The organism is Streptomyces sp. A0592 (assembly GCF_004795115.1).
Lineage (GTDB): Bacteria > Actinomycetota > Actinomycetes > Streptomycetales > Streptomycetaceae > Streptomyces > Streptomyces erythrochromogenes.
Genome location: NZ_SSBM01000001.1, coordinates 501977 through 558762, shown reverse-complemented (window position 1 = coordinate 558762; position 56786 = coordinate 501977). Strand labels below are relative to the sequence as shown.

The 56786-nt window shown below is 73.2% G+C and carries 48 protein-coding genes and 1 pseudogene (2 of these 49 running past the window's edge); 23 read left to right on the top strand and 26 right to left on the bottom strand.

Annotated elements, in window-relative coordinates; all coding sequences use genetic code 11:
- Positions 1-559, top strand: partial view of a carbohydrate ABC transporter permease gene (locus tag E6U81_RS02605; RefSeq protein WP_136228372.1) — the 3' portion only. The gene continues 335 nt to the left of window position 1, outside the view; only the last 559 of its 894 coding nucleotides appear in the window; its start codon lies beyond the left edge, outside the window; it ends in the stop codon at positions 557-559.
- Positions 556-1968, top strand: coding sequence for a GH1 family beta-glucosidase (locus E6U81_RS02600; RefSeq protein WP_136228371.1), 1413 nt, complete (start codon positions 556-558; stop codon positions 1966-1968). The genes E6U81_RS02605 and E6U81_RS02600 overlap by 4 nt, the downstream gene beginning before the upstream one ends.
- A gap of 57 nt (positions 1969-2025) precedes the next feature.
- On the opposite strand, the gene E6U81_RS02595 is transcribed toward E6U81_RS02600, so the two are convergent.
- On the bottom strand, positions 2026-4188 hold the full coding sequence (locus tag E6U81_RS02595) for a discoidin domain-containing protein (protein WP_136228370.1): 2163 nt from the start codon (positions 4186-4188) through the stop codon (positions 2026-2028).
- A 463-nt stretch (positions 4189-4651) separates the two neighbouring features.
- Here E6U81_RS02595 and E6U81_RS02590 point away from each other — a divergent pair, with 463 nt between their 5' ends.
- Positions 4652-5545, top strand: coding sequence for an endonuclease/exonuclease/phosphatase family protein (locus E6U81_RS02590; RefSeq protein ID WP_136228369.1), 894 nt, complete (start codon positions 4652-4654; stop codon positions 5543-5545).
- 64 nt (positions 5546-5609) lie between these two features.
- On the opposite strand, the gene E6U81_RS02585 is transcribed toward E6U81_RS02590, so the two are convergent.
- Both E6U81_RS02585 and E6U81_RS02580 read right to left on the bottom strand, forming a co-directional pair.
- Positions 5610-6722 (bottom strand): oxidoreductase, encoded by a 1113-nt coding sequence (locus tag E6U81_RS02585; protein WP_136228368.1) that lies wholly within the window; start codon positions 6720-6722, stop codon positions 5610-5612.
- Positions 6723-6895: 173 nt separating this feature from the next.
- Positions 6896-7447: a GNAT family N-acetyltransferase gene (locus E6U81_RS02580; protein WP_136228367.1), complete on the bottom strand. Its 552-nt coding sequence runs from the start codon at positions 7445-7447 to the stop codon at positions 6896-6898.
- Between the two features lie 132 nt (positions 7448-7579).
- Between E6U81_RS02580 and E6U81_RS02575 the strand changes: the two genes are divergently transcribed.
- Positions 7580-8044, top strand: coding sequence for a hypothetical protein (locus E6U81_RS02575; protein WP_136228366.1), 465 nt, complete (start codon positions 7580-7582; stop codon positions 8042-8044).
- Between the two features lie 77 nt (positions 8045-8121).
- Here E6U81_RS02575 and E6U81_RS02570 read toward each other — a convergent pair whose 3' ends face one another.
- From E6U81_RS02570 to E6U81_RS02550, 5 genes are all read right to left on the bottom strand, one after another.
- Positions 8122-8805 carry a DUF4360 domain-containing protein gene (locus tag E6U81_RS02570; RefSeq protein WP_240803575.1) on the bottom strand — a complete coding sequence of 228 codons (684 nt, stop codon included), beginning with the start codon at positions 8803-8805 and terminating at the stop codon, positions 8122-8124.
- A gap of 48 nt (positions 8806-8853) precedes the next feature.
- Entirely contained in the window at positions 8854-9498 is a 645-nt protein-coding gene (locus E6U81_RS02565) for a DUF4360 domain-containing protein (RefSeq protein WP_136228365.1), read from the bottom strand.
- A gap of 533 nt (positions 9499-10031) precedes the next feature.
- On the bottom strand, positions 10032-10724 hold the full coding sequence (locus tag E6U81_RS02560) for a DUF6882 domain-containing protein (RefSeq protein WP_168714528.1): 693 nt from the start codon (positions 10722-10724) through the stop codon (positions 10032-10034).
- A 110-nt stretch (positions 10725-10834) separates the two neighbouring features.
- A complete protein-coding gene (locus E6U81_RS02555; protein WP_136228364.1) occupies positions 10835-11710 on the bottom strand; it encodes a hypothetical protein in 876 nt (291 codons plus the stop codon).
- A 68-nt stretch (positions 11711-11778) separates the two neighbouring features.
- Positions 11779-12186 (bottom strand): SgcJ/EcaC family oxidoreductase, encoded by a 408-nt coding sequence (locus E6U81_RS02550; RefSeq protein WP_136228363.1) that lies wholly within the window; start codon positions 12184-12186, stop codon positions 11779-11781.
- Positions 12187-12246: 60 nt separating this feature from the next.
- Here E6U81_RS02550 and E6U81_RS02545 point away from each other — a divergent pair, with 60 nt between their 5' ends.
- Positions 12247-12774, top strand: a complete 528-nt coding sequence (locus E6U81_RS02545; RefSeq protein ID WP_136228362.1) for a flavoprotein — start codon at positions 12247-12249, stop codon at positions 12772-12774.
- Between the two features lie 78 nt (positions 12775-12852).
- Positions 12853-14220: a pyridoxal-dependent decarboxylase gene (locus tag E6U81_RS02540; protein WP_136228361.1), complete on the top strand. Its 1368-nt coding sequence runs from the start codon at positions 12853-12855 to the stop codon at positions 14218-14220.
- A gap of 24 nt (positions 14221-14244) precedes the next feature.
- Here E6U81_RS02540 and E6U81_RS02535 read toward each other — a convergent pair.
- Positions 14245-14754: pseudogene (locus E6U81_RS02535) on the bottom strand (LysR substrate-binding domain-containing protein); the annotation flags it as partial.
- A 144-nt stretch (positions 14755-14898) separates the two neighbouring features.
- The gene (locus E6U81_RS02525) at positions 14899-15252 is read right to left on the bottom strand and encodes a hypothetical protein (protein WP_136228359.1); all 354 of its coding nucleotides are present in this window, start codon (positions 15250-15252) and stop codon (positions 14899-14901) included.
- A 215-nt stretch (positions 15253-15467) separates the two neighbouring features.
- Here E6U81_RS02525 and E6U81_RS41620 point away from each other — a divergent pair, with 215 nt between their 5' ends.
- Entirely contained in the window at positions 15468-15593 is a 126-nt protein-coding gene (locus tag E6U81_RS41620; RefSeq protein ID WP_276615788.1) for a hypothetical protein, read from the top strand.
- A complete protein-coding gene (locus tag E6U81_RS02520; protein WP_136228358.1) occupies positions 15586-17670 on the top strand; it encodes a SpoIIE family protein phosphatase in 2085 nt (694 codons plus the stop codon). Before E6U81_RS41620 ends, E6U81_RS02520 begins: the two co-directional genes overlap by 8 nt.
- A gap of 32 nt (positions 17671-17702) precedes the next feature.
- Here the strand turns inward: E6U81_RS02520 and E6U81_RS02515 are convergent, their stop codons facing one another.
- The 3 genes from E6U81_RS02515 to E6U81_RS02505 form a co-directional block, all read right to left on the bottom strand.
- Positions 17703-18701: an RNA ligase family protein gene (locus E6U81_RS02515; RefSeq protein WP_168714527.1), complete on the bottom strand. Its 999-nt coding sequence runs from the start codon at positions 18699-18701 to the stop codon at positions 17703-17705.
- Positions 18702-18763: 62 nt separating this feature from the next.
- The gene (locus E6U81_RS02510) at positions 18764-21397 is read right to left on the bottom strand and encodes a SpoIIE family protein phosphatase (RefSeq protein ID WP_346766118.1); all 2634 of its coding nucleotides are present in this window, start codon (positions 21395-21397) and stop codon (positions 18764-18766) included.
- Between the two features lie 186 nt (positions 21398-21583).
- Positions 21584-23449, bottom strand: coding sequence for a VanW family protein (locus E6U81_RS02505; protein WP_136228356.1), 1866 nt, complete (start codon positions 23447-23449; stop codon positions 21584-21586).
- A gap of 312 nt (positions 23450-23761) precedes the next feature.
- On the opposite strand from E6U81_RS02505, the gene E6U81_RS02500 reads away from it, so the two are divergent.
- Together E6U81_RS02500 and E6U81_RS02495 are read left to right on the top strand one after the other, a co-directional pair.
- On the top strand, positions 23762-25618 hold the full coding sequence (locus E6U81_RS02500; RefSeq protein ID WP_136228355.1) for a serine/threonine protein kinase: 1857 nt from the start codon (positions 23762-23764) through the stop codon (positions 25616-25618).
- A gap of 78 nt (positions 25619-25696) precedes the next feature.
- Positions 25697-26251 (top strand): hypothetical protein, encoded by a 555-nt coding sequence (locus E6U81_RS02495; RefSeq protein ID WP_136228354.1) that lies wholly within the window; start codon positions 25697-25699, stop codon positions 26249-26251.
- 160 nt (positions 26252-26411) lie between these two features.
- On the opposite strand, the gene E6U81_RS02490 is transcribed toward E6U81_RS02495, so the two are convergent.
- The 5 genes from E6U81_RS02490 to E6U81_RS02470 all read right to left on the bottom strand — a co-directional run bounded on the left by E6U81_RS02490 (position 26412) and on the right by E6U81_RS02470 (position 33948).
- Positions 26412-26891 (bottom strand): hypothetical protein, encoded by a 480-nt coding sequence (locus E6U81_RS02490; protein ID WP_136228353.1) that lies wholly within the window; start codon positions 26889-26891, stop codon positions 26412-26414.
- 235 nt (positions 26892-27126) lie between these two features.
- The gene (locus E6U81_RS02485) at positions 27127-28449 is read right to left on the bottom strand and encodes a M1 family metallopeptidase (protein WP_136228352.1); all 1323 of its coding nucleotides are present in this window, start codon (positions 28447-28449) and stop codon (positions 27127-27129) included.
- A gap of 94 nt (positions 28450-28543) precedes the next feature.
- On the bottom strand, positions 28544-32506 hold the full coding sequence (locus E6U81_RS02480; RefSeq protein WP_136228351.1) for a Pls/PosA family non-ribosomal peptide synthetase: 3963 nt from the start codon (positions 32504-32506) through the stop codon (positions 28544-28546).
- 182 nt (positions 32507-32688) lie between these two features.
- Entirely contained in the window at positions 32689-33207 is a 519-nt protein-coding gene (locus E6U81_RS02475; protein ID WP_136228350.1) for a DUF6328 family protein, read from the bottom strand.
- Between the two features lie 60 nt (positions 33208-33267).
- On the bottom strand, positions 33268-33948 hold the full coding sequence (locus E6U81_RS02470) for an HAD family hydrolase (RefSeq protein ID WP_136228349.1): 681 nt from the start codon (positions 33946-33948) through the stop codon (positions 33268-33270).
- Positions 33949-34172: 224 nt separating this feature from the next.
- Between E6U81_RS02470 and E6U81_RS02465 the strand changes: the two genes are divergently transcribed.
- The 4 genes from E6U81_RS02465 (at position 34173) to E6U81_RS02450 (ending at position 36845) form a co-directional block, all read left to right on the top strand.
- The gene (locus E6U81_RS02465; RefSeq protein WP_346766117.1) at positions 34173-34826 is read left to right on the top strand and encodes a nucleotidyltransferase family protein; all 654 of its coding nucleotides are present in this window, start codon (positions 34173-34175) and stop codon (positions 34824-34826) included.
- The gene (locus E6U81_RS02460; RefSeq protein ID WP_136228348.1) at positions 34823-35077 is read left to right on the top strand and encodes a hypothetical protein; all 255 of its coding nucleotides are present in this window, start codon (positions 34823-34825) and stop codon (positions 35075-35077) included. Before E6U81_RS02465 ends, E6U81_RS02460 begins: the two co-directional genes overlap by 4 nt.
- Positions 35074-35805 (top strand): metallophosphoesterase, encoded by a 732-nt coding sequence (locus E6U81_RS02455; RefSeq protein WP_136228347.1) that lies wholly within the window; start codon positions 35074-35076, stop codon positions 35803-35805. Before E6U81_RS02460 ends, E6U81_RS02455 begins: the two co-directional genes overlap by 4 nt.
- A 125-nt stretch (positions 35806-35930) precedes the next feature.
- Complete coding sequence (locus E6U81_RS02450; RefSeq protein WP_136228346.1) at positions 35931-36845, top strand: SigB/SigF/SigG family RNA polymerase sigma factor; 915 nt, start codon at positions 35931-35933, stop codon at positions 36843-36845.
- A 10-nt stretch (positions 36846-36855) separates the two neighbouring features.
- Here the strand turns inward: E6U81_RS02450 and E6U81_RS02445 are convergent, their stop codons facing one another.
- The 3 genes from E6U81_RS02445 to E6U81_RS02435 form a co-directional block, all read right to left on the bottom strand.
- Entirely contained in the window at positions 36856-37302 is a 447-nt protein-coding gene (locus tag E6U81_RS02445) for an ATP-binding protein (RefSeq protein WP_168714526.1), read from the bottom strand.
- Between the two features lie 14 nt (positions 37303-37316).
- Positions 37317-37685, bottom strand: coding sequence for an STAS domain-containing protein (locus tag E6U81_RS02440; protein WP_136228345.1), 369 nt, complete (start codon positions 37683-37685; stop codon positions 37317-37319).
- Between the two features lie 138 nt (positions 37686-37823).
- Positions 37824-38234, bottom strand: a complete 411-nt coding sequence (locus tag E6U81_RS02435) for a Fur family transcriptional regulator (RefSeq protein WP_136228344.1) — start codon at positions 38232-38234, stop codon at positions 37824-37826.
- 292 nt (positions 38235-38526) lie between these two features.
- On the opposite strand from E6U81_RS02435, the gene katG reads away from it, so the two are divergent.
- A complete protein-coding gene (gene katG / locus E6U81_RS02430) occupies positions 38527-40743 on the top strand; it encodes a catalase/peroxidase HPI (RefSeq protein WP_136228343.1) in 2217 nt (738 codons plus the stop codon).
- A 78-nt stretch (positions 40744-40821) separates the two neighbouring features.
- Here katG and E6U81_RS02425 read toward each other — a convergent pair whose 3' ends face one another.
- On the bottom strand, positions 40822-41661 hold the full coding sequence (locus E6U81_RS02425; protein ID WP_136228342.1) for a PaaX family transcriptional regulator C-terminal domain-containing protein: 840 nt from the start codon (positions 41659-41661) through the stop codon (positions 40822-40824).
- 76 nt (positions 41662-41737) lie between these two features.
- Entirely contained in the window at positions 41738-43078 is a 1341-nt protein-coding gene (locus E6U81_RS02420; RefSeq protein WP_136228341.1) for a phytase, read from the bottom strand.
- A 307-nt stretch (positions 43079-43385) separates the two neighbouring features.
- On the opposite strand from E6U81_RS02420, the gene E6U81_RS02415 reads away from it, so the two are divergent.
- The 3 genes from E6U81_RS02415 (at position 43386) to E6U81_RS02405 (ending at position 46934) form a co-directional block, all read left to right on the top strand.
- Positions 43386-44807 (top strand): MFS transporter, encoded by a 1422-nt coding sequence (locus E6U81_RS02415; RefSeq protein ID WP_240803574.1) that lies wholly within the window; start codon positions 43386-43388, stop codon positions 44805-44807.
- 64 nt (positions 44808-44871) lie between these two features.
- Entirely contained in the window at positions 44872-45546 is a 675-nt protein-coding gene (locus E6U81_RS02410) for a response regulator transcription factor (RefSeq protein WP_136228340.1), read from the top strand.
- Positions 45543-46934 (top strand): HAMP domain-containing sensor histidine kinase, encoded by a 1392-nt coding sequence (locus tag E6U81_RS02405; RefSeq protein ID WP_206309811.1) that lies wholly within the window; start codon positions 45543-45545, stop codon positions 46932-46934. The genes E6U81_RS02410 and E6U81_RS02405 overlap by 4 nt, the downstream gene beginning before the upstream one ends.
- A gap of 363 nt (positions 46935-47297) precedes the next feature.
- On the opposite strand, the gene E6U81_RS02400 is transcribed toward E6U81_RS02405, so the two are convergent.
- The gene (locus E6U81_RS02400; RefSeq protein ID WP_240803573.1) at positions 47298-48260 is read right to left on the bottom strand and encodes a TAXI family TRAP transporter solute-binding subunit; all 963 of its coding nucleotides are present in this window, start codon (positions 48258-48260) and stop codon (positions 47298-47300) included.
- Between the two features lie 596 nt (positions 48261-48856).
- On the opposite strand from E6U81_RS02400, the gene E6U81_RS40395 reads away from it, so the two are divergent.
- The 3 genes from E6U81_RS40395 to E6U81_RS02385 all read left to right on the top strand — a co-directional run bounded on the left by E6U81_RS40395 (position 48857) and on the right by E6U81_RS02385 (position 51361).
- Positions 48857-49228: a PhzF family phenazine biosynthesis protein gene (locus tag E6U81_RS40395; RefSeq protein WP_206309810.1), complete on the top strand. Its 372-nt coding sequence runs from the start codon at positions 48857-48859 to the stop codon at positions 49226-49228.
- A 251-nt stretch (positions 49229-49479) separates the two neighbouring features.
- Positions 49480-50187, top strand: coding sequence for a tRNA-dependent cyclodipeptide synthase (locus E6U81_RS02390; protein ID WP_136228339.1), 708 nt, complete (start codon positions 49480-49482; stop codon positions 50185-50187).
- Positions 50177-51361 (top strand): cytochrome P450, encoded by a 1185-nt coding sequence (locus E6U81_RS02385; protein WP_136228338.1) that lies wholly within the window; start codon positions 50177-50179, stop codon positions 51359-51361. Before E6U81_RS02390 ends, E6U81_RS02385 begins: the two co-directional genes overlap by 11 nt.
- 191 nt (positions 51362-51552) lie before the next feature.
- Here the strand turns inward: E6U81_RS02385 and E6U81_RS02380 are convergent, their stop codons facing one another.
- The gene (locus tag E6U81_RS02380) at positions 51553-52446 is read right to left on the bottom strand and encodes an alpha/beta hydrolase (RefSeq protein WP_136228337.1); all 894 of its coding nucleotides are present in this window, start codon (positions 52444-52446) and stop codon (positions 51553-51555) included.
- A gap of 92 nt (positions 52447-52538) precedes the next feature.
- Between E6U81_RS02380 and E6U81_RS02375 the strand changes: the two genes are divergently transcribed.
- Positions 52539-53141 carry a sigma-70 family RNA polymerase sigma factor gene (locus E6U81_RS02375; protein ID WP_240803571.1) on the top strand — a complete coding sequence of 201 codons (603 nt, stop codon included), beginning with the start codon at positions 52539-52541 and terminating at the stop codon, positions 53139-53141.
- Positions 53142-53209: 68 nt separating this feature from the next.
- Here E6U81_RS02375 and E6U81_RS02370 read toward each other — a convergent pair whose 3' ends face one another.
- Positions 53210-54100: an aminoglycoside phosphotransferase family protein gene (locus E6U81_RS02370; RefSeq protein WP_136228516.1), complete on the bottom strand. Its 891-nt coding sequence runs from the start codon at positions 54098-54100 to the stop codon at positions 53210-53212.
- A 208-nt stretch (positions 54101-54308) separates the two neighbouring features.
- Between E6U81_RS02370 and E6U81_RS02365 the strand changes: the two genes are divergently transcribed.
- On the top strand, positions 54309-56786 hold the 5' portion of the coding sequence (locus E6U81_RS02365; protein WP_136228335.1) for an amidohydrolase family protein. The gene runs 762 nt beyond the window's last position; 2478 of the gene's 3240 nt are visible here — the first part of the coding sequence; it begins with the start codon at positions 54309-54311; the stop codon falls past the right edge of the window.

Here is a 56786-nt window from a genome sequence, read left to right as displayed (position 1 = left end):
CAGCCGCCACCGCTTCCGCGGCCGGCGCCTGTTCACCCTGACGGTGCTGTCCACCCAGATGTTCCCGGGGATCCTCTTCCTGCTCCCCCTGTTCCTGATCTTCGTGAACATCGGCAACGCCACCGGGATCGCCCTCTACGGCTCCCGCGGCGCGCTGATCCTCACGTACCTCACCTTCTCCCTCCCCTTCTCCATCTGGATGCTGATCGGCTACTTCGACTCGGTACCGCGCGACCTCGACGAGGCGGCGATGGTCGACGGCTGCGGTCCCCTCGGTGCGCTCTTCCGCGTCGTGGTGCCCGCCGCCGTCCCCGGCATCGTCGCCGTGGCCGTCTACGCCTTCATGACCGCGTGGGGCGAGGTCCTCTTCGCGTCCGTCATGACCAACGACGCCACCCGCACCCTGGCCGTCGGCCTCCAGGGGTACTCCACGCAGAACGACGTCTACTGGAACCAGATCATGGCCGCCTCGCTCGTCGTCAGCATCCCCGTCGTCGCCGGATTCCTTCTGCTGCAGAAGTACTTGGTGGCCGGACTCACGGCAGGAGCCGTCAAATGACCCTCTACGAAAGCCTTCCCGCGAGCCCCGCGAGCCCCGCGAGCCCCGCGACCGGCGCGGACACCGTCGATGTCGGTGCGCTGCCCCACGACTTCCTCTGGGGCACCGCGACGTCCGCCTACCAGATCGAGGGCGCCGTCGCCGAGGACGGCCGGGCGCCCTCCATCTGGGACACCTTCTCCCGCGTGCCCGGCGCCGTCGACGGCGGCGACACCGGTGACACGGCCTGCGACCACTACCACCGCTGGCCCGAGGACATCGCCCTGATGCGGGAGCTGGGCACCAACGCCTACCGGCTCTCCGTCGCCTGGCCTCGCATCGTCCCCGGCGGCGACGGCCCGGCCAATCCCAAGGGCCTGGACTTCTACGACCGCCTCGTCGACGGCCTGCTCGCCGCCGGCATCCAGCCCTGCGTCACCCTCTACCACTGGGACCTGCCGCAGGCCCTCCAGGACCGCGGGGGCTGGCCCGTACGGGACACCGCGGAGCACTTCGCCTCGTACGCGGGGCTCGTGGCCGCACGCCTCGGCGACCGGGTCACCCAGTGGGCCACTCTCAACGAGCCGCTGTGCTCGGCCTGGATCGGCCACCTGGAGGGCCGGATGGCTCCCGGCCTGACCGACCTGACCGCCGCGGTGCGCGCCTCCTACCACCTCCTCCTCGGCCACGGCCTCGCCGCCGGCGCCGTCCGCGCGGCCGCCCCGGGCGCCCGGATCGGCATCGTCAACAACCTCTCGACCGTCGAGCCCGCGACCCCCCGGGAGGCCGACCTGGACGCGGCCCGCCGGATGGACGGGCACGTCAACCGCTGGTGGCTGGACCCGGTGCACGGCCGGGGGTTCCCCGCCGACATGCGCGAGGTCTACCGGGTCGAGCTCCCCGAGCGTGCGGGCGACCTCGGCGCCATCGCCGCCCCCCTCGACTGGATCGGGCTCAACTACTACTTCCCGCAGGTCGTCACCGCCGACCCGCGGGGTCCCGCTCCGTACGCCCGCCAGATCTCCCGTCCCGGCGTCCGGCGCACGGGCATGGACTGGGAGGTCGACGCCGGCGGTCTGGAGACCCTGATCATGCGCCTGCACCTGGAGTACGGTGCCGGGCCCGTCCACATCACCGAGAACGGCTCCGCCTACCCCGACACCGTGGCCCCGGACGGCACCGTGCACGACCCGGAACGGGCCGCCTACCTCACGGCCCACCTCGCCGCCTGCGCCCGCGCCGCCCGCAGGGGCGCGCCCGTGGCCGGGTACTACGCCTGGTCCCTGCTGGACAACTTCGAATGGGCCTACGGCTACGACAAGCGCTTCGGCCTGGTCCACGTCGACTACACCACCCAGCGGCGCACCGTGAAGTCCAGCGGCCGCCACTACGCGGGCATCATCGCCGCCCACCGGTCGGGGAGCCGGTGACGGTGCGCTGCGGGGCGGCTCCTGCCGCCCCGCAGCGCACGGGCCGCCTCCGGAGGGTCAGGGGAAGGAGACGATCGTGGAGGGGACGGTCGAGGTGCCCGAGGTGGGGGACCCCGTACTGTTGATCACGTGCTCGTACTGGCCGTTGCCGCCGAGCGAGACCACCAGCAGGTCGTGGAACCTCACGCCCGGCTTGACCGGGGCCTGGAAGCCGTGCTCCTGGCGGATCGTCGGGTCGACGTTGTAGTAGCAGTAGCTGCCCAGTCCCCATCCCTCGTGGACGGCGACCGAGTCCGCCACCCGGTAGGCGGCGTACCCCTTGATCGAGCCGTTCTGGATCGCCGCCTGGTTGGGGGCGTCGTACGCCTTCTCGTTCTGGAAGAAGATCGTCCGGCCGCGTTCGCCGTTCCACTGCACGTCGTACTTGTTGAAGTGCTCCACGAACAGCCCGGTGGCGAGGACGTCGTCGCCGTTGACGCGGAAACCGTAGTCGGAGCGGTTGGTCTCCCAGCCGACGCCGTCGCCGTGGTCGGCCCGCCAGATCCAGGTGTGGTCGACGATGGTGTCGTGGTTGTTGACGATCATGCCGACGGTGGCCTTGCCCGGGCCGGCGCCGCCGACGCGGATGAAGACGTCCTGCACGGTGGTGGGGTCGGCGGCGTGGTCGGTGGTGGTGCCGGCGGGACCGATCTCCAGCAGGGAGGGCGAGTTGACCGGGCCCGCGTCGATCAGGAAGCCGGCCAGCCGCACCCCGTCGACGTCGCCGACCTTCATGGCGGTCACGCCGTTGTCCGGGATGAGGGTGGCGAGGCCGAGGCCGAGGACCACGGTGCCGGGCCGGTTCACCTCGATGGTCCGGTCGACGTGGTAGACGCCGGGGGTGAACAGCAGGTGCAGGCCCTGGGCCAGCGCCTGGTTGATCGTCGCGGCGGTCGCGCCCGGCTTGACCACGTAGAACTGGCTGAGCGGGACGGAACTGCCCTGCGGGGCGGTCCCGTTGCCCCATGAGGTGCCGCGCGCGTTCACCCGCTTGGCGGGCACGAACACCTTGTAGTCGTTGCCGTCGAGGTACAGGAAGGGCTTCTCGCGGGAGACCGGGGTGGTGTCCAGGGTGGTGTACGGCGGGTTCGGGAAGCCCTGCGCGGGTGCGCCCTGGGTGCCGGAGAAGACCTGGTTCCAGACACCGTTGGACCAGCCGCCGATCGAGCTGTCGCGGGTGTACCACTGCTGCTGCGAGTAGTTGCCGACCTGTCCGTCGATCTTCGAGTCGGCGATGTAGCCGCCGGAGGCCCAGCCGTAGCCGTCCGGGGAGAGGTTGAGTCCTCCCTTGACGTGCATCCGGCGGAACGGTGCGGCCTGGGAGACGGCCCAGCGGTCGGTGCCGTTGACCGGGTTGAGGGCCAGGTTCTCTGCGGATCGCCAGAAGTTCTGCGTGGCGTTGCCGTTGAACCAGCCCGCGTCGACGGTCACGTCACCGTTGATGGTGGTGTCGTCGGGGCTCAGGCCCAGCCCGGAGATGGAGGTGTAGAAGCCGATCTGGGCGTTCAGGCCGTTGTAGGTCCCGGGCTTGAACAGGAACTGGTAGCGGCCGGACCCGAACTGCGCGGACTCCTGCTGCTGGAAGACCTGGTCGAGCCTGGCCTGGATACCGGGGGTGGAGGGGTCGAAGACGATCACGTTCGGGCCGAGATCGCCGCCGCCGGGGAGGGTGGGACCGGTGTCGGTGGTCCCGTAGACCTGGAACTCCCAGAGCGAGTAGCCCCACTCGGTGGCGCGCTGGGTCCCGTACACCCGTACGTGGCGGGCCGTGCCGGTGAGGTCGAGCGTCTGGACGCCCCCGGGGCCGGCGGCGGTGGAGTAGGCGGTGGTCCAGTCGGTGCCGTTCGTGGACAGCTCGATCCGGTAGGCCCGAGCGTGGGCGGTCTCCCAGCGCAGCACCACGTGGCTCAGCCGGGCGGGGGCGCCGAGGTCGACCTGTATCCACTGGGGGTCGGCGAACTGGCTGGACCAGCGGGTGCCGTTGTCACCGTCGACGGCGGCCGCGGCGGGGGTACCGGCGCCCTCGACGCTGGAGGCGGTGGCGGGCCTGCCCTGCGAGAGCAGTACGGGCGCCGCCTGGGCGGTGGTGCTGCCGGGGAGCAGCACGAGGAGGGCGGCGACCAGCGCGGCGGCGAGGGCCGCCGCGAGTGTTGGCCTGGGAGCTGTGGGGGTGAGGGGCATGCGGAGTGCTCCTGACGTCGTGGATCCGGGGGGACCGAAGCGTGAGTGAACTGCCCGCCGGGGAGGCCGTCAAGGGCTTGAACGTTCACGAAACGAAGGCCGGACGCTGCGTCATATGCGTGTCAGGGCTGTGAACTCGGAGTTCCTTCAATCCTTGTGAAAAGTGTTGACGAAAAAATCTGCCGTCGCTGTACTGAGGATGTCGATGATCCTGTCCGGTCCACCCCTTCGGCCCACGGGCCTGGGCGCAGCACCGCCGGCTGTTCAGGAAATGACCCCATGAGGGGAGGGCGGGTCGTGGTGCCTTCGAGGATTGACGCCTGTGCGCCACGGTACGAGGGGGTCGCCGCCGCGTCCGGGTCGGCCCCGTACGAACCCGTCCGGGGGCACGCGGTTGCGCTCTTCCGGCCCATGAGCGGGTGGCGTCGGGGAACCGGGGGTTCGCACGGGAAGCATCACCGGTGTGCGCCGAACCCCTGCCGCTCTGGCCGTCCTCACCCTCACCGCCGCCGCGTTGTCCGTCCTCGTCCCGCCCGCACCGCGTGCTGCCGCGGCCGGGACGGTCCGGCTGACGAGTTACAACATCTGCGGCAACATGTGCGCCGCTCCCCCGTACGACCGCGCGCGCAGGATCGCGGCCTTGGCCGCCGAGGCCGATCCCGGGGGCTGGGCGGCCGACCAGCTCTTCCTCCAGGAAGTGTGCGAACACCAGTACAGCGAGCTCCTGGACCGCCTGGGTCCGCTGGGCTACCGGGGGTTCCACTCGGCGACCCTGCCGGGCGGGAACCCGGCCATCTGCGAGGGGTACGCGTACGGGAACGCCGTCCTCGTCCGCGGCCCGGTCTCGGACAGGGCGGAACTCGACCTGACGGTGGGCGGGGAACGCGAGCCGATCACCGTGCCCTGCGTTCTGGCGTCCCTCGCGGACCGGCCCACCTGGTCCTGCTCGGTCCACCTCTACTGGGACGACGGCACGCTCGCGGTGCCGGAGGCGGACCGACTGGCGGCGCAGGCCCACGCGTGGCTGGACGACGGGTTCGCCGTCGTCCTGGGCGGCGACTTCAACCACTCCCCGCGCACGGACACGCTGTCGCGTTTCTACCTGCCCGAGCGGGGCGAAGGCGCCCACGGGGCCTTCGTCGAGGCCGACGAGAGCGACCCCGAGTTCTTCGACCCGGCCGCCTGCCCGCCCGCGACGGCCTCCGCCTGCCGGTCGGGCGAGACGACCTTCGGTCCGAAGAAGCTCGACTACGTCTTCCTCAGCGCCCCGCACGTCCTGGCGGCGACCGCCGATGCCCTCCCCCTCGACACGACGGTCTCGGACCACAACCTCCTCCGCGTCACGGCCACCACCTGACCGCGCATTCCCCGGAGGTGACCCCGCCGCCCGGAGGCGGCGAGGTCAGGCGGGCGCTGTCACGTCACGTCTGGTCGGGTGACGGGGCGTCGGCCGGGGGCGGGGTCGGGGCGGCGGTGGCGGTCGGGGCGGCAGCGCCGGCGGGGGCGGTCGGGGGCGTGGCGGCGATCAGGGTCTCCGCGAAGTTCTCCTTGCGCATTCGCAGATCGACGTAGAGCAGGGCGGCGACCAGCGGCGGGAAGCCGAACTGGAAGAGTCCGCTGACCAGGCTGCCGACCAGGATGCAGATCACGTACACACCGAGGCCGGCGATGGCCACGCTCGGATCCGCGCCCGGATCCCCCGCGTCCAGCATGGTCGGCAGGAACGCGGCCATGCCGACGAAGGTGAACGGCATCTGGACGGCGTAGCCCACGGCCATCGCCACGAAGTAGCCCAGCACGGTGATGCCGAACACGCGCCACCAGCCGTCCTTGACCAGGTGGGACGAGCGCCGCAGCGCCGCGACGGCGCCGAGCCCCTCGCACACCGCGGCGGCGGGCGCGAGGCTCAGGCGCGTCGCGAGCCAGACCGAGACGGGCAGGCAGACCAGGACGCCCAGGATCAGTACGAACAGGCCGGCCGGCGGTCCGGATCCGTCGTCGGACATGATGACCAGCGGGATGCCGATCGCGTAGACCAGGAGCATCGGCCCGCCCGCGATCAGCCCGGTGAGGAACACGGTGCCGAGCACCGACGGCAGCCTGGACCAGCAGCGGCGCCACATCGCGCCGAACGTCGTGGGCCGTCCCAGCACGGCCTCCTGGATCACGGCCGGACCCAGCGCGCCGATCAGCGCCGCACCCACCAGCACCGTGATCAGCAGGAGCACCGCGGCCGGCACGAAGGCGAGGAGCAGGGCCATCACGTCCTCGTCGGCGGCGCTTTCGCCCGGCGGGAGGTCGAAGACGGTGGCGAACCGGTCGAACACGACCGCGACGGCGATGCCGGCGGCCAGGGTCACGAGCAGGATCCCGATGCCCTGTACGGCGAGCATCATGCCGACCAGCGGCTTCCAGTAACGGCGGAAGGATGCGAACGCACCGCCGAGTATGTCGCCCAGGCTGAGCGGTTGGAGGGGTATGACGCCCGGTTTCGGCGCCGCCGGCGGCACCCAGCCGCCTCCCCACTGTGGCACGGGCTGTCCCGGGTGTTGTGCCCACCCCGTGTTCTGCGACATCTGTGTTTCCCCCTCGAATGAAGGGATACGGTAACCCGCCCCGGGCGGCGGCCGTGCACGGGCCCCGGCCCGACCCCGTCGACTCCCGTGCAGGTCAGCCCGCTCGGCCCGGCCGCCGATGCTCCCGTGCGCTACGGCCGGGCGGGGGCCCGGAGTCCGCCTTGGATGCGGTACACCACGCTCGGGCGCAGCGGGCCGTCGGGCACGGTGAGGTCGTCGAAGTCGTCGGCCGGGTCGCGGGTCATCCCGATACGGCGCATCACCGCCCGGGAACGGAGGTTGCCGGCCGTGGTCACCGCGAGGATCTCGGGCAGCGCGAGGGTTTCGAAACCGAAGGCCAGGACGGCCAGCGCGGCCTCCGTGGCGAAGCCGTGGCCCCAGGAGGAGCGGGCCAGCCGCCAGCCGGCCTCGACTCCGGTGAACGGCATGTCCTCGTCGACCGGGTCCAGCCCGGTGAACCCGATGAACTCGCCGGTCTCCCGTACCTCGACCGCCCACCAGCCCCAGCCGCGCTGCTCGATGGCGGCGCGGAAGCGGGCCGCGGACGCCTCGCTCTGCTCCCGGGTGAGCACGCCGTCGAAGTGCTCACGGACTTGGGGATCGGCGTTCATCGCCGCCCAGGGCCGCAGGTCGGACTCCCGCCACTGGCGCAGGACGAGACGGTCGGTTCGTATCTCGGACATCCCGCCAACCTAGCCGAACACCGGTGTGGAACAAGGGACGCGCAAGGGCCCCGATCCTGCTTCAGGTCGATCGGAGGCAACCTTCGGGTCCCGTTCGCACTCTCACCGGGCGTATCCCGGAAGGAGGCTGTCATGAACACCGGTAGCAGCAGCGCGGTCCCGAGGCGGCCGCGGCAGATCGAGGCGGCATGGGCGCTCACACTGGCGGCCGTCGCGGCGGAGGTCCTGGTCTGGGTGCTGGGGGTGTTCGTGGTGGCGCCCACCGGCCTGGACGAGTTGACCGAGCACACGGGGCGCAGCGGCGCGATCACCCAACTTGCCTGGTCGGCCGGGGCGCTGACCGTCCTCATGGCCGGCTGGCTGGCCGTGGCGGCGCGGATGCGGGCCGGGCGCGGCTGGGCCCGCGCAGTACTGACCGTCGTGGGGGCCGTGTTCCTGCTCTTCCGGGTCGGCGACCTCGGCATGGACGGGATCGAACCCGCCTGGTGGGCCGTCTTCAACGCCCTGCCGGATCTGCTGGCCGCGGCCGCCGTCGTTCCCATGTACCTGCCCGAGGCCCGCGCCCACTTCCCGTCGGGGGCGCGGCGCACGGCCTGAGCAGGGTGCACGCCTGCGTTGTCGGAGGTCTGCGCCGTACCGTCCCGCTCGGCGGGACCTCCGACAACGGGCGCGTCCTAGTGCGAACGCGGCCGGGGGGCGGGGCAGGCCTGCCAGGCCAGGTGGTAGAGCGTGCTCACACTCGCGTCGGTGGAGTCCATGGTCATGAAGCTGGTGGCGGCCTGCGGGTTGGACGTTCCCGCGTTCACGCGCAGTTCGGTGTTGATGTTGAAATTGCGTTTCTCACCGCACGGCGCCCAGACGAGGTCCGCGTACTCCGTCCTGTCGGTCGCCTGCCAGTTGTCATTGAGCGGACCGTTGAACTGATGGGTGCGCTGGGTGGTCTGCGGCATTCCCTGGAAGTAGTAGTTCGCCCTCTCCTGGCCCCAGGCGCCCGGTTGGAGGAATGCGAATCCCCGGTAGTCCGCCTGGACAATGGCGTAGGTGAATCCCGAAGGAACGTGGACGCGCAGATTGAGCTGGCAGTTCTTGCGGAATCCGGTCGGCGGCGCACCCGGCCCGACCTGCGCGAGGTATTCACTGTAGGTGACGGTGAAGGCCGTGTTGTCGGGTGCGACCGCCACTTCCGCGGTGCCCTCCCGACAGCCGGACCCGTTCACCGTGGCGAGTTCGATCACGATCTTGTCGGGCGGTGCGGTGATCTGCGGTGCGGGGTCGGCGGCTCCGGCCGGGGTCGCCGTGGCGATCAGTGCCGCTGCCGCGGCGCCGGTGAACAGAGTGCGGAGCAGGGAATGGGACATCGTTGTCACTCCTGACCGTGATGTGCTGGTTCCGAGGCTCACGCCGTGTCAGACCGTGGGACATTCCTTCCACGCGAAGTGGTAGACCGTGCTGACGCTGCCGTCCGTGGAGTCCATGCTCATGAAGCTCAGGTTCTGCGGGCTCGATGTTCCGGCGTACACACGCAGTTCGCTGTTGACATTGAGGTTGCGCTCCTCGCCGCACGGCGCCCAGACCAGGTCGGCGTACTCCGTCTGGTCGCTCGCCTGCCAGTTGTCGGAGTAGGGGCCGTTGAACTGGTGGGTCCGGCGGGTCGTCTGGGCCATGCCCTGGAAGTAGTAGTTGGCGCGCTCCTGCCCGTAGGCCCCGCGCTGGAGGTGGGCGAAGCCGCGGTAGTCCGCGCGGGCGATGGCGTACGTGAAGCCCTGCGGCACGTGGATCTGGAGGGCGAGCTGGCAGTTCTTGCGGAAGTCGGTCCCGCCGGAGCCGGCGCCGGTCTGCGCGAGGTAGTCGCTGTACGTGACCGTGAACGAGGTGTTGTCGGAGGCGGCGGCGACGCTCGCCGTCCCCTGCGGACATCCCGAACCGTTCACGCCGACCACGTCGACCGTGATTCTCCCGGGCGGATATGTGGCGTTGTGGGCTTGTGCCGGCATCGCCAGGGTCGACAACGCCACCACCGCCGCGCCGACGGTCAGTCTGCGGAGCAACATCCTTGTTTCTCCATTCATCGGGGGTCACCGATCAATTTCGGCATGGACATGCCACCACGGGACCGCCTGTGGCGAAAGGACGGGATATGGACAACCGCCTCCGGGTGGTGCGCCCGCCCGTTTACTGGCCGAATTCCGCTACGGCGACGAAACACCGGTGCCCGGGGCCGTCATGACGAGCTGCCGGTAGGGGGCCCTGCCCACGATGGACCGGAAAGGCCCGTTTCGGTGGGGCCGGCGCCGGCGGCGCCGGCCCCACCAGCACCGGCAGCCCCGGGCGTTCCATGCCCTACGGGCCCGTGTCCGTCGCTCCGGGCTCCGCCGCACCCGGTGGCGCGGCCGGCCCCGCGATGTCGCGACGCAGGTGGGACGGCGCGGCCGTGGGCCGGCCCCCTACGGGCCCATCGCAGCGCCCCGGTACGCAACTTGGCCGGACCGAGCGTGGTCACGGGCCCGGCCGCCGCGCGGTGAGGCACGTGCGCCGGTCGGCGCGGTCCGGAAAGCGGGCACGGGCCCGTCGCGGGGACGGTCGGTCAGACCGCGGTCAGGCGTACGGCGGCGATGCGGCCCGCGTCGTCGAACTCGATCTCCGCCGCGCTGCCGCCGGGAAGCTCGGAACGGATCCGGGGCCCGTCCTCCCGCGCCGGCAGGCCGTGGTACTCCAGATAGCCGGTGACCACCCGCCGGGCCGAGCGGCCGATCAGCCCCGCGCCGGTCACGAGATGGCGCGGCAGTGCCACCGCGTCGAGGCCGGCCCGAGGCACCTGGGCGTCGTCCGGCAGGAAGTAGACCTGGCTGTCCGGCCCCGCCGGGAGGCCGAGGTATCCGGGCGCCTCGGCAACACCCATGCCCGCGAAGGCCAGTGTCTCCGCCGCCCGCCGGGGGTCTTCGAAGCCGGACAGGTCCAGGACCTCCTCGGTGAACTCGGCGATCCCGTGGGCCCGTCCGTAGCGCTCGATCGCGCCGGTCAGGGCCACGACCTGGCTGCCGCGCAGTCCGGGATTGGCCCAGCCCCACATCCAGGACTGCTCCCGCACGTCGTAGGTGCCCAGCACGGCCACCCGGAGCTGCAGATCCCCCTGCCGGTACAGACACGCCTCGAGGTCGGCCGTCCAGGGTCCTTCCGGCATGAACCCGGTCAGGGCCTCCAGTTGCGCGGCGCCCCAGGCCGCGTGGCGTTCGGCCTCCAGCAGGAAGGCGTCACTGAATTCACTCTTCACGATCATGCTCATGACCCTATGTGCCGGCACTGACGCCGCTGCGCGGCGGTGGCGGAGCGCTGCCCACCGGCCCGGTCGAACATGCCGCGGAGGTAGCGCGACGGAAACGCGGCCGGTCAGCGGCGGCGGGCCTTCCTCGCCGCCGCCCGGGCCGCCTTCGCCTCCCGTTCGGCCTCCCGGTGGCGGCGCTCGGCGTTCTCCGCGACAGCCGCGAGGCGCTCGCGCTCGGCCCGGGCGCGCTCCAACCGTTCCTCCAGCCGTCCGATCTCCTCGTCGAGCGCGCCGAGGCCGGTCCGGGCCTGTTCCCGCTCCGTCTCCGCCCGGGCCAGCGCCTGCTCGGCCAGTGCGGCCTCCCTGCTCGTCCGCTCGGCCTCCCCCGCGTCCGGCTCCGGCTCGGACTCCGGCTCGGACTCCGGCTCGGGCTCCGCCTTGGGCTTCCGCCCCGCCTTGGGCTTCCCCTCCGCCTCCGGCTCGTGTTGCGGCGGCCGGGGTTCCACGCCCGGTTCGGGGGCCACTTCGGCGAAGCCCACGGCCTGGGGCGGCGCCTTCGCCAGCACTCCCCGCGCCCAGGCCTCGGCGGCGCCGGGATCGGCGAGCACGCTGCGCAGAATCTGCTCGACCTCCCGCTGGACCCCCGCGGAGAGCTCCTCCCCCGCTTCGCCGGCCAGGCGACGGGCTTCTCCGGCCATCGCCGCGATCACCACGTGCTGCTGGTGGGACAGCTTCCGCAGATCCTCTCCCGAGAGCGTCCGGTGCGCCTCGCGCAGCCCCTGCCCGATCTCCAGCAGGTGCCGGGCCTGGTCCGCGTCGGCGCGGGCGAGCCGGTTCGCGGCCCACACCGCGCGCGTGGGCCTGTGCAGGGCGGCGATGCGCTGCGCCTCGGCCCGCTGCCCCGCCTTGCGCGCGGCGGCCGCGCGGGCGTCCCGGGCTGCCGTGAACTCCTCCGGCCTGAGCCCGTACAGCTCGGCTGCCACCGCGTCGACGTCGACCACAGCACCACTGTCCACCACCAGCGGTTGCAGAGCGACAGGGCGCGTCAGGGAGCGCCCCGCGCGAGGCATCAGGCCGGGTCCTTCACCACCTGGGTGTTCTGGCAGGCGGTCAGCAGCCAGGGCCCGTCGGCCTCCCGCGTCATCACGTACAGCGGGGCGCCCTCACTGCCGTCGGGGGCGTGGTAGACCTGTCGTACCTTCACCGCCGCGACGTCCGGCCGCAGGAACTGCACGTGGGCGACCTCGTAGGTGACTTCCCCGTCCCAGGTCGCCCCGGGCAGTACGGCACGAGTGAATGCGGCTATCTCCCCGAGGCCGATGAGGACCTTGCCGTGCGCCGTGGTCCACAGCGCGTCCGGGTGGAACAACGCCAGGAAGCCCTCGACGTCCTTGGCCCGCTGGGTGCGTTCGACCGCGGCGACGACCTCTTCGATGGCCTTGATGTCAGCGGCCGCGACCGCGAGTTCGGTGTCCATGGGCTCGATCCTGATGCCTCAACCACACTTGAGGTCAAGCGATATGATCATATTGGCCGCATGACCACGAAGACCCTCTACCTGCTCTGCTCCGCCGCCCCACCCGTGTTCGACGTCGCCCATGTCATCGAAGACGCCCAGGCCCGCGGCTGGAACGTGTGCCTCGGGCTCACCCCCACCGCCGCGCACTGGCTCGCGGAGAGCCTCGACGGGCTCGCCGCCCTCACCGGCCATCCCGTGCTCTGGCAGTACCAGCTCCCCGGCGAGCCCGAGCAGTGGCCCGCGCCCGACGCGCTGCTCTGCGCCCCCGCCACCTTCAACACCGTCAATGCCTGGGCCCTCGGGCTCACCGACCGGCTGACCGTCGGCCTCGCCGCCGAAGCCCTCGGCAACGGCACCCCCGTCACCGCGATCTCCTGCACCAACAGCGCCCTCGCCGCGCACCCCCAGTACGAGATCTCCCTCGCCACCCTGCGCAACGCCGGGGTCCAGCTCCTCCTCCACGACAACACCCCCGCCGACGCCCCTGCCCCCTTCCCCTGGGCCACCGCCCTGGGCGCCCTCGACACCACCGCCGCCCAGCACTGACAGCACGGACCAGCCAGGGGGAACGAACGTACGGGCCGCGGCTTGCGCGGTGGCGGCTCCTGTCCCATAGTCCGAGGTATGGACGCGCGGGAGGCCGCGCTCCGGCGGGCGCACGAGCATGCCGTCCGGTGGCTCGCGAGCCTGTCCGACCGGCCCGTTCCGGCACGCGCCACGGTCGAGGAGATCGTGCGCGCGCTCGGTACCGAACTGCCCGATGCCCCCAGCCCTCCGGCCGACGTCGTCGACCTGCTGGCCACTGCCTGCGAACCGGGGCTGACCGCTTTCCCGAGCGGCCGCTTCTACGGGTTCGTGGTCGGCGGTACGGAGCCCGCCGCGCTGGCCGCGGACTGGCTCGTCAGCGCATGGGACCAGAACTCCGTGATGCGGGCCGCCTCACCCGCGTACGCGGCGGCGGAAGAGGTCGCCGGCGCGTGGCTGCTCGATCTGCTCGGTCTGCCCCCCGAGAGCGCCGTCGGCTTCACCACCGGTGCCACGATGGCCAACTTCACCTGCCTCGCCGCCGCACGCGACGAGTTGCTGCGGCGCGTCGGCCGGAACGTCGCCCGCGACGGACTCGTGGGCGGTCCGCCCGTGCGCGTGCTCGCCGGAGAGGGCCGCCACATGGCCGTCGACCTGGGTCTGCGCTACCTGGGGCTCGGCGCCCCCGTCCTGGTGAAGGCGGACGATCAGGGGCGCATGGAGCCGGAGGCCCTGCGGAGCGCCCTGGCGGAGGGCGGGCCGGGCCCGACCATCGTGGTCCTCCAGGCCGGAGACATCCACTCCGGCGCCTTCGACCCCTTCACCGAGACCGTCCGGGCCGCTCGCGAGGCGGACGCGTGGGTGCACGTGGACGGCGCCTTCGGGCTGTGGGCGGCCGCCTCGCCGCGCCTCGCGCACCTGACCGAGGGCTGCGACGCCGCCGACTCCTGGGCGACGGACGCGCACAAGACCCTGAACGTCCCCTACGACTGCGGCATCGCCGTCGTGCGCGACCCGTCCGCGCTGCGCGCCGCGATGGGGCAGCGCGGCGACTACCTCATCCAGCACGAGCACGGGGACCCCGTCGACAAGGTCCCCGAGCTGTCCCGGCGCGGAAGGGCCTTCACGGTCTGGGCGGTGCTCAGGTCCCTGGGCCGCTCGGGGGTGGCCGACCTCGTCGACCGGCTGTGCCGGCACGCCCGGGCGTTCGCCGACGGCATCGCCGCGATCGACGGCGCCCGGGTGCTGAACGAGGTGGTGTTCACGCAGGTGTGCGCCGAGTTCGGCGACGACGAAAGCACCGAACGGGTACTCACCCGGCTGCTCGACGACGGGACCACGTGGATCAGCGGCTCCACCTGGCACGGCCGGCGCGTCATGCGCATCTCGGTGAGCAACTGGTCGACGACCGAGGACGACGTGACGCGCGCGCTGGACTCGATCCGGCGCGCCGCGGCCGGACCCTGACCGGAGCCTGCGACGGCCCGCGGCTCACGGGGCCTTCGCGGTCCGGATGCCGAGAACGTCGAGGAAGGCGGCGGCCGCGGGAGTGGGGGTGGCGCGGCTCCAGACGGCGTACTCCACGCGGGCCGGCACGTCGGTGACCTCGACGGTGGCCACCCCGGCAAGCCGGGGCACGTAGGCGGAGGGGAGCATCGCGATGCCCAGGCCCTGGCCGACGAGCCGGTCGATGAACTCCGCGGTGGTCACCTCGAAGGCGACGTCGCGGTTCAGGCCGGCCGCCGCGAAGGCCTGGTCGGACTGACGCGCCCGGCCGTGCCCGCAGGCAAATCCACGAACACCTCGGCCGACAGTCTGCGCAGGTCCACAGCCCGCTCCCCGGCGAGCGGATGGTCCGGCGCGACCACGGCGACGAGCCGGTCCCGGGCCGGTCCCGTCCCTGACCTGCTCGACGAGGTCGTCGCTGGCCCCGACCCGCAGGGCGACCCGCACGTGCGGATACGCGCGGCGGAATGCACCCAGCGCACCGGGGACGTCGACGGCTGCGACGGTCGCGCGACCAGGTGCTCGGCCCGGTCCCGCTGCTCGGGTTCGCGCTGGCCCTCGCCTCGATCGTGGCGGGACAGCGACCTACGCCCGGCCGCCGCGTCGGCCGGGCGGAGGCCGGCCGACGCATCGCACGCGTCAGTGGACGACGCTGAAGCTCCGCCACGGGCGGGTCCTGGGGGCCGTCACGTTCGAGAGCGTCGTCGCCACGTAGATCTCGTTGTTCGGCTCGTCGGACTGCTTGCAGTCGAAGTTCTGGTAGAGGATCACATCGACGAGGGTGTTGTTCTCGACGTGGGTGGCCCCGTCCGGAATGGCGATCCGGTGGCAGCCCGTGACGAGTGTGTTGTTGTAGCTGATCTCGACCGGCGAGTCGTGGCCGCGGAAGCTGAGCTGGCCGACGGTGGTCCGACCCAGACCCGAGCAAGCGGTGGCGCTGAGCAGCAGCGCTGCGGCCCCCGCGATGATGCCGATGCGTCGCCTGTGGGACATGGTGCGGTCCTCGTCTGTGCGGTGGTGTCGGTCCTTGCCCACAGCGTGGCCCGGCGTGGCCCGGGTGGCTTGCTGTGCTCGGCCGACCGGATGAACGCGGAGGCGGAAGGGCGGCGGCCGGCCGGTCGCACGCACGGTGGACGCCGCATGGTGGAGACCGCCCGAGTGCGGCGGCCGGGGGGCGCCGCCGGTCGCCCGGAGTGAGGATGAAGCTGATGAACGCGATGAAGCGCAGCCGCGGACCGCACCGGGCGAGCGGCCGGCGGGAGCTGCGCCGCGATCCGGGGCCGCCGCGCGGCGAGGCCGGGTCCGCCCGGAAGGAGCGGGTGCGGGATGCATGAGGAGATGCCGCTGGAGGATCTGATCAGCAGCGCCGCCCAGGACGCCGGCGGGTGGCTGGGCGCCCTGCCGGTGGCGCTCATGGCCACTGGCAGTGACGGGACGATCGTGCGCTGGAACCACGGCGCGCAGGAGCTGCTGGGCTACGCCCCGCCCCAGGTGCTCGGACGGCACATCGCGGATCTCCTCCACCCCGGCGCCGACCGCAGCCTGGGCCGGTCCCTGTGGGAGACGGCGGCGACCGGCCGCGGGGTGATGGGCACGGTCACCGCCTGGCACCGCGACGGCCACCCGCTGGAGCTGGAGATCTGGGCCTGCCCCGTGCCCGACCGCCGCCACGGGACCTCGGCCGTGCTGGTGTTCGCCGCCGACGCGCACGCGGCACGCCGGATCCGGGGGGCCTCGGCGGTGTGGGACGGCCTGTTCGCCCGCTCGCCCGTCGGGATCGCCGTCCTCGACACGCAGCTGCGGTTCCTCCAGGTCAACGCGGCGCTGGAGGCGATGAACGGTCTGACGGAGTCGGCCCACGTGGGCCGGCGGCTCGCCGAGGTGCTGCCGGAGGTGAACGCGGGCGAGATGGAAGAGGCCATGCGCCAGGTGCTGGCGACCGGGGAACCCGTCCTCAACCGCCGGCGCAGCGGCCGCACCCCCGCCGACCCGGACCACGACCATGTGTGGGCGTGCTCGTACGTACGGGTGGAGGACCCCGGCGGCCGGCCGATCGGCGTGATCGCCTCCCTGCTCGACATCACCACGCAGCAGCGCGACCACACCGAGGCCGAGGCCGGACGCCGCCGGCTGGCCCTGCTCACCGAGGCCAGTTCCAGGATCGGGGCCAGCCTGGACCTCGAGCGCACCGCGCAGGAGCTGGCCGACCTCGCCGTCCCGCACCTCGCCAGTGCCGTCACCGTCGATGTGCTGGACTCGCTCGCGCAGGGCAACGAGCCGGGCATGGGGCTGACCGGGGGTGTCGCGCTGCGGCGTCTGGGCAAGGCCCCGCTGACCGGCACCGCGGTCACCCAGATCCTCGCTCCGCTGGGCCGGACGCTCACCTTCCCCGCGACGGCCCCGTACACCCAGGCGCTCGCGGCCCGCCAGCCGTTCCTGATGGCCCATCTCGACGCCATGGCCGTGGCATCGGCCAGCCGGCACACCCCCAAGCCCGCGCAGCTGGCCGAGACGGGCGTGCACTCCTTCATGATGGTCCCGCTCATCGCGCGCGGCCTCGTCCTCGGTGTGGCCTCCTTCTACCGCACCCGGCCGTTCGAGCCCTTCGGGTCCGACGACGTCGCCCTCGCCGGCGAGCTCGCCGCGCGGGCCGCCATCAGCATCGACAACGCCCGCCTCTACCACCACGAGCACGAGACCGCCGTCGTGCTGCAGCGCAGCATGCTGCCGCAGCACGTCACGGCGCCGCCGGGCATCGAGATCGCCCACCGCTACCTGCCGGCCAGTGACGTCAACGAGGTCGGCGGGGACTGGTACGACGTCGTCCCCCTCGCCGGAGGCAGGGCCGGCCTGCTCATGGGGGACGTGATGGGGCACGGCATCGCGGCCGCCGCGGTGATGGGGCGCCTCTCCGCGACCGTCCGCGCCCTCGCCCGGCTCGACATGCCGCCGACAGCGCTGCTCCACCAGCTGGAGGCGACGCTCGCCGATCTGGCGGAGCCGATGCTCGCGACGTTCCTGTACGTGGTATGCGACCCGGCCAGCGGCCGGTGCACGATCACCCGGGCGGGACACCCGCCTCCCGCGGTGGCCGAGCCCGACGGGACGGTCTACCTGGTGAAGACCCCGCCCGGGGCGCCGCTGGGCGTCGGCGGGGTCACGTTCACCACCACCGACATCACGCTCCCGAAGGGCAGCCTGCTCGTCCTGTACACGGACGGGCTGATCGAGGCGCGCAACCGTGACATCGACGAGCGCCTGAGCGAGCTCACCGGCCTCCTCACCGAGCCCCTCCAACCGCTCGACCACCTGTGCGATTCACTGATCACCCACCTCGTCCCTGCGTCCGCCGACGACGACATCGCCCTGCTGGCGGCCCGCATCGGCACGAACCACCTGGGCGGCCCCTGAGGCGGCCGCGCGTCCGCCGGGGGCCGCCCCTGTCACGTGTGGCGGTCGGAGGCGTCGAACCGGGCCAGGGTGAGGGCTCCGGCGTGCAGGGAGTCCTCCAGGGCCCGGCGGGTGGCCTCGTCCAGGCCGCCCAGCTCGTGGGCGGCGTCCTCGGTGGCGTCGCGTGCGATCTCGGCGGCCAGCTCTCCGGGCGGGGTACGGGGTCCCAGCTTGCTGACGGCCGACGCGGCGCGGGCCGGGGTGAGCAGGCCGGTTCCGTGGGCGAGCAGCCAGCCGGGGACGCCCGCGGCACCTTCGGGGGGCGCCTGGTAGGGGCGCGCGCCGTCGAAGCGCTCGTCCTCGGCGAAGGCGGGCTGCTTGGACTTCGCCATGGACCGGGCGGGCCCCCGCGACTCCCCCGCGGGTTTGACGACCAGGCCCTCCGCCAGGTTGTCCGGCAGCGCGGGCAGACCGAGCAGGCCGGGCAGCCGGGTCGGGAAGAGCACCGGCAGTTCCTGGAGCCGGGCGAGTGGCCCCTCGGCCAGCAGCGGTGCGCAGTGCAGCCCGGCCGGGGCCGCCGCAGCGCGCAGGGTGCGGTCGGCGGCCCAGCGCGGGCCGTCCTCGTCGGTGACGGCCGCGTCGAAGGGCAGCCAGATCAGGTCGGGGGCGTACCAGACGCCGGTCTGTACGGCCGACGCGCCCGGCACGGCCGGTACGTCGGGGTGGGGGTAGTGGCCGCCGGCCAGTTCGCCGTACAGGGTCACGGGCGCCGTGGGCGCGGCGCCGGTGGCCTCCCGCAGGTTCTGCGCGCAGCGGGTGGCCGCGACCGCCAGCGCGGGCCAGATCCGGCCGACGCCGAAGAAGTCGTCCAGTCCGCCGTCGCCGAGCAGCTCGCGCCGCTTGGCCGGGTGGGCGCCCCCCGCGTCGCACACGATGGCGAGGTTGGCTCCGTGGATCTTCTCGTGGGCCACCCAGGTCCGGCCGCGGGCCTCTCCCAGCCGGGTGTTCGCGGGGATCTTCGGGTACGGGGACCAGGCGGTTTCACGGTGCACCGGGCGATGGTAGCGATCACGGCCGTGCCGGGCAGGTCCTTTTCGCCGCGCCGGGGGCGCCGTCAGAGGGGGTCCACGTCCAGGAAGGCCGTGAGGACGGCCTCGCCGCCGCCGGGGGCGCCCGGCAGGGCCAGTTCCGCCCAGATGACCTTGCCCTCCGGCGTGTAGCGGGTGCCCCAGTGCTCGCTGAGCTGCGCCACCAGGAACAGTCCGCGCCCTCCCTCGTCCGTGGTGGCGGCGTAGCGCAGGTGGGGGGCCGTGCTGCTGCCGTCCCACACCTCGCAGGTGAGGTTGTGGTCGCGCAGGAGCCGTACCCGTACCGGTTCGCTCCCGTGCCGCAGGGCGTTCGTGATCAGCTCGCTGAGGATCAGTTCCGCGGCGAAGCCGAGTTCCGTCAGGTCCCATTCCTCCAGCTTCTTGGCGGCGACGCTGCGCATGGCGCCGACGGCGCTCGGCTCGAAGGGCACGTCCCACTGGGCGACCCGGTCGGGGCCGAGGGTCCGGGTCCGGGCGATGAGCAGGGCCACGTCGTCGGTCGGCCGGGCGGGGAGCATCATGTCGAGCACGGCCCGGCAGCTGTCGTGGGGGTCCCGGTCGGGGTGGCTCAGTGCCGCCCGGAGCAGCTCCAGGCCCTCGCCGATGTCGCGGGTCCGCTCCTCCACCAGGCCGTCGGTGTAGAGGACCAGCTGGCTGCCTTCGGCGAGGTCCAGCTCCGCGGTCTCGAACGGCATGCCGCCCAGGCCCAGCGGGGGTCCGGCGGGCAGCTCGACGATCTGCGTGCTGCCGTCGGGGGCGACCAGGAGCGGAGGCAGATGGCCCGCCCGGGCCATCGTGCAGCGCTGGGACACCGGGTCGTAGACGGCGTACAGGCAGGTGGCGCCGAGTACGCCGCCGTCCGCGTCGTCGGAGTCCCCGTTGTGGTCGTGGTCGATGCGCTGTACGAGGTCGTCCAGGCGGGCGAGGATCTCGTCGGGCGGCAGGTCGAGGGAGGAGAAGTTGTGCACGGCGGTGCGCAGCCGGCCCATGGTGGCCGCGGCGTGCAGGCCGTGGCCCACGACGTCTCCGACGACGAGGGCGACGCGGCTGCCGGGCAGCGGGATGACGTCGAACCAGTCGCCGCCGACCCCCGACTGGGCGGGCAGGTAGAAGTGCGCGACGTCCATGGCGCTCTGTTCGGGCAGGGCGCGCGGCAGCAGGCTGCGCTGGAGCGTCACGGCGAGGGCGTGTTCGCGGGTGTAGCGGCGGGCGTTGTCCATGCTGACGGCCGCGCGGGCGACGAGTTCCTCGGCGAGGGACAGCTCGTCCTCGTCGAAGGGCTCGTGTTTCTGCGACCGCCAGAAGTTGACCACTCCGAGGACGACGCCCCGGGCCATGAGCGGGGCAGCGATGAGCGAGTGGATGCCGTAGTCGACGATGGCGCGGGCGCGCGGCGGGTCCTGGGCCTGCCAGCCGGGCGCCTTGGACAGGTCGGGTACCAGTTCCGCCCGTCCGGTGCCGTAGCCGCGGGCCTGCGGGGTGGACGGCAGGAAGTCGATCAGCCGGCCGACGGGGTAGAGGGGGTGGTCGGAGCGGATGCCGCTGATCGCCGTACGGCGCATGTCGGCGCCCGGGGCGGGCTCGTCGCCGTCGATGACCTGGTCGGCGAGGTCGACGGTGACGAAGTCCGCGAAGCGGGGCACGGCGACGGCGGCGAGCTCCTCTGCCGTGCGGACCACGTCGAGGGTGGTGCCGATGTCACCGCCGGCGTCGTACAGCAGCTTGAGGCGCCTGCGGGCCGTTTCGGCCCGAGTGGTCAGGATCTGCATCTCGGTCGAGTCGCGGATGGTGACCACCGCGCCCTCGGGCCGGCCGCGGGGACGGGTGGGCCGCTGGTTGACGACGAGCAGGCGGTCGCCGGAGCCGATCACCTCGTCGGTGGCCTCGCGGCCGGAGAGCAGCAGGTCCGACATCCGGCGCTCCAGGCCGGGCACGTCCCCGATGGGGCGGCCCTCGGCGCCTTCGGGCAGGCCGAGCAGGCGTTTGGCCTCGTCGTTGGCCAGGACGAGCTGTCCGTCGCCGTCGGTGATCACGACGCCTTCGCGGACGGCGTGGAGCACCGCGTCGTGGTGCTCGTACATGCGGGTCATCTCCTGCGTGCCGAGCCCGTGGGTCTGGCGGCGCAGGCGCCTGCTGATCAGCCAGGTGCCGACGGTGGCCAGGGCCAGGCCCGTGGCGATGGCCAGGAGGATGACCGGGAGCTGGCGGTCGAGGGCGCCGGTGACGTTCTCGACGGTGAGGCCGGCGGACACCAGGGCGACGACCTTGCCGTCGGGGTCCTTGACGGGGACCACCGCCTGGATCTCCTTGCCCAGGGGTCCCTCGACGCTCTCGGTGTGGACTTTGCCCTGCAGCGAGGGCTCGATGGTTCCGACGAACCGTTTGCCGATGCGGTCGGGCTGGGGATGGCTGTAGCGGATGCCGTTGGTGTCCATCACCACGATGAAGTCGACCCCGGCGGCCTTGCGCGTCTGCTCGGCGAGCGGCTGCAGGAGCGTGGAGGGGTCGGAGGTCTTCAGCGCGGGCTGGAGGCCCAGCTGGTGTGCGAAGGTCTCGGCGACGGCCACCGAGCGATTGCGTGCCTCGCGGTCGATGTCGTGGCGCGACTGGAGGACGAGGGCCAGCAGGGCCCCGGCCGCGAGCAGGACCACGATCGCCACCTGGAGGACGAATACCTGGCCGGCGACGCTTCTGAATCGGTTGCCTAGAGGTGACCGCACCGACGTGCCCGGCACGGGTGGCGACGAGGAATGGTCACGAACCCAGTTGTAGCACTTCCCGGCCTCCATGGCGCCCGGCATGCACAAACCGCGCCGGGAGTGTCACGCCTCGTCCCGGTCCGCCGCTCAGGAGGTACGGGGTGCGGCGGCGGCGCTGAGGTGCCCGGAGGAGGTGCCGGCGGGGGCGGGCGCGGCTTCGGCCGTCCGCGCGGTGGCGGGGGCCGCCGGGGCCGCGGGCGTCGTCGGGGCCGGTGTCTTGGCTCCCGCGGGCGCCTCCGGGGTGCAGACGACCTCGTCGCGCGGGGTGTAGTGGGTCTTGAACTCCTCGTTGCGGACGTCCTTGCCGCCCTGGACGAAGACCCTGCCGACGGTCACGTCGAAGCCTTCGAGCGGGGTCTGGACCTCGCAGGCCGGTCCGTTCCCGGTGCGCTTCTCGGGCTGCGTGATGTTGGTGCGCGGCCCCTTGGTCGCGCGTATCTCGTCGTACTTCTTGGTGCCGAGGAGGGTGATGGTCAGCGAGGTGTCGGTGGATTCGGCCTGTATGTAGACCGCATTGCCGGAGTCGTTGATCCAGCGCAGGTCGAGGGTGCCCCACGCGACGGTGGCCTCGCGGCCCTCGGGGTAGCGCTCGATGTAGAAGGAGTGGGCGCCGTGCTCGACGGGCTTGAGGCCCGCGAAGAAGACGGCGTTGTACATGGTCGTGGCGACCGCGGAGACGCCGCCGCCGGGCGACTTCACGTACTGGCCGTCGTTGATCATGATGCCGTCGACGAAGCCGTTCTCCTTGGTGCGCTCACCGACCGTGCGGTTGAAGCTCCACTCCTTGCCCGGCTGCACGAGGGAGCCGTTGATGAGCTCCACGGCCCGGCCGATGTTGGTGCTGCGGTACGGGGCGGCCGGGAACTCGACGGTGAAGGAGGAGATCTTCTCCTTGATGCCGATCCGTCGAGCCTCCTCGCTGCTGAGCTCCGGCTGGACGGCCACGGTGGCGACCTCGCCGCTGCGGGCGGCGCCCGTACGGGTCAGGAGCGGCAGGACGGCCTTGCCCAGCGCATCCTCGGTGACCTTCCGGCCGGTACGGCTCTGCTGGGCCATGACCACGGTGCCGTCCGGGCCCACGCGCGGCGTGGCGTCGAGCGGCGGACGGCTGACTTCCTCGATCGGGCGGGCCACGGCGGGTTCGGCGAGCAGCCCCTTGGAGTCGAGGGCGGGGACCAGGCGGCCCTGGGCGTCGGGCCGCATCTTCAGGTGCTCGCCGAGCACGGCGGGGGTGATCGACATGCTCTTCCCGGCGACGGTGAGTGCGACGGGGCCCGACATCGCGGGCTGGGCGAACTGCTTCAGGGCCCGGCCGGTCTCCTCTGCGCCGACGGCCGGCTCGGTGCGCTCGACCGGAAGCACGACCGGGGCGGTGTCCGTCCGCAGGTAGGCGTCGCGCAGGGTGTCGAGGGCCCGGTCCTCCACGAGGTCGACACCGGCCAGGGGGGTGACGGCCTTCGCCGCGCCCTTCTCGAAGGCTATGGCGCCGTCGCGGGGTGCGCGGGCGGTGGTCTCGGCGATGCGGTCGACGGCGGCGCGGCCCTTCTGCTCGTCCGCGCGGATCACGGGTTCGACGTCGCGCCGGCCGGAGGCGAAGAGGCCGCCGATGACGGTGACGGGGTCGTAGCCCTTGCGTACGGCGCGGTCGACGGTCGCGGCGGTGTCGAGGGACAGCCCGAGAGCGGCGGGATCGGCCTTCTCGACGCGGTCGCCGATCTTCATGGCGACGGGCGCGGCGGCAGTGGGGCCGAGCTCCCGGTCCAGCGTCCGGCGGGCCTGGGCGGCGGTCATGCCGCCGATGTCGACGCCGCGCACGCGCGTGCCCTGGTCGACGTCGCCGCCCGCCACGAGTCCGGTGACGTAGAGCCCGCCCAGCCCGAGGACGACGGCTCCGCCCGCCACCATCGGCAGGGCCGTCCGCCGGTTGCCCGTCCAGCCGCGCACGCGTCCCATGTCACTCCCAGTGGCGCCGACCGTCCCCGGACGACGCGGGCCGCTCGCGCGGCACATAGACGACAGATACCGCGAACCATGATTGCCCCAAAAGGGGCAATTGAGGGATGAATGTAATGGTTCTCACGATCCCGGCACGACCCTGGTACGCCACCGCCGCGGCCCCTCGCATCCGGCGGTCACGTGTACACGCCAAGGCGATCCACATCGGCCTCTCCGGGTCAACTCGCCTCTCCACCAGACGCGTTGCCCCAGTCGGATCATCCGGATAGATTTCTGAAAAATGTTTCTGGTTCGAGCGGGGCAGGCGACGTGTTTGAGCTGACGGGGAGCGGAGCCGAGCCGCTGGAGGCGGAGGATCCGCGCCGGATCGGGCCGATCCCGCTCGCGGGCCGGCTCGGGGCCGGCGGCATGGGGCGGGTGTACCTGGGCGTCCGGGAGGGCCGGTACGTCGCCGTCAAGCAGCTGCTGGCCTCCGTCGTCGGCGAGGACGAGGACTTCCTGCGCCGCTTCGGGCACGAGCTGGACAATCTCGCCCGGCTGCCCGCCGGCGCCACCGCACCGCTGCTCGGCGGGGACCGCACGGCGCGGCCGCCGTGGTTCGCCACCGCGTACGTCCCCGGGATCACCCTGCGGGAGGCCCTCACGCTGCACGGCGGACCGCTGCCCGCGGACGCGCTGTGGCTGCTGCTCCGGGAGGCGGCGGCGAGCCTGGCGTCGGTGCACGCGCTGGACATGGTCCACCGCGACCTCAAGCCCTCCAACGTCATGCTGACCCTGGACGGGCTGACCCTCATCGACTTCGGTGTCGCCCGGGCCGCCGAACAGAGCCGGCTGACCAGGACCGGCATGGTCGTGGGCACCCCCGCCTACATGGCGCCCGAGCAGGCCTCTGGAAAGAGGAGGCTGAGCGGCGCCACCGACGTGTTCGCACTGGGTTCGGTGCTCGCGTACGCGGCGTGCGGCCGGCCGCCCTTCGGGGACGAGTCGGGGCACGGCGTGCTGTACCGCATCGTCCACGAGGAACCCGACCTGGAGCCCCTGCGGGAACTGGAGCCCGAGCTCGCCGAGCTCGTCGAGGCCTGCCTCGCCAAGGATCCGGACGACCGCCCCACGGCGGCGGACCTCCTCGCACGCGCCTCCCGGCAGGGCCCGTTCACACAGCCGCTGTGGCCGGTGGCGATCGACGGGCGCCTCACCGAGCGGGCCGCCTTCGCCGCGAACGTGCAGGGCCTCGACGTACCGACGCTCCCCCTCGCGGGCGGGAAGCCGGACCCGGCGGAAGCGGCGGAGCCCGCGACTCCCGGGCCGGAGGCCACGCCCCCCGCCGGGCCGGGCCCGGAGGGACCAGAGCGGCGCGAGCGGCGCCGCCGTACCCGCGTCCTCCTCGCCGTCCTTCCCGTCGTCGTGGTCTCGGGCGGTACGACACTCGCCATCCAGTACTTACCGCACATGTCCGCACCGCGGGCAGAGGCGCGGAACACCCCGGCGGCACCCGTGACGGCCCCGGCCGGCACGGGTGCGGCGGCCGGCGGCAGCCCCTCCGGTACGGCCCCGCCCGCGCAGCCGCCGACCCAGGACCCGGGGCAGGCACAGGGCGCCACGGGCGGAGCCCCGGTCACCGCGGCCGGCGGAACCGGCCCCGGCGCCGGCCCGGAGGCGGTGCCCGGTGGCGGCGCCCAGCCCGGCCCGGGCGGCTCCGGAAGCTCGGCGAACGCGGGCGGCAACGGCGGCGGGTCCCGCCCGTCCGCCGGGGGAACCTCCACGGCGCCCACCGCGGCCCCCGCGCAGCCTCCCTCGCTCCCCGACTCCGGGACCTACCGCTACCGCAACGGCAACAACGGCAAGTGCATCACCCAGGTCTTCGGGGCCTCGGACTTCGGCGACTGCGGCAACGGGTCCGCCCGCTGGACCGTGCAGAGCCGGTCGGACGGAAGCTTCAAGCTGGTCAACCAGCAGAGCGGAAGCTGCCTCTACTCCAACGGGCTCGGCCAGGCCGTCTTCGTCGGCGACTGCGCCCAGGACATCGGCCGCGTGTGGCGCACGGGTTCGGGCGGCAGCCTCCGCAGCGACCTCGGCGGCGGGTGCCTCGACCTCGGCATGAGCAGCGGCCTCGTGACCAGGACGTGCGGCGGGGAGGCGTCCCAGCGCTGGACGAAGCAGAGCTAGCCACGGCGCTGGGCCGGCTCTTGCGGATCGGGGGTGCGGCGACGCGCCCATGGCCGGTGCTTCCTCAAGATCGGCGGGATGGCAGACTGGCCGGCCGTGCAGCCCACCGAGAGGACGGACACCATCGTGCGACGGAAACGGGGGCGCACCGTCCTGGGCTCCCTGGCCATGGCGGCCGTGCTGACGGCGACGGCCACGGCGTGCGGGGGCCCGTTCCAGGACCTCGGACCGCTGCCCCCGCGCTTCTCGGGCCCGCCGCTGCCCGCGGACGCGGTGGTGTCGGAGATGACGTCGGTCCTGGCGGCGGAGGGCATCACAGTGGGCCGGCAGCCTTCGGAGGTCCTGGGCCGGTGCACCGAACGGCTGATGGGCCGCCACGCGCCCGGGACGGTCGACTCCGCCCTGAAGGCGGCCGTCGAGCGGGCCCGTTCCGAGCACGGCTGGCAGGCCGGCCCCGAACTGGGCAGCGGAACGCTGACTCTGACGAAGGGCAACTGGACCGCCCTGACGGCCCTCCCGTCGCCGGATCCCGGGCGGGGGATCGAGTCCGTGGTGATCGTGTCCCTGACCTGCGTGAACGGAGGCAGCCCCACCGCGACCACGCCGTCCGCCCCCGCGCCGACGCCTTCCTGAACCCCCGCGCCGCGGGCGCGCCGCGCACCGGGCGGTGCTCGACGGGGTACGGCCGAGGAGTGGCTGGAGCGCCTGGGCAGGGCGCTGGAAGCGGTGCTGGGCCGCTGAACGGCGCGTGCCGGAGCGGTGGTTCCGCTCCGGCACGCGCCCGGGCCCGGGATCAGAAGGCCCGCAGGAGGTACTTCGTGCGGAAGCCGCCGCTGGTCGAGCAGTCGAGGGTGCTCTGCGTGCTCGTGTAGGTGAAGCCGGAGGGGACGGTGCACGCCCACAGTCCGGTTTTCGGGGTGCGCAGTAAGTACTTGGTGCGGAAGCCGCCGCCGGTCGAGCAGTCGAGGGTGTTCTGGGTGGAGGAGTAGGTGAACCCGTCGCCCACGGTGCAGGCCCACAGCCCGTCGGCGGGAGGCTGGACGAAGTAGTAGGTGCGGAAGCCGCTGTCCCCGCAGTTGAGGGTCTGCTGGGTGGAGGTGAAGGTGTAGCCGGGCGGGACCGTACAGGCCCAGAAGCCCGCGGCTGCGCCCGCCGCGTCCCGGTCCCCGGGAACGGGTGAGGCGGACGCGGTGGCGGGAACGAGGGCGGTGGCCAGCATGACGGCCGCACTGCCGGCACCGAGCAGCAGCGTACGCAGTTTCGATCGGATCACGGGATGCACTCCTGGCTCGTTGTTCGCGGGTCGAAGCCGTGCAGCGGGAGGCGCCGGGATCTGATCCTTCCCCGGGGCCCCCGCGGGGCGCGCGCTGGAATGCTGGCAGCCGCATAGGCCGCGGGCAAGGGCGGCCCGGCCCCTCCCCACCCACTTCCGGCCGCCTCGGGCAAGGCCCTGACCTGCGTGATCGCCGAGGAGGGGTGGACCGGTACGGCCGCAACCCGTCCGGAAACTACACGGGGAGCGGCGGCAGGGACGCCTCGTACAGCCAGGCCGAGTACAGGTCGTCCAGCGGATCGGCCGCGTAGCGGGCGGCGTGGGCGGTGAAGGAGGCGGTGCTGACGACGCCGTGGCGGTGCACGGTGGCCCAGTCGCGCAGCATGCGGAAGAAGGCCTCCTCACCCAGGGCGCGGCGGATCGCGTGGACGGCGAGACCGCCGCGCTGGTACAGGCGGTCGTCGAACATCAGCTTCCGGCCGGGGTCGACCAGGCGCAGGTCCTGCGGCCGTGAGGTCAGCGACCGGTGCGCGGCGGCCGCCTGCTCGTGAGCGGTGCGGCCGCCGGAGCGCTCCGACCAGAGCCATTCGGCGTACTTCGCGAAGCCCTCGTTGAGCCAGATGTGGCGCCAGTCGGCGATGGTCACGCTGTTGCCGAACCACTGGTGCGCGAGCTCGTGGGCGATGAGGCGCTCCGACCCGCGTACGCCGTCCACGTGGTTGGCCCCGAAGAGGGAGAGACCCTGGGCCTCCACCGGTACGTCCAGCTCCTCGTCGGCGACGACCACCGCGTACTCGCCGAAGGGGTAGGGGCCGAAGAGCTCCTCGAACAGCTGCATCATGGCGGGCTGCCGGGCGAAATCCCGGGCGAACCGCGGCAGCAGGTGGGCGGGCACGTGGGCGCTCTGGGTCACCCCGCCGAGGCCGGGGTCGCCCAGGAGCACCGTCTGGTACATGCCGATGCACAGGCCGACCAGATAGCTGGAGGTCGGCGCGGGCTGCTCGTACACCCAGGTGGTGGTGCTGGCTCTGGTCGTACGGGTGAGCAGCCGGCCGCCGGCCACGACGGTGTAGGCGGACGGCGTGTTGACGGAGATCTGGTACGAGGCCTTGTCGGCCGGGCGGTCGTTGCACGGGTACCAGGAGGGGGCGCCGACCGGCTGGCTGGCCACGAGCGCGCCGTCGGTCAGCTCCTCCCAGCCGAGGCCGCCCCAGGGGCTGCGCACCGGCTTGGGGTTTCCCGACCAGTGCACGTCGACGGTGAAGGCGGCTCCGGCGGGCAGCGGCTTGGCCGGCCGGATGCGCAGCCTGCCGCCGCGGTGGGTGTACTGCGGCGCCCGCCCGTTGACCAGGACGCGGCCTATCTTGAAATCGGCCAGGTTCAGGTGGAACTCGGTGAGCGGCGCCCGTCCGGCGATCGCGCTGAGGCGGCCGGTTCCGGCCAGCCGGTTGGGTCCGGGACGGTAGTCCAGGGTGATCTCGTACCGGTGCACGCGGTAACGGGAGTCTCCGTTGGCCGGAAAGTACGGATCCGATACCGCTGAGGTCTGGCCGCTCACTGCCGCTTCCGCTCCCTGCGCCGTGCTCGTACGACGTGCTGGTGTGCCCTGCCGTGCCTGCTGCCGCTTCCGCCCCGGCCCGCGCCACCGCCCCTCAGGACCGCCACGCCTCGATCGGGTTGCCCAGCCAGCGGGTGTCGGCGGGGACGGACTCCCCTGCCATCACGAGGGAGGCGGGGCCCAGGGTGCTGCGCGCCCCGACCGTGCTGCCGGGCAGGACGATTCCGCCCGGGCCCAGGGTGGCGCCCTCACGGAGGATCACAGTATCCGTCCTCAAGATCCGGTCGTGGAAGAGGTGTGTCTGCAACACACAGCCGCGGTTCACGCTGACGCCGTCGCCCAGCGTGACCAGGTCGGTCTCGGGCAGCCAGTAGCTCTCGCACCACACGCCGCGGCCGATCCGGGCGCCGAGCCCGCGCAGCCACAGGGCCATCAGCGGGGTCCCGGGCACCGATCCGGCCAGCCAGGGCACGGCCAGCACCTCGACGAAGGTGTCGGCGAGCTCGTTGCGCCAGACGAAGCCGCTCCACAGCGGGTGCTCGCCGGGCCGGTGCCGTCCCACCAGGAGCCACTTCGCGGTGACCGCCGCGCCGCACGCGGCGGCTCCGGCGGCCAGCAGGACGGCCCCGGACAGCAGCGCGGCGCCCCAGAGGCCCAGGCCGCTCCACGCGGTCAGCGCGCAGAGGGCCGCCACGGCCAGTACGGCCAGGGCCGCCGAGCAGAAGACGGGGACCAGGCGGCACAGCTCCACCAGGCCGCGCGCCCACAGCAGGTGCGCGGGCGGGTCGTAGGTCCGGCTCCGGTCGGCGGCGGCCGCGGACCGGGGCAGCTTGACCGGTGGCAGGCCCAGGTACGAGCTGCCCTTCTTGGCCTTCTTGGGCGCGGCGGACAGGACGCCGACCAGGCCGTCGTCGGGCACGGTGCGCCCGGGAGCGGCCATGCCCGAATTGCCGAGGAAGGCCCGGCGGCCGATCGCGGAGTGCCCGATCCGCACCCAGCCGCCGCCCAGCTCGAAGGGGGCGGTGAGGGTGTCGTCGGCCAGGAAGGCGCCTTCGCCCACGGTGGTCAGGCTCGGCAGCGCCAGCACGGTGGACACCTCCGCGCCGCGGCCGATCTTCATGCCGAGCAGGCGCAGCCAGACCGGGGTGATCAGCCCGGCGTAGAGCGGGAAGAGGGTCTCCCTGGCCAGGTCCATCAGCTGGGTGACCGTCCAGGCCTGCCAGCCGATCCGGCTGTGCGTGGGGTGGTTGCCGGCGCGCAGGCCGAGGCTGAGCAGGCGTACGGCGACCAGCAGGAGCAGCGCGTAGGCGAGGCCGAAGGCGAGTGCCGCGGGCACCACGGCGACCAGCGCTCCGCGCAGGGCCTGGTCGAGCCCGGCGTCCGCGGGTACGAACCGGCTCAGCACGAGCAGGGCGGGCACGGTGGCGAGGAGGGGCAGCGCCGTGAGGCAGAAGCCTGTGGTCCCGTACATGGCCCGCCAGTGGACGGCGCGCGGCGGGCGTTCTGCGGGCCAGTTGCGTTTGGCCCTGCCGAGTTTGACGGCGGGCGCGCCGGCCCAGCGCTGGCCGGTCGGGACGGTCCCGACGACGGCGGAGCCGGGGGCGACCTCGGCCCGCTTGCCGATGCGGGCGCCGGGGAAGAGCATGCTGCGGGTGCCGACCACCGCTCCCGCGCCGACCCTGACGGGGCCGATCTCGAGCTGGTCCCCGTCCAGCCAGTGCCCGGAGAGGTCGACCTCGGACTCGATGGCGCAGCCGCGGCCGAGCTTGAGCATGCCGGTGACGGGGGGCAGCGCGTGCAGGTCGACCTCGGGGCCGACCTTGGCGCCGAGGGCGCGGGCGTAGCGTTCGAGCCAGGAGCCGGTCAGGGAGGTCGCGCCCGCGTATTCGGCCAGCCGCTCGGCGGTCCAGAGCCTGAGGTGCACGCTGCCGCCGCGCGGGTGCCGTCCGGCCTTGACCCCGCGCAGGAGCAGGCGGGCGCCGCCGGCGGCGATGGCGAGGCGGCCCGGGGGGCTGTAGAGCAGGACGGCGCCGGCGGCGACGAGCCACCAGGAGGCGGTCGGCGCCCACGGGTAGGGCCCGAACCAGCGCAGTACGTTGCCCAGGGCCAGCAGTGCGACCGTCCAGCGCAGGCCCAGCACGGTGAGCAGCGGGAGCAGCAGGAGCGACTGGACGGCCTGGGAGCGCAACGGCACCGGTGCGACGGAGCGTGCCGCGCCCTGGTCGGCCACGGATTTCTCCAGGCGGCGGGCCAGCTTGCGCAGGGTGGGCTGCTGGTAGATGTCGAGCACGGCCGCGCTCGGGTAGCGGGTGCGCAGCCGGGTGGTGAGCTGGGCGACGGCGAGGCTGTTGCCGCCGATCGCGAAGAAGTCGTCGCAGGCGCCGGTCACGGCAGCCCCGAGGGTCTCGCGCCACTGCTCGGCGAGCCAGGCCTCGGTGCCGTGGAGCTCTTCGGCGGGTTCGGCGCTCTCCAGGTCGGGCAGGGGCCAGGGCAGCGCGTCGCGGTCCACCTTGCCGGAGGTGCGGGTGGGCAGTTCGGTGACGGGGGCGAGGAGGGGTACGAGGGCCGCGGGCAGCTCGGCGCGCAGGCGTTCGACGGCGGCCGCCCGGTCCCAGCCGTCCTGGGTGACGAGGTAGCCGACGAGGAGTTGGTTGCCGCTGCGCGCGGTGCGGACGGCGGCTGCGGCGCCGGCCACGTGCGGCAGGGCCTGGAGGGCGGCGTCGACCTCGCCGAGTTCGATGCGGCGGCCGCCGAGTTTGATCTGCTCGTCGGCGCGGCCGAGGAAGACGAGTCCTTCCGGTTCCGCGCGGACGAGGTCGCCGCTGCGATAGGCGCGCTGCCAGCCGAGGGACGGAAGGGGGGCGTACTTCTCGGCGTCCTTGTCGGGGTCGAGGTAGCGGGCCAGGCCGACCCCGCCGATGACGAGTTCGCCGCTGCCGCCCGCGGGCACCGGGTCGCCGAACGCGTCGACGACGGCGAGTTCCCAGCCGTTCAGCGGGAGGCCGATGCGGATGGGTTCCTCGCCGGTCAGGAGTGCGGCGCAGGCGACGACGGTGGCTTCGGTGGGGCCGTAGGTGTTCCAGACTTCGCGGCCCTCGGTGACCAGGCGCTGGGCCAGTTCGGGCGGGCAGGCCTCGCCGCCGAAGATGAGCAGCCGGACCTCGCCGAGGGCCTCGGGCTCCCAGAGGGCGGCCAGGGTCGGCACCGTGGAGACCACGGTGATCTCCTGTTCCACCAGCCAGGGGCCGAGGTCGGCGCCGCTGCGGACCTGGCTGCGCGGGACGGGTACGAGGCAGGCGCCGTAGCGCCAGGCCAGCCACATCTCCTCGCAGGAGGCGTCGAAGGCGACGGACAGTCCGGCCATGACCCGGTCGCCGGGGCCGATCGGTTCCTCGGCGAGGAAAAGCGCGGCCTCGGCGTCGACGAAGGCGGCGGCGCTGCGGTGGGTGACGGCGACGCCCTTGGGTCTGCCGGTGGAGCCGGAGGTGAAGATGATCCACGCGTCTTGCTCGGGGCCGGGGCGCGCGGAGCGGTCGCCGGGGGCGGTGGGGCCGCCGACACCGCCGGTGCGGGTGGTCTCGACGATGTCGATGCGCGGTCCGGCGCCCACGACGGCCCGTACCCCGGCCTCGCCGAAGACCAGGTCGGCCCGTTCGTCCGGGTCCTCGGCGTCGACGGGCACATAGGCGGCGCCCGCGGCGAGGACGGCGAGGATCGCCACGTACAGCTCGTTGGTTCCGGACGGGACACGGACGCCGACCCGGTCCCCCGCCCCGACTCCGGCGGCGGCGAGGGCGCGGCGGCCGCGGTCGACCTCGGCGGCCAGGGCGCGGTAGCTGAGGCGGGTGGCGCCGTCGTCGAGGGCGGGTTCGTCGGGGTACGCCCGTACGGAGGCCTCGAAGACGTCGACGAGGGTGCGGGGCGGGGCGGCGGGCCCGGCGCGGAACCGGGCGGACTTGCCGGGCTCCTCGTGCGGTCCCGTACACCCGTCCGGGGTGTCGTGGGGGCCGCGGTCGTCGAGGAGAGCGAGTTCAGTGCGTTCGGGTGTGGCTGGCATCGGCCCTCGCGTGTCGTTCCGGCAATTGGTCCGGTTCATCGGCGGAGACCTGATTCACCCTGTTTGTTCCGGTCTGTCGCCGAACAACCCACCAGCCTAGTGCGCGGTCAAGGATTTTCTCGTTGAAGCTTCGGGTGTGGCCGGTTAGCGATGGCCGGCCGGGCGCTCGGGACCGGGAGCCTTCACTTCTCGACCGTGTAGCGGACCCGTGCCCACAGCGGCAGGCCGAACCAGCACAGGAGGTACCAGGCCATGACTCCGGCCACCAGCCACGGCACGACGGCGTCGTGGGTGGCCACCCGCAGGACGAGGAACAGCGCCGCCGTGCACGTGGCCAGCAGCAGGACGAGACCGACGAAGGTGAGGCGCGAGGCCCAGGCCACGGCCTCGGGCTTGATCCGGCGGCCCGAGACGACGCGGTGGAAGGCCACGGGGCCGATGAGTGCGCCGGTCGCCAGGGCGCCGAGGACGATGGTGACGATGTAGATCGTCTTGTCGGTCTGCGGCAGCTCGTGGAAGAGGGGGGTGAAGACGACGGTCAGGAGGAAACCGAAGAGGATCTGTACGCCCGTCTGGGCGACGCGTATCTCCTGGATCAGCTCCTGCCACTGCCGGTCGGCCCGCTCCTTCTCACTCTCGCCGCGCTTTTCGTCCCGCTCTGCGTCCCGCTCTTCGTCGCGTCGATCGGTTGCGTCGGACATGCCCTCTCCCAGGGTTGGTTGTTCGGCGGGCCGGGTGCCCCTTGCGCACGTGCAGGAGTACTACGTCCCAGCGTCCCCGGACACGTCGGCGAAGGGGCTGCCGTCGAGGCCGGCCAGGAGGTCGGCCGGGTGCCGGTAGACGGCGCGGGCCCCTGCTTCCTCGAGGTCCCCCCGGGGGATCCCGCCGCTGAGCAGTCCCACGCCGACGACGCCGGCCCGCGTGGCGGCCGTCATGTCCCACACGGTGTCGCCGACGAATACCGCGTCGGACGCGGCCGCGCCGGCGAGTCCGAGTGCGTGGACCACCGGGTCGGGGGCCGGTTTGCCCTCGCTGACGTCGTCCGCGCTCGCGGTCGCACCGATGGCGTCGTCGGCGCCGATGGCGCCCCTGAGCGCGGTGAGCTCGGCGGCGCTCGCGGACGTCACGAGGACGACCCGCCAGCCCCTGCGGTCCAGCTCGCGCAGCAGCTCGGCGGCGCGGTCCAGGCCGGGCAGCCGGTCGAAGTAGGTGGCGTACAGCGTGTCGTGCGCCGTGGTGAGCCGCTCGTCCCCGCTCGCGTCGTGGTCGTCCCCGAGGAGGTGGCCGAGCAGGTCCTCGCCCGGCAGGCCGATGGCGCGGTGGATGTCGTGCATCGCCACGGCGTGGCCTGCCTGTCGGAACGCCTCCCACCAGCACGTTACGTGCAGGTGGTTGGTGTCGGTGAGGGTCCCGTCGACGTCGAACAGGGCAGCGCGGTTCATCTTCGGCCTCCATACGGGTCGGGGACCGGGCCGCGGCCGCATCCCCGGGGCGGTCCCGCCTCGAACGGCGCCTACCCGCTGAACCCCCCGCCACTCGCCGCGTCCGGCCTCGGGGTTTCGGCGGCGCCGGACGGGTTAGGCGCCTGCCGTCCGGGCAGGGATCCCCGTCCGGGCATCGCCGATCCCAGTCCGGGCATCGCCGGACCGAACGAGGGAGATCCCCCGTGAACCAGCCTCCTGCCGATGCGGTCGGCGGCGTCCCTCCCCCGGAGGCCCTGAGCCCGCCCTCCATGACCGACGGGTCCCTCCCCGAGGACCACACCCAGGCGATCCTGGAGGTCACCAAGCGCGTGGCGGCCCTGCTCAAGCAGTCCGGGCAGCCGTTCGCGCTGGCCGGCAGCGTGGCCGCGTTCGCCCACGGCGTCCCGGCCCGCTTCCAGCACGACACGGACTTCTGTGTGCGGCGCGAGGACGCCGACGCGGCGATCAAGGCCCTGGAGGACGGCGGCATCGAGATGCGCCGGGCCGCCGAGGACTGGCTGGTCAAGGGGCGCACCGGAGGCGAGGAGATCGATCTGATCTTCGAGCTCGCCCGCCGGCCGGTCGACACGGAGCTGCTGGAGCGGGCGAGCGTGAAATCGGTGGACTCGGTGTGGATGCCGGTCCTCTCCCCCACCGACCTGATGGACAGCCTGCTCGCCGCCCTGTCCGAGCACTACTGCGACTTCGGCGACCTGCTGCCGATGGCCCGGATGCTGCGCGAGCAGATCGACTGGGGCCGGCTGGACCGCGTACACCGGGACGCCCCGCTGCCGGACGCCTTCCTCCATCTCCTCGACCGGCTCAACGTCATCGACCGGGGGAAGGGGCCCTCATGACTTCCGTCGAGAACCTCGACTACCGCGTGGAGCACCTGCGCGACCGCCTGGCGCGCGAGGACATCGCCGAGCTCGGAGTACGGGTGGAGACGCGCGGCGCGTGGGTGATGGTGTGGGGCGGCGTCGCCGACGCAGGATCCCGGGCGACCGTGCTGCGGATCGTCGCGGAGGAACTGGAGGGCGTGCCCTGGCACGAGGACCTGACCGTGCAGCGGGTGGGGCCTCCGGGGGCGGCGGAGGTGCTGTCGTGATCCGCATCGCGGCGGTCGGGGACATCCACCTCGGACCGGGCAGTGCCGGGACCCTGCGGCCTGCTTTCGACACGCTCGGTGACTGCGCGGACCTGCTGCTGCTGGCCGGTGACCTCACCCGGCACGGCACCCGCGAGGAGGCCCGGGTGGTGGCCGCGGAGGTCGCCGGGCTGCCTGTACCGGTCGTCGCCGTACTCGGCAACCACGACTACCAGAGCGACCAGCCGGATCTCGTCGCCCGCGAGCTGGCCGGGGAGGGCGTCCACGTCCTGGAGGGCGACGGCGTCACTTTCGACATCCGGGGCGTCACCGTCGGGGTCGCCGGGACGAAGGGGTTCGGCGGGGGGTTCGCGGGCCGCAGCGCGTCCGAGTTCGGGGAGCCGGAGATGAAGGCCTTCATCCGGTACTCCCGGGCGTGCGCGGACGGGCTCGGCCGCACCCTGCGCGAGCTGGACGCCCGGGGCAGCGGCCTGCGGGTGGCCCTCACCCACTTCTCCCCGGTGCCGGACACCCTGGCGGGGGAACCCCTGGAGATCTACCCCTTCCTGGGCAGCTATCTGCTGGCGGAGGCCATCGACGGCGCCGGGGCGGACCTGGCGGTCCACGGGCACGCGCACCTCGGCACCGAGCACGGCATGACGGGCGGCGGGGTGCGCGTGCGCAACGTCGCCATGCCCGTCATCGACCGCGCCTTCGCCGTGTACCACCTCTCCCCGCCGGGGGGCTGAGGACCGCGGGACGGGAGTGGGGCGCCGGAAGGGTCAGGTCGTCACGATCGGGTATATAACCCGACAGGAACCCACGACGGCCCCGCTGCGCCTCGCGCAGCACCCCGACCCGTCGGAGGACACTCATGACCCCCCTGTCCCGCGACACCCTGGACCCCGTCCATACGGGGGCTTCGGTGGACACCATCGAGATTCCCGAGAACCCCCTCGCCGTCAGCACGGACGACGCCCGGAGCCTGTCCGTCGCGCTCTTCCACCGTCTGCGCTCCCTGACCGAGGGCACGCCGGAGTACTCCTACGTGCGCAACACGCTGGTGGAGCTGAACCTCAGCCTGGTGAAGTACGCGGCCCGGCGCTTCCGCAACCGCAGCGAGCCCTTCGAGGACATCGTCCAGGTCGGCACGATCGGCCTGATCAAGGCCATCAACCGGTACGACGTCGCGCGCGGCGTCGAGTTCGCCACCTTCGCCGTGCCGACCATCACGGGCGAGATGAAGCGCTTCTTCCGGGACACCAGCTGGTCCGTGAAGGTCCCGCGGCGCCTGCAGGAGCTGCGCCTGGACATGGCGAAGTGCTGCGACGCGATGGAGCAGGACCTGGGACGCCGGCCGACCGACCACGAGCTCGCGGAACACCTCGGCGTCAGTGACGACGCCCTGGCAGAGGGCCGGCAGGCCGCCAACTGCTACGTCGCCGAATCCCTCAGCACCTCCGTCGGCCAGGACGCCGACGGTGGCGCCCTGCCGCGCTCCCTGGGCGCGGAGGAGGAGGCGTACGAGCTCATCGAGGACCTGGAAACGCTGAAGCCCCTCCTCGACGCCCTCGGTGAGCGCGACCGGCTGGTCCTGCGGCTGCGCTTCGGCGAGGAGCTCACCCAGTCGCAGATCGGCGAGCGCCTCGGCATCTCCCAGATGCACGTGTCCCGGCTCCTGAGCCGGATCATGGCGAGGCTGCGCGCCGGGATGCTGGAGGACCCGCTGGAGGACGCCGGCAGCGGTGAGGTCGACGGTGGGGTTCAGGAGGGCGACGGCTCGCCCTGAGAGCGGCCGGTCACCACGACACGGGCTGCGGTCCCCGGGTGTCCGGGGACCGCAGCGGCGAGTCGATCTCCGCCCAGACGCACTTGCCGTCGGCGAGGGGCAGGGTGCCCCAGCGGCGGGCGATCCGCTCCACGATGAGCAGCCCGTACCCGCCGGGCCGGGCCGGATCGGGACGTGAGCGCGGGGCGGGGGCGACGGGATTGCTGTCGGTGACCTCGACGCGCAGCAGGTCGTCCGTGCACTCCAGCAGCAGCGTGCGGGGCCCGCCCGCGTGCAGGCAGGCGTTGGCGACGACCTCGGACACCAGCAGCAGGACGTCCTCGGAGTCGTCGCGGGCGCCCGGCATCCACTTCCAGTCGACGAGGGCGTCGCGGGTGAAGTCACGGCAACGGGTGACGACGTCCGTCATGCCCGTCAGCAGCAGGCTCCGCCGCCGGCCGGGAGAGCGTGGCTCCATGGCGCGCTCCTCCCTCACGCGTGGCGCGGCTCGGCCAGCGCGTGCGCGACATCGGGGTGTACGGCGAAGATCCCGTCCGCACCGGTGATGCGGAACATGCGTGCGACGGGTGGGCGCAGGCCGGCCAGCTCGATGCTGCCGCCCTCCTCCCGGAGCGAGAGTCTGCTGTGCAGCAGCACGTTCAGCCCCGTGGAGTCGCAGAACCGCACCCCCGAGAAGTCCACCAGCAGCCTGCGCGCGCCGCCGTCGACGGCGGCGGTGAGTGCGGCGCGCAGGGGTTCCGCCGTGTCGTGGTCCAGCTCGCCGCTGAGCGTGAAGACCAGCGCGTCGTCCTCGGACCGCACGTCCACGGCGAATCTGTCACCGTCCGCCGGCGGGGCCATAGGAGCCACCTCTTCCCACGTACGCAGGTTCGTGCAGTGCCATCGTCCTGCCGGCCCCCGCTGGACGCGACCGGCCGGTTCTGCACGGCACCTACCCGGGCGCACGAAGATCATTCGAAGGGGCGAGGGTGATCCGGGTCAGGTACAGGACGGGCACAGGCCCCGGTAGGTGACCTCCACCTCGGAGACCGTGAATCCGAAGCGTTCCGCCGTCGGCAGCACCGCCAGCGGGTCGCCGTCCGGGTGGACGTCGCGGATGAGCCCGCAGCCGGAGCACACCAGGTGCTGGTGCGGCCGGTGCGCGTTGGGGTCGTAGCGCTTGGCCCGGCCGTCGGTGGTGACCTCGGCGACCTCGCCGAGGGCGACCAGCTCGCCCAGGGCGTTGTAGACGGTCGCACGGGAGATCTCCGGCAGCCGCCGGACGGCGCGGGCGTGCACCTCGTCGGCCGTCAGGTGCACGTGGTCACCGTCGAGGACCTCGGCGACGACCCGCCGCTGGGACGTGAGCCGCCAGCCGCGTCCCCGCAGCCGTTCCAGCAGGTCACTCATCTCGGCTCCCCCATCAGCTGCGGCGCGCGCCCGCGGATCGCCGACCGGCTTCCGTCATCCGATCGGATATGGGCTTGGTACTTATCTTGACTTGGACTCCGTCCATCGTAGGATCGGTTCCGTTGATAACCAAGAGGCAGGAAAACTCCCGAGCGGCGGGAGTACGGGACGGTGACCGCTCGGCGTCGAGTCGACCGACGAGGCCGAGCCCCGTGCACAGGGACCCCGTGTCCCGCCTGTTCGACCGCATTCGGTCCTGAGCCCGCGTTCCCCCTGGTACGGAAGGATTCCCATGTCCGAGAACCACGATGCAATCGTCACGGACGACAAGGCGCAGGGCGGTGGCGGCTGTCCCGTCGCGCACGGGCGCGCCGCGCACCCCACCCAGGGCGGTGGCAACCGCCAGTGGTGGCCCGAGCGCCTGAACCTGAAGATCCTCGCCAAGAACCCGGCGGTGGCCAACCCGCTGGGCGAGGAGTTCGACTACGCCGCGGCGTTCCAGGCCCTCGACCTGCCCGCGGTGAAGCAGGACATCGCCGAGGTCCTGTCGACCTCGCAGGACTGGTGGCCCGCCGACTTCGGCCACTACGGCCCCCTGATGGTCCGGATGGCCTGGCACAGCGCGGGCACTTACCGCATCAGTGACGGGCGCGGCGGCGCCGGCGCCGGCCAGCAGCGTTTCGCGCCCCTCAACAGCTGGCCGGACAACGGCAACCTCGACAAGGCCCGGCGCCTGCTGTGGCCGGTCAAGAAGAAGTACGGCCAGAGCATCTCGTGGGCCGACCTCATGATCCTCACCGGCAATGTCGCGCTGGAGCAGATGGGCTTCGAGACCTTCGGCTTCGGCGGCGGCCGCACCGACGTCTGGGAGCCGGACGAGGACGTGTACTGGGGTCCCGAGACCACCTGGCTCGACGACCAGCGCTACACCGGGGACCGCGAGCTGGAGAGCCCGCTCGGCGCCGTCCAGATGGGTCTGATCTACGTCAACCCGGAGGGCCCGAACGGCAACCCGGACCCGATCGCCGCGGCCCGCGACATCCGCGAGACGTTCCGCCGGATGGCGATGAACGACGAGGAGACGGTGGCCCTGATCGCGGGCGGCCACACCTTCGGCAAGACCCACGGCGCCGGCCCGGCCGAGAGCGTCGGTGCCGACCCCGAGGCCGCCCCGATCGAGGCGCAGGGCCTGGGCTGGGCCAACTCGTATCGCACGGGCAAGGGGGCCGACGCGATCACCAGTGGCCTGGAGGTCACCTGGACCGCCACCCCCACCCAGTGGGGCAACGGCTTCTTCAAGAACCTCTTCGAGTACGAGTACGAGCTGACGACCAGTCCGGCCGGTGCCCACCAGTGGGTGGCGAAGAACGCGGAGGCGATCATCCCCGACGCCCACGACGCGTCGAAGAAGCACCTTCCGACCATGCTCACCACCGACCTGTCCCTGCGCTTCGACCCGGTCTACGAGCAGATCTCGCGCCGGTTCTACGAGAACCCCGCGGAGTTCGCGGACGCCTTCGCCCGCGCCTGGTTCAAGCTGACCCACCGTGACATGGGCCCGAAGTCGCTCTACCTCGGCGCCGAGGTCCCGGCGGAGACCCTGCTGTGGCAGGACCCGCTGCCCGAGGCGCAGGGCGGGCCGCTGGACGACTCCGACACCGCCGCCCTCAAGGAGGCAGTGCTCGCTTCCGGTCTCACCGTCTCCCAGCTGGTCTCGACCGCGTGGGCGTCGGCCTCCACCTTCCGCAGCAGCGACAAGCGGGGCGGCGCCAACGGTGCGCGCGTACGCCTTCAGCCGCAGGTCGGCTGGGAGGTCAACGAGCCCGACGAGCTGGCGCAGGTCCTGCGGGTGCTGGAGAGCGTCCGGTCGGAGTTCAACTCCGGCGCCAAGCAGGTTTCGCTGGCCGACCTGATCGTCCTCGGCGGCGCCGCGGCCGTGGAGAAGGCCGCCCGGGACGCCGGTCACGACCTCGCGGTGCCCTTCACCCCGGGCCGGGTGGACGCCACCGAGGAGCACACCGACGCCGAGTCCTTCGCCGCCCTGGAGCCCTCCGCCGACGGCTTCCGCAACTACCTCGGCAAGGGCAACCGCCTGCCGGCCGAGTACCTGCTGCTGGACCGGGCGAACCTGCTGGGCCTGAGCGCGCCCGAGCTGACCGTCCTCGTCGGCGGCCTGCGCGTCCTCGGCGCCAACCACGCCGACACCGCGCACGGCGTCCTCACGGACCGCCCGGGCACGCTGAGGAACGACTTCTTCGTCAACCTCCTCGACCTGGGCACGACGTGGGCGTCGGCCAACGGGGACGCGGACACCTTCGAGGGCCGTGACAGCGCCACCGGCGAGGTCAAGTGGACCGGCACCCGTGCCGACCTGGTCTTCGGGTCCAACTCGGAGCTGCGGGCGCTCGCGGAGGTCTACGCGAGCGACGACGCGAAGGGGAAGTTCGCGAAGGACTTCGTCGCCGCGTGGGACAAGGTGATGAACCTCGACCGGTTCGACCTCTCCTGATCGCTGATCACTGATCGCTGATCACTGGGTCCGGGCCGGCCGGCACCGTGGGGTGCCGGCCGGCCCGGACCGCTGTGGTCAGGACTGCTCCGTCGCCTCCGGCAGACCGGTGACCTCCTGCACGTGCCGCAGGGCGGGGGCGGCGAGCACCTCGTTCAGCTGCTGGAAGACCTGGCGCGCGGCCACCGCGTTCCAGTCGGCCGGGAGCAGTTCGGCGGGCAGGCCGGGATCGAGGTAGGGCAGCCGGCGCCACTGCGTGAGCATGGGCACGTAGTGGCGGAACGCCTCGGCGCCGTCGATGTCGCCGCGCTGCGCCAGGTCCCCGGCGACGGGTCCGTACGCGTCGGTGAAGCCGGCGTACTGCTCCTCGATCGCGGGGAAGTCCCACCACGAACTGACCGTTGCGGGCAGGTCACTGAAGGCGGCGTAGTCGGCGGCGAACAGGTGGACGTACTCGCTGAGTCCGCGCCGTACGAGCATGTCGCGGGCGTCGCCGAGGAGTCGGGCCGGCGCCAGCCACACGCCGGGGGCGATGTTGCCGAAGCCCAGCCACGTCAGCCGGGTGCGCAGCTGGTAGCGGTAGGCCCGCTCGGACTCCGGTACGGAGAAGACGGCCATCGCCCAGCCGTCGCCGAGCTTCGCCGGCTCCAGGCTGCCGAAGATGCGGCGGTCGCCCTCGTCGAAGACGGGGTGCGCCGCGGGGCTGAGGCGGTATCCGGTGGCGCCGCGCCGCTCCGGTTCGAGTACGCCCTTCTTCTTGAGCCGGGAGATCGCCGAGCGGGCGGCCGGGCCGTCGACGTCCAGTTCCGCCATCAGGGTCAGCAGGTCGGCGACGGAGATCCAGCCGCCGAGGCGTCGCAGGAACGCCCCGTAGACCGTGTTGATCAACGAGCTGGGCCTGAGGGGACTGTCCGCCATGATCGCCTTCCGTCGTGTGCGGTGGCGATCCTACCGAGCCGGGCGGCCGCGGCTCCGGGCGGCCGCCCGGCGCAGGTCACAGGCGTACGGCGCGCCGGAGGCGGCCCAGGTCCACGAACTTGAAGTCGGTGTCGGTGCGGGCTTCTCCGTCGGGGCCGGCGGTCCGGGGGGTGTTGGCTCCGTCCTGGACGACGAGGAGGCCGTTCGGGAACCTCCTGCCCAGCGGGGCGCTCGTGACGGCGGCGCCGTCGCACTCCTGGGAGCCGTCGGGCGCTCCGGGCCCGCTGCCGGCGGCGATGCGGAAGCCGCGGACGTAGCGGTCGCCGCGCTCGCGGTCGAAGACGGCGAAGGTGTCGTCGCCCTGGCTTGAGGCGAGCAGGTAGCCGGCGCGGCGCGGGTGCTCGGGATCGCGCCAGATGGTCAGGCCCTCCACGTCGGCGGAGAGGTGGCGGCCGCCGAAGCCGGGGTCGGCGCCCGCGTCGCATTCCTCGGTCTGCGGGTTCCAGGTGCCGGGCACCCCGAAGGAGCGGACCTTCTCGATCAGCCGGGCGGGCGAGCGCAGGTCGGCGTCGAGCTTCCAGATGCCGATGTCCTCCTGGCCCGCGTACAGGTCGCCGGTGTCCGGGTCGATGACCATGCCCTCGACCTGGGGCAGCTCGCCCGGTTCGCCGCAGGGAGTCCAGGTCTTGCCGTCGGGCAGCCGGAAGGAGGCGGGCAGCGAGGTGGTGCGGACGGTGCGGTAGCCGACCTTCCCCTGCGCGGTGGGCAGCAGTTCGGCCAGGGCGAGGGCGGTTTCGTGGCGCCGGCTGGTGACGGCGAAGGAGCGGCCGCTTCGGCGGTCGGTGTAGGCGGCCAGCCCGTAGGCCGTGCGCTGGTCCGCGACCTCGTCCGGACCGGCCGAGAAGACGAGCGGGGCGGCGGTCTCGTCGGTGACGTCGACCAGTGGTGCGCCGGTCCGGCCGGCGTCGATCCGGTAGACGCGCAGCTGGTCGCGGCCGCGGTCGGAGACGACGGCCACGTCGTGGGGGCCGTCGGGGAAGCGGAGTCCGGTGATCAGGTCGACGTTGTTGAACCGGCCGGGGGCCTCGCCCTCCCGGGGCGGCGGCGGGGCCGGGAGCGACTGCACCTGGCGCCCGTCCAGGTCGTACACGCGCAGCCCGCCCTCCTTGGCGGTGGCGATGACCAGGCTGCGGTCCGGGTCCTTGGCGTTGCGCCAGATCGCGGGGTCGTCCGCGTTGGCGTTGCCGCCGGCCTCGTCGTCGAAGAGGGAGGGCGTCTCGACGGAGGCGGGCACCTGGGGCAGCGGCGGCGGGGCGCCGCGGTCCCCGCGGGCGTGCGCCGGTACGGCGATCACGCCCAGGGCCACCACGGCGGCCGCGCCGACGGCCGTCGTCCGCCTTCTCGAGATCGCGGTCATCTTGCCTCCTGGTCACGGGTGGTCATGGGGTCACGGGGCGCGGCCCGGCCGCGGAGTCGGGTCCCACGGGTGCTCCGCGGCCGTGCCGCCCCCACCGTGGGCCACCCGCGGGTGACCACCATGGAGCAGGCATGACGTGCACATGACCGAGCCGTGAACTCCCGTACGCGTTCTGCTTCCTTAGCGGAACGTTAGATCTGCGCGGCGGAGCTTGTCCGGGTCCGACGCGGGCCGCATGCTCTGGACACTCCCCCGCCCTCGGGGCCGTTCTCCCCTCTCCCATCAGGGACTTCTCATCGGAGCCGCCATGTCCCGGTCCGCCGTCGCACCCGGATCCCAGCCCGGACGCGCCCCCGCCCCGCCGCCCGGCGACGAGCGCAGGAAGCGCCACCTCGCACTGATCGGCGGCTCGCTCGGCAACCTCGTCGAGTGGTACGACTGGTTCGTCTACGCCAGCTTCGCCATCTACTTCGCCGACTCCTTCTTCCCCGGCGACAACCCGACCACGCAGCTGATGAACACCGCGGGGATCTTCGCGGTCGGCTTCCTCATGCGCCCCGTCGGCGGCTGGATCCTCGGCCGCGCCGCCGACAGGCACGGACGCAAGAGCGCGCTCACACTCACCGTCACCATGATGTCCGTGGCGGCGCTGCTCATCGCCGTCGCCCCGACCTACGGTCAGGCGGGCTACTTCGGCGCGCTGGTGCTGCTGCTGGCCCGCCTCCTCCAAGGGATGAGCATCGGCGGCGAGTACGCCGCCAGCGCCACGTACCTGACCGAGGCCTCGGCCCGCAACCGCCGCGGCCTCGGCTCGTCCTTCCAGTACGTGTCGATGACCTGCGGCCAGCTGCTGGGCCTGGGCATCCTGATCACGATGCAGCACACGCTCACCACGGACCAGTTGGAGAGCTGGGGCTGGCGGATCCCCTTCGTCCTGGGGGCGTTGTTCGCGGTGGTCGTCTTCTGGCTGCGCCGCCGGCTCCAGGAGACCGACGCCTTCCGGGAGGAGGCGTCCGGCGAGGACGCGCACGACGACAGCACCCGCGGCACACTCAAGGCCCTGTGGCAGTACCGGCGGCAGGCCGGCCTGGTCATGGCCCTGACCCTCGGCGGCACCGTGGCCTACTACACCTACACCACCTACCTCACCAAGTACCTCGTCGGCAGCGCCGGCATGGAGAAGACCACCGCCACGCTGGTCAGCTTCACCGCCCTGACCCTCTTCGCCGTGCTCCAGCCCTTCGCCGGCATGCTGTCCGACCGGATCGGCCGCCGCCCCCTGCTGATCACCTTCGCGGTGGGCTGCACCGTCGGCACGTACCCGATCATGACCGCCCTCGGGTCGGCGTCCTCCTACTGGTCCGCGCTCGGGCTGTCGCTGCTCGCCCTGGTGATCATCACCGGCTACACGTCCATCAACGCGGCCGTCAAGGCCGAACTGTTCCCCACCAGGGTGCGCGCCCTGGGCGTCGCCCTGCCGTACGCCATCGCCAACGCGCTCTTCGGCGGTACCGCGGAGTACGTGGCGCTCTGGTTCAAGAACAGTGGTCACGAGACCATGTTCTTCTGGTACGTCTCCGGCTGCGCGCTGATCTCCCTCGTGACCTACGTCCTGATGCCGGACACCCGCGACGCGGCGCTCAGCCGCGCCGAGGCCGACGCCGACGCCGATCGCGCCGCCGACCGGGGGGACCCGGCCGCCGCCGCTCCCACCGAAGCCGTGCGCTGAACGGCGGCGGTAGCCTGGGGCGGCGGCCGCGCGGGCCGCTCGCCCCGCCGCGAGGAGGCTTCCCATGCACGCGCTCCTCGTCGAGGACGACGACCGGATGGCGCAGGCTCTCGGCACCGCCCTCGCCCAGCGCGGGCACACCGTCCGCCGGGTCGCGCGGGGCCAGGACGCACTGCGCCACACCCGCGAGGCCGAATTCGTCCTGCTCGATCTGGGGCTGCCCGACCTGGACGGGATAGAGCTGCTGCGCCGACTGCGGACCGTGTGCGGCGTGCCGCTGATCGTGGTGACCGCGCGGTGCGAGGAGCGCGACATCGTGCAGGGTCTGCGGGCCGGCGCCGACGACTACGTGGTCAAGCCGTTCCGGATGGCCGAGCTGATGGCCCGCATCGACAGCGTCCGGCGCCGTACGGACGCGCACGCCGACCGCGACGTCCCCGGCACGGCGGCGGTGCGCCGCGGGGACGTGGACGTGGACCCGGCGGGCCGTACCGTCACCGTCGCGGGCGCCGAAGTACGGCTGACCCGGCGCGAGTTCGACGTCCTCGCCCTCCTGGCCGCCCGGCCGGACGAGGTGCACTCCCGCGAGGAGATCCTGGACCGGATCTGGGGCGACGCCTTCCTCGCCGCCTCGCGCTCACTGGACGTCCACGTGGCCGGCATCCGCGCCAAGACCGGCCGCTCCGGGATCGTGCGCACCGTCCGCGGGTACGGCTACCAGCTCGGCGGGGAGCGGTGAGGCGCAGGCTCCTCGCCGTGCTGACGGTCCTCATGGGGGCTGCGGCGCTGCTCCTGTGCCTGCCCCTCGCCGAGGGGTACGCGCGCGGGCGCACCGAGCACCTGCTGCTCCAGCGACGCTCGGAGGCCGTACGCTTCGCCGATCTCGCGGAGCGGATGCGCACCGAGGCCGACCGGGCCGAGCTCGCGGCCGAGATCGGCCGGTACGCCGAGCTGTACGGAGCGGGCGTGGAGGTGGTCGACACGGCGGGCTCGACGCTGGCCCGGGCCGGGGCCGCGCCCGGCGCCGGGGCGGCGGAGGCGCGGGGGCGCGCCCTGACCGGCCGCTCCACCGACCGTCTGCCGACGCTGCGCCCGTGGGGCCCGGGCGCCGTCGTGCTCGCCGAGCCGGTGGGGCGCGACGAGCGGGTCAGCGGGGCGGTCCTGCTGGCGGTCCCCACCGATGCCGCGCGCCACGACGTCACGGTCCGCTGGTCGCTCATCGCCGCCGGGGCGCTCGCCTCGTTCGCGGCGGCCGCCCTGGTCGCCGCGGGGATCTCCCGCTGGCTGCTGCGCCCGGTCCTGGACCTGGACCGGGCAGTGGAGCGACTGGCCGCAGGCAGCCTCCGGGCCCGGGCCGGCTCGGACACCGGCCCGCCCGAACTGCGCCGTCTGCGGCAGCACTTCAACACCATGGCCGAGGCCGTGTCCGACTCCATCGGCCGCCAGCGCGACTTCGTCGCCGACGCCTCCCACCAGCTGCGCAATCCGCTGGCCACGCTGGTGCTTCAGCTGGAGAACGTCGAGCCGCACGTCAGCCGCGGCCCGGGCCTCGCCGAGCACGCCCGGGCCATGGACGAGGCGGAGCGCCTGGAGGAACTGCTCGACGGGCTGCTGGCACTGGCGCGCGTGGAATCCGGCACGGCCGAGCTGACCGGGCAGGACGTGTCCCGGGCGGTACGGGACCGGGTGACGGCCTGGGCCCCGGTGTTCCGCGCGGCGGGGCTGGAGCTCACGGCCACCGGCGTCGGGGACGGCCTGTGGGCACACGCCCTGCCCGACGCGGCCGGCCGGGTCCTGGACGCTCTCCTGGACAACGCGCTCAAGTTCGTGCCGTGCGGCGGACGCGTCGAGGTGGACGCCTCACGCCGGGCGGACGGGAGCACGGTCGTCAGGGTCGCGGACGACGGTCCGGGCGTACCGGAGGACCAGCTGGACCTGCTGCTGCGGCGGTTCACCCGCGCACCCGCCCACCAGAACGTCCCCGGCAGCGGACTGGGCCTGGCCATCGCCGACGAGATCGCCCGCACCAGCGGCGGCACACTCGACCTCGCCGCAAACCCCCCGCACGGCCTGACAGCCCGCCTCCGCCTCCCGCCGGCACTGGGCTCCCGGCCTGCATCCGAGTAGGACAGACGCACGGTCCTCGGCGGACCGGGAGTGGTGGGACGGGCCGCCGGAGGGTAGGGCAAGGGAGAACGGGCTGGGGCGGGCCTGACGAACGGAAGGTGCGGCATCGTATGGAGCCTCTGCGGGACGGAGACCCGCGCCGGGTGGGGAGATTCGCGTTGAGCGGGGTTCTGGGAAGAGGAGGGATGGGGGTGGTCTACTTCGGGCACGACGAATCGGGAGCACCGGTGGCCGTCAAGCTGATCGGCACATCGGTCGTTTCGGAGCCGGGCTACCGGCAGCGGTTCAAGCGCGAGGTGGAAGCGGCCCGCGCCGTGAGCGGTGCCGGGCGCCGCGACACGGTGAACCCTTCCGGTCACAGCACTAGCCGTAGACGGAGCGGTAGTACGCCGCCGCGCCCGGGTGGAGGGGGACCTGGCCGGTGGAGATGGCGAAGCGCGGCTCCAGGCGGGCGCCCGCCGTCACCTCCCGCAGGAGGTCGCGCCAGCGGTCGAAGACCACCCGCAGCAGGTCCCGTACCACTCCCTCCTGGACATCCGTGCGGGCCAGGAGGTAGTTGCCGACGCCGATGGTGCCCACCGGTTCCGTCAGGCCGTACACACCGGCCGGCAGGGTGACCGCCGTGTAGACGGGGGCGTAGCGCGCCCGCAGCGGGCCCACGTAGGCGTCCAGCGGCAGGAACCGCAGGGGCAGCTCGCGCGCCAGGGCGGCCAGGGCCGGTGTGGGCACGCCCCCGGACCAGAACAGCGCGTCGACCGTGCCCTCGCGCAGCGCCGTCACCGACGCGGCGAGGCCCAGCGGCCGCTCGTCGGCCGGTGCGGCGGCGCCGGCGGGTCCGGCCGCGCGCAGGACCCGCTGGGCGACCACCCGCACCCCCGAGCCCGTCGCACCTGCCGCGACCGGGCGGCCGGCGAGGTCCGCCACCGCGCGGACGGGCCCGTCCGCCGGGACGACGAGGTGCGTGTAGTTGACGTAGACGCGGGCCAGTGCCGTCACCGCGGCGGGCCTGGAGAAGGATTCGCGCCCCAGCACGGCGTCATCGGCGGCGTCCGCCATGGCCAGGGCCAGCTCCGCGGAGCCCTCGTCGAGGCTGCGCAGGTTGTTCACGCTCGCCGCGGTGCTCACGGGGATGATCTCCAGCGGCAGGTCGCTCGCGCCGACGGCGAGCGCGAGGGCCTTGCCGAAGGCGTTGTACGGTCCGCCCTCCGGGCCCGTCGCGAGGCGAAGCCGCCGTACGGGGCCGGAGCCCCCCGAGCATCCGCCGAGCGACCCCGCGGCGGCGGCGAGGCCGGCGCCCAGCACGGCGCGGCGCGACGGTCCGTTCAACGGCCGGCCTCCGGAGGTGTCGTCGGGCGGACGGGGTGGCCCACCATGATGCGCCATGCACGACCACCCGTGCGCGGGACCCTGGTGTCGGCCCATGCGTTTCCATCATGTCGACGTCTTCACCGACCGCCCGTACAGCGGCAACAGCCTCGCGGTGTTCCCCGACGCGGCCGGGCTCACCGGGGCCCAGATGCTGGCCGTCACCCGGGAGCTGCGGCACTTCGAATCCGTGTTCCTGATGCGCGACGAGACGGCGGAGCGCACGTGGCGGGCGCGCGTCTTCGACCTCGCCGGGGAACCGGACTTCGCCGGACACCCCCTCGTCGGCTCCGCCGCGGTCCTGCACGACCTGCACGGCGGCGCCGCCGGTCCCGGGGCCTGGACGTTGCGGCTGCCGGCCCGGACGGTGGAGGTCGCCACCCGGCGCCGCGGGCCGGGCCGGTACGCGAGCCTCCTCGACCAGGTCCCGCCGCGTTCCTCGGCCGCCCCGACCCGAGCGGTCCCGCGGCGCTGTTCGGCCTCGAACCGGGGGATCTGGACCCCGGCCTGCCTCCGGAGGTCCTCTCCACGGGCCTGCGCCACCTGGTGCTCCCGGTGTGGGGCGACGCGCTGGCCGTGCCCGCGTGGTCGCGCCGCTCGACGTGCCGCTGGCCCGCCTGGGCGCCCGGTTCGCGTACCTCCTGGACGCGGCAGCGGCGGAGGGGCGGCACTGGAGCAACGACGGGCTCGTCGAGGACGTCGCCACCGGCAGCGGTGCCGGCTGCGCCGCCGCGTACATGCGCCGGCACGGCCGTACCGGCGACGGCGAGCAGTGGGTCCTGCGGCAGGGGCGATTCGCGGGCCGTCCCAGCGCGATGACCGTCAGCGCCGCCGGCCGCGGCGCGGACGTCCGCTCCGTACGGGTCGGCGGCGAGGTCGCCTTCGTCGCCGAGGGGCGCCTCCGCGAGCTCCCGGCTCCTGGACGGTGACCCGCCGCCGCCGAGCCTGACCGTGAAGACCTGATGAACACTCACCGTACGTACAAGTGCCAGGTGGACGCCGCTGCGGTGCCCGTTCGGGCCGGGGAAAGATGCCCAGGTCAACTGGTCTGTCCGACAGATGAGTTACTACCCAGAAGACATGGAACGTCGCTCAGAGTTCGGGTACCTTCCATCACGTCGCCGCCACACCCGGGGCACAGGGCCCCACGGGACTTGCGGCGCAAAGGACCCGACCCCTGTTGACGACAGCAACCGAAGTCTTCACAGTCCGGCCATACACCCCGCACTGCCAGGTGATCAACGATGAAGGTGATCACGCCGTCATCGGCATCTCGCCGGGCAACAGCTATTTCTCGGCACAGCGTGTCCTCGACCTCGCCCAGTGGGGCATGCGCAACTTCGCGCAGGTCGACCTCATTTACACCGACATGCATGTCGCGGAGATGTACGAGGCCCTCGGATACGGCGAGGACGAAGCACGCCGCAAGGCGGTGAAGAACCTGCGCGGAGTCCGCGCCAAGGTCAACAACGCCGCCGCCGAAGCCGACCCCACCGGTGTCCGCCTCCGGGCCCGTCCGATGTCGTCCCTCACCGACATCCCGGCCTACCGGACCCTCCACAACCATCTCAACAACCTGCTCGACATCGACCCGGAGTTCCGCGAGACCTGCAACTCCCTTGTCGACGCGTTCCTTTCCTCGAAAGTGCTGAACGGGAAGGCTGCCACGACCCGTCAGCGCGAGGTCTGCCTGGAGTACGTCTGCGCCGAGGCGCCGCTGTTCCTGGACACGCCCGCCATCCTGGGCGTGCCGTCCTCCCTCAACTGCTACCACCAGCTCCTGCCCATGGCGGAACTGCTCTACTCGCGCGGCTCGGGGCTTCGCGCCTCACGCAACCAGGGCCACGCCATCATCACCCCCGCCGAAGGAGACTCCGATGCCCGCTGACACCCTCCTCGATTTTCCGTTCTCCGCACGCGGCGACCAACTTCCGCCCGAGGTCGAGCAGTTGCGCGACGAGCCGGTCAAGCGTGTCCGCACGATAGCCGGTGACGAGGCCTGGCTGGTCTCGTCCTATTCACTCTGCAAGCAGGTCCTCGAAGATCCGCGGTTCAGCCTGAAGGACACCTCGGCCCCCGGCGTGCCCCGGCAGTACGCGCTGACGATCCCGCCCGAGGTCGTCAACAACATGGGCAACATCACCGGCGCCGGCCTGCGCAAGGCCGTGCTCAAGGCGATCAACCCGAAGACCGGCGACCTGACCGGTTGGATGCGCGACCAGGCCAACAGCCTCGTCGACGGCCTGCTGCGCAGCGGTGCGCCGGTCGACCTGCGCGGCGCCTTCACCAACCCGTACGCGGAGAACCTCCACTGCCGCATCCTCGGCATCCCGGAGGCCGACGCCCCGCAGCTGGCCGCCAGCCTCGACATCGCGTTCATGAACTCGGCCTGCCCCGTCACGGGCGCCAAGCTCAACTGGGACCGCGACATGGCCTACATGGTGGAGCGGCTCGACGACCCGGCCACCGTCGGCCTGATGGCCGAACTCGCCGCGCTGCGCGAGGACCCCGACTACGCGCACCTGACGGACGAGATGCTGGCGGTCGTCGGCGTCACGCTGTTCGGCGCCGGCGTCATCTCGACCATGGGCTTCCTGACCATGGCGATCGTCTCGCTCCTGCAGAACCCCGAGGTGTGGGAGCAGCTGCGCAAGGCTCCGGAGAAGATCCCGGCCGCCGTGGACGAGCTCCTGCGCGTCAACCTGTCGATCGCCGACGGGCTGCCGCGGCTCGCGCTGGAGGACGTCACCCTCGGCGACGTCGAGGTCAAGAAGGGCGAGCTGCTGCTCGTCCTGGTCGAGGCCGCCAACACCGATCCGGCCGTGTACTCCGACCCGCACGTCTTCGACATCGACCGCGCGAACGCGGGTACGCACCTGTCGTTCGGCGGTGGGCCGCACTACTGCCCGGCCACCGCGCTCGGCAAGCGGCACACGGAGATCGCCATCGAGGTGCTGCTGGAGAAGATGCCCAACCTCCAGCTGGCCGTGCCCTTCGACCAGCTCGTCTGGCGCACCCGTTTCATGAAGCGCCTGCCGGAGCGGCTCCCCGTCCTCTGGTAGCGGCGCCGGCGCGCGGCGGCGCGCCCGCACCGTGACGGCGGCCCCGGCCGGGGGGAATCCGGCCGGGGCCGCCCCCCGTGCGCACGGGGGGCGTACGGGGTACGGGCGGGCGCGGAACGACCGGCGCGGGCGACCCGTGGTGGACGGCCGGTGGTGGACGGCCGGTGGTGGGCGGCCGGTGGTGGGCGGGGTCATCCCAGGAACGCCGCGGCGGCCGCCACGAACCGGTCGGCGTCGTCCAGCCAGGGGTAGTGGCCCGCTCCCCGCTGGACGACGAGCCTGGCGTCGGGGAACAGTTCCGCGCAGGCGGCGACCGACCCGGGCGGGCTGTTCAGGTCGAACTCCCCGGCGAGCAGGAGGACCGGGGCCCGCAGGGCGGCGAGACCCGCGCGGGTGGCTTCCGGGTCGAAGGCGCCCTCGGCCCCGAAGAGCGCGACGGCCTGCGGGTTGTCGGGGCTGCCCGCCGCGTGGTGGCGGCGCGCCTCGGCGTCCCAACGACCGTAGAGGAAGGGGCCGATGGCGTCGCGGTCGCCGCCGCTGCCCGCGATGAGCGCCTCCAGCGCGGCGAAGGCCGCCGGGAACCACGGTTCGTGCGCCCGCAGCCGGGCGAGTTCCCGCCGGGCGTCCCCCGTGATCACCGCGCCGACGGCCCGGGTCCCCGGGGTGATCAGGGCGAGCCTGCCGATGCGGTCCGGGTACCGGGCCGCGTACTGCATCGCCGCGTTCGCCCCGGCGGAGTGGCCGAGCAGGTCGATCCGGCCGAGGCCGAGATGCTCGCGCAGGGCCTCGATGTCGTCGACGAGACGGTCGCTGCGGTAGGACGAGGTGTCCTGCGGTACGGCGGAGCGGCCGGTGCCGCGCAGGTCCAGGACGATCAGGCGGCGGTGGGCGGACAGGCCGCCGAGGTCGCCGAGGTAGGTGGAGTCCGCGGGGCCGCCCGGGACGCAGACGAGCGGTTCACCGCTGCCGTGGGTGCGGTAGGCGAGGCGGGTTCCGTCCGGCGCGGTGAACACGGACTCGGTGGGGGAGGCGGACGCGGATGCGGAGACGGATGCGGATGCGGATGCGGATGCGGATGCGGTCATGCGGCGGATCCTGGCATTCATAACCAGGTTGTACAACCCGGTTATGACCGTCCTGCCGCGGGGTGTATAACCGAGTTGTGGAAGGAAACGGAGTGCGGCACGAGCCCGCCGGGGCGCTGACCGAGGAACAGGCGGCGCGGATGCTCGCCGGCATGAACGAGGTCATCCGTGCGGGCGAGGAGATGCGTCGGCTGCGCACCGAGATGATCAGGCTGTTCGCCGGTTTCGGCTGGACGCAGGAGAAGATCGCCCGGATCACGGAGATGAGCCAGCCCGCCGTCTCCAAGCAGATGACGCGGTTCGCGGCCGGCGATCCGCCTCCGCGACTGGGGCTCACTCTCGACCAGCACGACCCCGCGTGGCTCCAAGGGCGCCTGTGGGCGCTGGCGGAGGAGGTCGCCGAGGCCCTGGACGCCGCGCGCTGCGCACGCTTCGTCGGCGCCCTCGCCAAGGGACGCAAGCACTTCACTCCGGAGAGCACCGACGAGCTGCGGCGCCTCCTCGAAGCGGACCTGAGTCTCGGCGCCGACGAACTGCCCGCCGCCTTCAGGGCCGCGTACGACGAGATCAGCCGCGGCCTCGACACCGGCCCGAAGCCGGCCGCCGCCGGGCGCGCCCCGGACTCGGCCCCTGCGTCGGTCCGCCGGACCGTCGCCCGCCAGCTCCAGCGCGACCGCCTCAGGGGCGACACCTGAGGGCGAGCGGGCACCCCTCCCCCGCCTGGGGAGCAAGCGCGCCCCGCCCGTGCGCTCCCCACCGCCCGTCAGCGCTCCGCCAGCACCTCCCGGATCACGTGCCGGGCGTTGCGCGCCATCGTCGGATTCGTCGTGCGGTAGTAGGGAAGCGCGTTCACGGCCTGGGAGAGCGTCCGGCCTCGGCCGCGGATCCAGGTCGCGTCGTCCACGCCGAGCGCCTCGCGGAAGACCTCCCTCGCGCCGGCGGGCAGCAGGTTCCACGCCGGGAACAGGTCGCACGCCGGGTCCCCGACCCCCATGCACCCGAAGTCGATGACCGAGGTCAGTCGTCCGCCGTCCACCAGCACGTTGCCCGGCATCAGATCGCCGTGCAGCCACACCGGCGGCCCGTCCCACCCCGGGGCCCGCAGCGCTTCCTCCCACACGGCCGTCAGGGCATCGCAGTCGACGCCCTCCTCCGGAATCAGCCGCAGTTCCGCGATCGCCGCCCGGGTCGGCGCGTCCAGCGCGGCGACGGGCCCGCCACGGTGGGCCTGCGGCGCCCCCGGCAGGGCGACGCCCCGCATCGCCCCGACGAAGGCGGCCAGGTCCCGGGCCAGGCCCAGGGCCGCGGGCTCGCCCAGCGCGCCCGCCTCGGGGTTCGCGCCCGCCAGCCACCGGTAGACCGACCACCGCCACGGATACCCCTCGGCGGGTTCGCCGGCCCCCAGTACCTCCGGGACGGCCATCGGCAGCCGGGGGGCGAGGCGGGGCAGCCAGTCCCGTTCCAGCGCGATGTCCTCGGCACCGCCTGCGAGCAGGGGCAGCCGTACGACCTTGTCGTCCCCCAGCCGGAACATGGCGTTGACCGTGCCGCCGGAAGGGAACCTCTCCACGCGCATCCCCGCCCACTGCGGGAACTGCCCGGCGAGCAGCCGCCGTACGAGGCCCTCGTCCACGGGGTGCTGCCCGGGGTGCATCTCTCCTGTGATCACGACCGCCATCCGACCGCCGGGGACGGCCGCGGTCAAACGGTTTACCACGGCCGGTAGAGGCTTCCCGACCGCGCGCAGGGACATGACCGGCCCTGCCTCCGTTGCCCGGCCGGGGTCTTGATCGTTCGCTGGCTGACGGGCCGTCCTCGACGGTCGGCGGCAGGTACCCCTACGAGTGAGGCGAGTGGTCGGAATGCGAGTTGCCCGCAGGACCGTGCTCCGGGCGGCGTCGATGGGCGCCGCGGCGGCCCTGCTCGGGCGCTCCGCGGCGGACGCCCGCGCGGCCGCGGACGCGGCGGCGCCGGTCAGGCTCCGCTTCACCCGCTCCACCAACGGCGCCGCGACGGCCACGGCGGGCGGGGACCGGGTCGTCGCCGAGGTGCAGAACGTCCTGTGGTCGCTGCCCCCGGACGGTTCGCCCGCGACCGCGCTGACCCCGCCCGATCTGGAGCCCGGGCGGCCGGTCTTCTCCCCCGACGGCCGCCAGGTCGCGATGAGCGCCTACCGCGGCGGCACCTTCCACCTCTGGGTGATGAACGCGGACGGCTCCGGGCTGCGCCGGCTCACCGACGGCCCGTTCGACCACCGGGCACCCGCGTGGTCTCCCGACGGCCGTACCCTCGCCTGCTGTTCCGAGCGGGGCGGTGATCCGGTGGCGGGCAGCCCGTACCGGATCTGGACCGTCCCCGTCACCGGTGGCCGCCCGCGCCGGCTGACGGGCCTGCCCGGGCAGGACGGTCCGGGCCAGGACGGGGAGTGGGAGGACTTCGATCCGGCGTGGTCCCCGGACGGGTCCCGGGTCCTGTTCGTCCGGGCCACCCAGAACGGGGACGCGCTGACCGCCCGGACCATCGCCTCCGTGCCCGCGGACGCCGACGCCGACGCCGACGCGAACGCGGGCGCCGATACGGCCGCAGACGCCGGTGCCGGCACCGGCGCCCCCGGGCCGGTGCGGGTCGAGTACACCGTCACCGACGGACGGCTGATGACGCCCGCACTCTCTCCTGCGGGGCGCACCGCCTGGCTCTCCGCGGCCCCCGGTCCCCGCAAGGCCGAGAACCTCACCCTGTACGCCGACGGCCGTCTGGTCGCGCTCGACGGCGACCTCGCACCGGCTCCCCCGCGCTGGATCGGCGACGACCGCCTGCTGATCACCCTCGACGGCCGGTTCCGGATCATCCGCCCCCACCGGGACGGCGCCGGCCGCGAGGTCCCCCTCGACGCCACCCTCGAAGTGGCCCGGCCCCGCCACCGGGTCAAGGAGTACGCCCTGGAGGCCGAGCGGAGCCGCCCCGTCCGCGGCATCCACCTGCCGGCGGTGTCCCCGGACGGCCGCAGCGTGGCCTTCGCCGCGCTGAACGCGCTGTGGGTCGCCCCCGTCGCCGGCGGAGCACCGCGCAGGATCGTCCAGGCTCCCGTCACGGCGTACGTCCAGGGACCGGTGTGGACCCCGGACGGCCGGGCCCTCGTCTACACGGACGACCGCGACGGGCTGAACACCGTGCGCCGCCGCGAGCTCGACGGCGGCCGGGAGAGCGTGCTCGCGCCGGGCGGGCGCGTCTACGGGGTGCTGTCCCCGGACGGCGGACGGCTCGCCGCCCTCGACCTCGCCGGGCGGCTGGTCGTACGCGACCTCGCGGCCGGGACGGAGACCCCGCTGGTGGCCGCCCTGGGCGGCGGCGGGCTTCCCGGCCCGCCCAGCTGGTCGCCTGACGGCCGGTACGTGGCGCTGTGCGACCGCAACCGGCTCAGCCGGCGCTTCCGCGAGGGCTACAACCTGATCAGGATCGTCGACACCGCGACCGGCGCCGCCCGCCTCCACGCGCTCGCCCCGCACGCCTCGCTGGCGGACCGCTACGCCTCCGGCCCCGCCTGGTCGCCCGACGGCCGCTTCCTCGCCTGCGTCAGCGAGTCGGCCCTGTGGCTGCTGCCCGTCGGTCCCGACGGCACGCCCGCGGGGCCGGCCCGCCGCCTGACCGACGAGCCCGCCGACCACCCGTCGTGGTCCGGGGACTCCCGCACCCTGCTCTACCAGTCCTGCGCCCGGCTGCGCCTGCTCGCCCTCGACGGCTCCGGTGCGCCCGTCGCGGCTGCCCGTACCGTGCCCGTCTCCCTCACCCACCGCCGCCCCGCACCCGTGGACACCGTCGTGCACGCGGGACTGCTGTGGGACGCCACCGGCTCTCCGCCCCGGGCCGACGTGGACGTCCTGGTCAGCGGCGGCCGGATCACCGCCGTCGAGCCGCACCGGCCGGGCCGCCGGGCGGCCCGCACCGTCGATGCCTCCGGCGGCACGGTCCTGCCCGGCCTGTGGGACTCCCACGTCCATCCGTACCCGTACACCTACGGGGCGCGGCAGGGCGCGCTGCACCTCGCCTACGGCGTCACCACGGCGGTTTCGCTGGGCGGTTCGGCCTACGAGCAGGCCCGGCTGCGCGAGGACATCCGCGCCGGGCGGCTCGCCGCGCCCCGGCTGCTGGCCGGCGGCGAGCTCCTCGACGGGTCCCGGGTCGCCTACAGCATGGGGCGCGCCCACCGCACCCGTGCGGGACTCGCCCGCTCACTGGCTCGGGCCGAGGCCCTGGACTGGGATTTCGTCAAGACGTACGTACGTGCCCCCTACGAGCTGATGGCCGACGCGGCCCGCTTCGCGCACGAACGGCTCGGCGTC

What these genes read in the sequence shown, in the direction of transcription:
- E6U81_RS02600 (WP_136228371.1), top strand. Translation starts at nt 556, where the DNA reads ATGACCCTCTACGAAAGCCTTCCCGCGAGCCCCGCGAGCCCCGCGAGC.
- E6U81_RS02595 (WP_136228370.1), bottom strand. Translation starts at nt 4,188, where the DNA reads ATGCCCCTCACCCCCACAGCTCCCAGGCCAACACTCGCGGCGGCCCTC.
- E6U81_RS02580 (WP_136228367.1), bottom strand. Translation starts at nt 7,447, where the DNA reads ATGTCCGAGATACGAACCGACCGTCTCGTCCTGCGCCAGTGGCGGGAG.
- E6U81_RS02575 (WP_136228366.1), top strand. Translation starts at nt 7,580, where the DNA reads ATGAACACCGGTAGCAGCAGCGCGGTCCCGAGGCGGCCGCGGCAGATC.
- E6U81_RS02570 (WP_240803575.1), bottom strand. Translation starts at nt 8,805, where the DNA reads ATGTCCCATTCCCTGCTCCGCACTCTGTTCACCGGCGCCGCGGCAGCG.
- E6U81_RS02565 (WP_136228365.1), bottom strand. Translation starts at nt 9,498, where the DNA reads ATGTTGCTCCGCAGACTGACCGTCGGCGCGGCGGTGGTGGCGTTGTCG.
- E6U81_RS02560 (WP_168714528.1), bottom strand. Translation starts at nt 10,724, where the DNA reads ATGATCGTGAAGAGTGAATTCAGTGACGCCTTCCTGCTGGAGGCCGAA.
- E6U81_RS02550 (WP_136228363.1), bottom strand. Translation starts at nt 12,186, where the DNA reads ATGGACACCGAACTCGCGGTCGCGGCCGCTGACATCAAGGCCATCGAA.
- E6U81_RS02545 (WP_136228362.1), top strand. Translation starts at nt 12,247, where the DNA reads ATGACCACGAAGACCCTCTACCTGCTCTGCTCCGCCGCCCCACCCGTG.
- E6U81_RS02540 (WP_136228361.1), top strand. Translation starts at nt 12,853, where the DNA reads ATGGACGCGCGGGAGGCCGCGCTCCGGCGGGCGCACGAGCATGCCGTC.
- E6U81_RS02525 (WP_136228359.1), bottom strand. Translation starts at nt 15,252, where the DNA reads ATGTCCCACAGGCGACGCATCGGCATCATCGCGGGGGCCGCAGCGCTG.
- E6U81_RS41620 (WP_276615788.1), top strand. Translation starts at nt 15,468, where the DNA reads ATGAACGCGATGAAGCGCAGCCGCGGACCGCACCGGGCGAGCGGCCGG.
- E6U81_RS02520 (WP_136228358.1), top strand. Translation starts at nt 15,586, where the DNA reads ATGCATGAGGAGATGCCGCTGGAGGATCTGATCAGCAGCGCCGCCCAG.
- E6U81_RS02505 (WP_136228356.1), bottom strand. Translation starts at nt 23,449, where the DNA reads ATGGGACGCGTGCGCGGCTGGACGGGCAACCGGCGGACGGCCCTGCCG.
- E6U81_RS02495 (WP_136228354.1), top strand. Translation starts at nt 25,697, where the DNA reads ATGGCAGACTGGCCGGCCGTGCAGCCCACCGAGAGGACGGACACCATC.
- E6U81_RS02480 (WP_136228351.1), bottom strand. Translation starts at nt 32,506, where the DNA reads ATGCCAGCCACACCCGAACGCACTGAACTCGCTCTCCTCGACGACCGC.
- E6U81_RS02475 (WP_136228350.1), bottom strand. Translation starts at nt 33,207, where the DNA reads ATGTCCGACGCAACCGATCGACGCGACGAAGAGCGGGACGCAGAGCGG.
- E6U81_RS02470 (WP_136228349.1), bottom strand. Translation starts at nt 33,948, where the DNA reads ATGAACCGCGCTGCCCTGTTCGACGTCGACGGGACCCTCACCGACACC.
- E6U81_RS02460 (WP_136228348.1), top strand. Translation starts at nt 34,823, where the DNA reads ATGACTTCCGTCGAGAACCTCGACTACCGCGTGGAGCACCTGCGCGAC.
- E6U81_RS02450 (WP_136228346.1), top strand. Translation starts at nt 35,931, where the DNA reads ATGACCCCCCTGTCCCGCGACACCCTGGACCCCGTCCATACGGGGGCT.
- E6U81_RS02445 (WP_168714526.1), bottom strand. Translation starts at nt 37,302, where the DNA reads ATGGAGCCACGCTCTCCCGGCCGGCGGCGGAGCCTGCTGCTGACGGGC.
- E6U81_RS02440 (WP_136228345.1), bottom strand. Translation starts at nt 37,685, where the DNA reads ATGGCCCCGCCGGCGGACGGTGACAGATTCGCCGTGGACGTGCGGTCC.
- E6U81_RS02435 (WP_136228344.1), bottom strand. Translation starts at nt 38,234, where the DNA reads ATGAGTGACCTGCTGGAACGGCTGCGGGGACGCGGCTGGCGGCTCACG.
- katG (WP_136228343.1), top strand. Translation starts at nt 38,527, where the DNA reads ATGTCCGAGAACCACGATGCAATCGTCACGGACGACAAGGCGCAGGGC.
- E6U81_RS02425 (WP_136228342.1), bottom strand. Translation starts at nt 41,661, where the DNA reads ATGGCGGACAGTCCCCTCAGGCCCAGCTCGTTGATCAACACGGTCTAC.
- E6U81_RS02420 (WP_136228341.1), bottom strand. Translation starts at nt 43,078, where the DNA reads ATGACCGCGATCTCGAGAAGGCGGACGACGGCCGTCGGCGCGGCCGCC.
- E6U81_RS02415 (WP_240803574.1), top strand. Translation starts at nt 43,386, where the DNA reads ATGTCCCGGTCCGCCGTCGCACCCGGATCCCAGCCCGGACGCGCCCCC.
- E6U81_RS02410 (WP_136228340.1), top strand. Translation starts at nt 44,872, where the DNA reads ATGCACGCGCTCCTCGTCGAGGACGACGACCGGATGGCGCAGGCTCTC.
- E6U81_RS02385 (WP_136228338.1), top strand. Translation starts at nt 50,177, where the DNA reads ATGCCCGCTGACACCCTCCTCGATTTTCCGTTCTCCGCACGCGGCGAC.
- E6U81_RS02380 (WP_136228337.1), bottom strand. Translation starts at nt 52,446, where the DNA reads ATGACCGCATCCGCATCCGCATCCGCATCCGCATCCGTCTCCGCATCC.
- E6U81_RS02370 (WP_136228516.1), bottom strand. Translation starts at nt 54,100, where the DNA reads ATGCACCCCGGGCAGCACCCCGTGGACGAGGGCCTCGTACGGCGGCTG.